The following is a 57,671-nucleotide window of genomic DNA, read 5'->3' as shown; positions in this document are numbered from 1 at the left end:
CCCCAAGAAGGAGCGAATAGAACAAGTGACATCACCATACCTAATGACTGAGTCCAGTCTGGAAGTGCAGTGTAATGTAGGTGGTGAGGACCTGCCCAAATGTACAGGGAAACCAATGCCCAGAAGTGAACGATAGACAGACGGTAGGAATAAACTGGACGTTCAGCTTGCTTAGGTACGAAGTAATACATCATACCTAGGAAACCAGCCGTCAGTAGGAAACCTACTGCGTTGTGACCGTACCACCACTGTACCATCGCATCCACTGCGCCCGAATAAATCGAGTACGATTTACCCATCGAGACAGGGATTGCCATGCTGTTTACGATATGAAGCACCGCAACAGTGATAATAAAGGCACCGAAGAACCAGTTTGCTACGTAGATGTGCGAGGTCTTACGGGTAATCAATGTTCCGAAGAACACGATCGCATAAGAAACCCAGACAACTGCGATGGCAATATCGATTGGCCATTCTAGCTCAGCGTATTCTTTACCAGAGGTAAAACCTAATGGCAGAGTAATTGCTGCTGCTAAAATAATGGCTTGCCAACCCCAGAAGGTGAAGGCGACAAGAGGGCCACCAAATAGACGAGTTTGACAGGTACGCTGAACAACGTAATAAGACGTTGCGAATAGGGCACTTGTACCAAACGCGAAAATAACCGCATTAGTATGCAGAGGACGTAAGCGACTGTACGTCAACCACGGCGTATCAAAGTTTAGCTGTGGCCAAACTAATTGAGCGGCAATCAAAACACCAACAGCCATGCCAACAATACCCCAGAGAATAGTCACTAAGGTAAACTGACGAACGACTGTATAGTTGTAGTTTTGTTCAAGCTGCTTTTCTTGGCTCATTTGCATGCTTCCAATTTCTAATTAACTACACTTTACTTCCAACACGACACATGTCGTAATGCCACCCAAACCGTTAAGAAAATAGAACCTATTCAGTCGGTTAAATATTCTTGCCGATTTTAAAAAAAAGTGGCATTTTCAGCCGCCAACTATACTGCATTTAACAATTCAATGACAGAGTAGTAACCTTACAGTCGGTCAGGTTTTGGCCTTTTATTTTAAAACTTTGAAGTTTGTTACACGGAGAACCCCTTAAATGGCAGCTGAAAAACTGACGCGCGGACGTTTTGTTCAAATAATCATCATGTTAACCCTACTATTTACAGCGTTTATTTGGCGGACGATCACATTCAGCGAAGGGGAAATAATCGATTGCAGATTGAAAACAAACTGTACTTTTACTGTTAACGGTAACGAATTTGCCGCCAAGCGCACAAAAGATCGCCTATTGATTAACAAGCCAACAACGGATTTGAAAATTATTTCGCCTGATAATTCAGTTAAGGTGCTTGAAGATGTAAACACTTGGGTAATCGAAGCTGAAAAATTAGAAGATTTAGAATTAAACATCGTTGGTAATACACACAAACCGATAGCCACAATACGATTCTAACCACCGTTTATAGTGTACTTGGAAACCATTCTTAATTTGAAGGCGTTGTCTCAGACCGAAGCGGCGTAATCAAGCTAAAAACAACCAACTGGAATTTGGTCATTAGCGAAGAAGCTAATAATCAGTAAATTAATCTTTGATTATCTTACTGATTATTAGGTATTTTATGGTAAATCAATTATGTTGAATAACTTAGGCGATAAACGCAGTAGAGTAAGTCAAACGGGGCAATGGCTTAGCTTCATCATGTATGTCATTTAACATAACGTACATAATACGCACTGAGGTTGTAGGCGCAAAGTTGTAATGTCACTATTTACCAAAGTTAATGACTTATAAACTCGATTTCAAAAAGAGCGCACTCAAAGAATGGAAGAAGCTCGGCGCGACCGTACAGCAACAGTTCAAGAAAAGCTGGTCGAACGCCTGGATGATTGATGACGCTGAATAATGTTTCTATGGGGATTGGTGAGCCAGTATAAAAAACGCCGCTTATGCGACGTTTATGGATTCGGGGAGATTTGGTAGGATTTCACCTTACCTTCTTTCTTAGCTTGGCTATAGGCGGCTTTGATTTTCTTCATCGCTTCGACTTTAGCGGCTTTCGCTTTTGTAGCTTGGGGTTGTGATTTCATAACCGATAAGTTCTACCTTTCTTTTTCTTCTCACCAGATAACTCAGGCGCAGAGTAAGCCTGATCATTGTACGCGATTAGACGCCCTTCTTGAACGCTGTCTAATACCACCTTACACTAACTCGAAAGCTTTTGTTTAGGATCTTTTAATGTCTAGGTATGACGTCGATACAGTTGAAACTCAATATCAACCAGGTTCTAACGAACAGGTGCTCCTTAACAAGTTGGCCATCACCAGTGTCTCAGAAATGGACGACGTTGAGGCCTTTCTTCTCGTGAAATTGTATGAAAAAGTATTCTCAGATGATGAGCCAGCGTTTCCTTTCAGTTTTCAGACAGTGATGGACTGGCATCGCCAATGGTTCGGTAACGTTTACCCTTGGGCTGGCAAGATACGCAATGTCAGAATGTGGAAAAGCGATTTTGAGTTTGCTGCACCGCTTCAGATTGAGCGAGCCATCCGAGTATTCGAAAACGACTACTGCTCGAAAGTCTCGGTCATATCGACGCTTAGTCAGAAGGAGTTTGTTTCTTTCCTAGCTCAAAGTCACGTTGAGTTTATTCTGATTCACCCATTTAGAGAGGGAAATGGCAGAATCAGTCGTCTATTGATGGACTACCTGAGTCGAGAGGCAGGATATGAGCTTTTAGACTATTCCTTATGGGATCAACATAAGGAATTCTATATTCGGGCAATTCAGGCGGGGGTTTGTGGTGATTATCAGCACATGGAACGGCTTGTTCGTGATGTTTTAGACAGCCAGTGAAAGTGAGTCGAATTTATGCTTATTCGCTCTCAACTTGCGTTCGATCTTCTTCACTGATTCACCAGTCTCAATCGCTGTGGAGCTAGCAACAGAGCGAAAGATCATCGCTTGAGTCACTCTTTTCTTCTTTTCATCTTTCATAAGAAATTACCGATTCGTATCACTAAGTGCATGTTTAGATCCTATAACAACAACCTCGGATTATCAACGTAAAGAGCTACGGCAGGCATATTATGAAATACTGAAGTGAGCACGGATACATATTAACGTGGCGATTGAACCACGTGAGAAGTGGACAACGTTACTTTGAAACTAAACCACACTACCGTAAATACAAAACCCAACAATGGAATGAAACATGCCAGGCGTTGGGTATGACTCTTAAATGCAGTATGTGTTTGCTAGATGAGTTGGCTGGACAATCTCATTGCACCATATTTCAGAAAAATATTTCCGTTAATATTATAGAGATCTGACAACAACGAATGACATAGTTACTCTTAAATTGTTTGTCATGTGTCTGAACTATATGACTTTTACAAAATATACTGGAGACGTATTTTCAGGAAAAGTCGATACAATTGGTGCAGCTTCAACATCCCATATAAAAAACGTTTGCTTGTTGCAAGCAGTACAAGTTGCAGCATATTCACCGTTAACTTGAAATACTCCATTAAGAGTTGCCTGATATTTCGTGCCACATTCTTTGCACACTACATTAGTTATTGAGTACGACATTATCACCTACCTGTTTGATTTATAGTAAGATCGTGAACCAATTTTTCTGAATTCCACTTTGTTCTGATCTTGCAAGTGGCGAGCTAACGTTGCGAAAAGCCACCCAGTTTTATTGTCAGTTTTGTTACCTTGCGGGTAGGCATTCTTGGTAAGATTAAGCTGTTGCTTGATAAAAGCTGCTGGCACCCAACCTTCGTTAATCGCTGATTCAGACTTAGCTATAAAGCTTAATACTTGCTCCGCCATCTCATTAAACAATTGATCTATTTGATTCTTTTCTTCCACCAATGCCTCCTGACACATAACGCTTATTAGCGTACAACATGCCGCCTAACTTGCGCCACAGTCTAAACAGAACGCCAAACAAAATAAACTTTAACTGACTGAATTGTTGCCATTTTATGATTTATATAATGAATTCGAGTGCATAATGCGACGCGTAGCACGTCAAGCACTAAAAACCGCCCTGTTGAGCGGTTTTGGTTAGCGTCGGCGGCGGGTTTTGCGTCGCTTTCGAGTGGTGGCTTTTACGACTCTTCCACCTCTTAGCGTGTAGCCCTTATTGAGCTGGCCGTTTTGCTTGCGGCCTTTGCACTTACAGCATCGTTTAGCCATGTTTGTCCTCCAGTTGTCGGATTCGTTGTTCCTGGTCTTGTTGGACTTTCTTGATCCAGTTGATGTCGGTTTTGAGCGCGGCGATGGTGCCCGCGCTCGAGACCAGGCCAGTGATTAAGGAAGTGAGCAGTGCTTCAAATAGTCCCATCATTTACCCCTGAACTTGTTTGAGAAGAATTCAAGCAGGTAGCGAACCATGGCACGCATGCCGAGGGTATCGATGACAACCGCGCCGACGACATACCAGTACGGTTCGGGAATGTTCTGCAGTGCGTTGAAGCCCTGTTCAACGTAAGGGGCATAATCGGGGATAAAGGAAAGGATCAAGGGTATGAAGACGACGAGAAGAATGAATTCGTCTTTGTAGCCCCGCTCTCGGATGCTGACTTCATCGAGACTACTGGCCTGTTCTTCCCCTTGTTGAAGTCTGCGTACCCTCGCCTGATGTTTCTCCTGATCTAGTTCGTCTTTGCGCAATAAAGCCTCGGCTTTATTGCGGTTATACTGCCTATAAGTTTCGAGTCCACCATTAAACAGACTGACAAGAGCGCCTAGCTGGCTGGTTTTAATAATGGTAACGGCATGAAATAATCGTTATGGCCTGCTCATCGACTCATCGACGTCACAAACCAGTCGATTGGTATCTTCAATTTTGCATGACCAGAATCTAGCTGAGTTTTTTTTAACGGCTCTGGTTTACCAATGCCTTCAAACAGAGAACGCTTTACGTCGATAATGAGCTTGTTGATGCGCAGGTGATCAGACCAACTCATGGCACCGGCTGGTAAAGTAAGGAGCATGAATAATGCAGTGACATATTGTTTTCTATAACGCATTGTAAACACAGGTCCAAAACTCCTTTTCTTTTCCCATCGATAGCGAAGCCGTATTGTAAGCGATCTGTTCTAATCGAGCTCTGCGAATTGGATCAACAGACTTTAGTGCTTGAGCAAAAAGCTCCCAATCATAGAACACAGCTCACTGGTATTACAGCGTATCGATTTCACATGATGTTTCGCTGTCATCTACCGTTAACAGGCGCATTTCAACACATCGGTTCAATGATCTGCTTTCTGGCGTCATGTTCGATGTTATAGGCTTTGATGCACCCTCGCCCTTAGTCTCTATTTGCTCAGGAAGTATTTCCTTTCCTTCAAGCCACATTGCGACGTTAGTCGATGACGCAGATGGTAAACGTGGTACGGAACTTCCCAGAGTAAATGCGGCGCTCAACAATAAGGTATGGCTGTTGTAATTACCAATTTCATCAATGTACTGGTATCCACCAGAAACCTTAAATTTATCGGTAACCCAATAAGTTAAGCCTGTTTCAACCATCGGGGATACGTCTTTCAGCGTACTTTGGCTTTGTTTCGAATCCCAATATGCGACGCCGAGCCGAGCATAGATACTGTAGTTATTTGACAGAAAGTAGTCGTACTTAAGCGCACTCTCGACAATTGAGGCGGTGCTCGTGTTTTCGGAATCTAAAGCTCCGCGCTGTTGAAATACAATGTCCCAACTATACATTCGATTTAACTCAAGTCCGTCATAGATACCTTGCATCGTTCCCTTTGAAGCTTGACCATTTGACGTATCGTCAGGAAATTGGTGTGCGTCATTTTGACCAATGAATGGTGAAAGTGGGTAGCTGTTCTCCTCAGCTTGTGATGATTCGAATACCAATAGAGAAGCCAAAATTAATAGGTAGTGTTGTTTATTGAGCATAATAATTTAATTGCGTGAATACGTTCACTACAGATTAATTATTTATCGATGATGCTGTGTTTCAGATTTGAATCATCTTTCAATCCATCCCTTGATAAAATTACAACGTAACAACAACTTCAACCCTGGAAAACTCCGGTTTAATAAGCTAAAGATAGGGATTTCTTAACTAAACGTTTAGTTATAGTGCTTTATGTGAGTGGTTTTTAATCAAGACACTGCTACGATCTAGAGTATCAAACATTGTATAAGCTTAACTGCTGCGTTTTTTGCCTTTGCTCGTAAAGCCTTGAAATGGGAATACATTGCGAATACGCTGCTGTATTTTTTTCGGAATCTGCTTAGACATCACTAGCTTAGTGCCTGTACGTTGCTGATAAACTTTAAGCTCCCCACTGAATGGCGTACGTTCCGCAATTTCAACAACATTGTGTTTAAATCCCGGCGGAAAATGCCCTTTTTCTTTGGTAATTTTACCCTCGGTAAAGGTCACTCTAAGTACTGGCCTATCGACGGCAACTAACCAAAATATAATAGCGGATGCGACAAGAATAACGTATAGCATAGTTCTATCCTTATTAATCGAGAAGCTTACTTAAATCCTCTTTGAGGCTACTCACTGCCTTACTCGCTTTTTCACTTCGAGAAGCTTCAGAAAGCAGATACTCTATAGCATCGGATAAAGTGCAACCCAACTCGTTTGCTCGGTGTGACAACTTCTCCCATACACGGTAATCAAGATCTATAGATTTTTTCTTTGTGTGTATCTGTTCTGCATTGAAATGACGTTTACGTTTTGCACGAATGGCCTGTTTGAGCTTGTTATCGAGTTCAGGAGCCATATGAGTTTCTATCCACTCAACCACCTTTATGGGTTGGTGTTCTAACTGACGTAACTCGTTAACTGCGCTATCTGCTTCACTAGTATCAATGTGGCAAGTGATCGCTTCTCCCGCTTTCCACTTATTGATTAGATAATTCCATTTCCAACCACACTCTAGGTTTTCAAGCTGTTGATATTTCATTGCAAAGTCATTCCGTTTCAGTTGTAGGTGACAGCGTAACCCTAACCATGCAAAGTTACAATCCCTATTGTAATCGAAAAGAGATCAAGATCATGAGATAAAATTATCTATATATACCAGAAGCATTTTTCTATATAATTTCGCTCCATTTTACGTATATGAACTGAATTGATGAATCAAGAAAGCTGGCACGCTGTTACCCCGCAATATTCGCAATATGACGCTCAAATCAATCGATTTAATCAGCTAGAGAAAGTTGATTTTTTTGACATCCAGCCACGTCTCAAACAAGCAATTAATACCCTATGTAGCGTGAATGGCTTTAACCGTATATTGATGGTCAATGCGGTCGACAATGCCTTTTACCGCAATATCGTTAAAGATGGTCTAGTTAGAACGGATAGTTCCAAACCGGTATTAACGACGGAATCTTTAGACATTGCCACTTTAGTCGGTTCATATACCTGCGACGACAAAGGTGACATTGTCACTAAAGTTGAAGGGCTTTTAGATAAAGCAGACGGCGGATATCTGATCACACCGGTCACATTATTACTCGCCAATCCCGCTAGTTGGCAGATGATTAAGTCTGCTGTTCTTGGTGAACAGATTAGCCCTGTCAATGCCAATCCTCGCAAAATTGCGGTAGAGAAACCTTGTCGTCAATACGAAATCAAGCTTGTTCTTGTTGGTGACCGTCACCAAATTGCAGATTTCGAATATATTGAACCAGAGCTTTATTGCGGCCTTGCGATGTTTACAGAGATTGAGCAAGAACTTCCTCTTAATAAACAGAGCATAGATACTTACTTAGGGTATATTGCTTGGCTAGTTGATGAATACCAGCTCCCTACACTCTCCTTTGGTGCTATTCACCGTTTAATGATTGCAGGTGCAAGGTACACAGAAGATCAGCACTACATGCCGATAGAGACACTTTGGTACCTTTCATTACTCAATGAAGCTGTGCTCACCTCAAATGGTAAAGTCATTTCAGAGCAAGACCTCGACCAAGCGATTGCAAATAAATATCAGCGTGAATCTTATCTCCCAGAGCGCGCTTTGGCTGACATTACGGACGGTCAAGTAATCATCGAGACTGAGGGTGAATGTATTGGTCAGGTCAATGGACTCACTGTTATTGATGTTCCTGGGCATCCCATGTCTTACGGCGAACCAGCACGAATCTCTTGTGTAATCCATTTTGGTGATGGTGATATCTCAGATGTGGAACGCAAAGCGGAACTTGGTGGTAATCTACACGCCAAAGGCATGATGATCATGCAAGCTTTCGTCAGCAGTGCACTCAATTTAGATGAACCTTTGCCCTATTCTGCTTCGGTTGTTTTCGAACAGTCATACAGTGAAGTAGATGGAGACAGTGCGTCGTTGGCAGAGCTCTGCTCTTTTGTCAGCGCACTTTCGGAATATCCGATTGATCAGCAGATCGCGGTGACTGGCGCGGTAGACCAATTTGGTCGTGTGCAAGCTGTTGGCGGTCTCAACGAGAAAATCGAAGGCTTCTATCACGTGTGTAAGCATAACGGCTTTACAGGTGATCAAGGTGTAATTCTGCCTAAGTCGAATTTAAAACATTTATCGCTTAATAAAGATGTGGTAGAAAGCATCAAAAATAACGAATTTCATATCTGGTCGGTATCTAACGTCGATGAGGCAATTCCAATCATTATGGGTAAACCATTCCGTGGTGATGACGAAGAGAGTGTGATCAGTAGAATCGCGCAACGTATTGAAAACTTTGAAAGACATGAACACCCACAAGGAATTGTGGAACGCATCAAAAACTGGTTGTTTTAACCGAGTTTTAATTCATATTTTTACTGATCGGAGTTGTTTAGCGTACACGTGTTCACTAACATGCTGCTATCAAAATTTGGAGTAATTGATAATGCAAAACAAACGTGATTCTTATAACCGTGAAGATCTTCTAGCATCTAGCCAAGGTGAACTATTTGGTGAAGGCTATCCTCAGCTTCCAGCACCTAATATGCTAATGATGGATCGCATCACTAAAATGTCAGAAACTGAAGGTGATTTCGGTAAGGGTCTAATTCTAGCAGAACTAGATATTACTCCGGATCTATGGTTCTTTGATTGCCACTTCCCTGGCGACCCAGTAATGCCTGGTTGTCTTGGTCTAGACGCTATGTGGCAGCTAGTTGGTTTCTTCCTTGGCTGGGTTGGCGGTAAAGGTAAAGGTCGTGCTTTAGGTGTCGGCGAAGTTAAGTTTACTGGCCAAATCCTACCGACTGCCAAAAAAGTTACTTACGAAATTAACATGAAACGTGTAGTAAACCGTAAGCTAGTAATGGGTCTTGCTGATGGCCGTGTATTAGTTGATGGCAAAGAGATTTACGTTGCAAAAGACCTTAAAGTAGGCCTTTTCCAAGACACATCTGCTTTTTAAGCGCAAATGTTTCAACAAACGACTCTTCGGAGTCGTTTTTTTGAACCAAATGCATTTAGTTATAGTGCATTAATAGCATCATTAAAAGCCCCTTTCGGGGCTAAATCCTATTTCGTATGTGGAGAGTGAGTGTTATTTGTAGAGACCAGAGTGTTTATCTTCTCTGGCATCGCGCCAACCACCAAGCCAATAAGATCGAGCATCCATCTGCTGGTATGGACATGCCTCCATCGAGCGGCCATTTAGGCCCGCTTTATATCCTTGAGATTGAGCTCTTTCTAAGCGGTCACGCTTTTGTCTCTTCATAGTGTCGTCCTCATACATAAAATGTGTCTTAACGTACTACTTTATCTATCGCAGACTGACTATCGTTAGCACAGCACTAGTCGATAGAAGTGAAGTTTTTATGACTTCACCATTAAGATTCGATCAAAATGACGCTTAATTCAAGGTATAAAAAAGGCACAGATCCAAAACTGTGAACCTGTGCCCTAGTTGAAAATTTAACCTATTTTCTACGGAACCCTAGAAACCCTAATAGAGTCAGAGCGATAAAGCCAATTGTGCCACCTTGACGCTCAACCGTCTCCTGAGTAACAGGACGAGTGCTTATATCTGTCGCTGTCTGACCATTGATAGGAACAAGTTTCACCCCAACAAGTGATGCGCCTGCATTACATGTGGCGTCAATAGCTTCACTGTCAAAGCCACCAGCACAGTAGTACGCTGTCGCTGCAATGATACCCGCGTCGTTGATGTCAGCGGCTTCAATTATGCGATATTGATTGTTATCAGTGGAAGCACCAGCACCATAGGTTAGATCATCCAAGTAACGTGCAATACCACCGATAGGCGCGGAACCAGTGACAGTACCTAAGTTAGTGATAAACGCACGTTTAGCACGCGGTTTACCATTGGTCTCTTTGTGACTTTCAAAGTCGATAGTACCAACTACATCGTTGGAGTTGTTAATACCGCCTGCTTTACCACTTGCGCCGTTAAAAAAGATGCTACCACTAAATGCTTTGTAGACTGGTGATGTTAAGTTGTCGACATAAAACAATGTATTCGCATATGCACCATTAAGGGCTTGGTTCAGTTTTGCTGTACCAATTGCGATACCGTTGTTATTCACTGCTTGTAGCGTTTGGTTAGCGTATTCAGACGTTGCATAAGGGAAACCATCAACAGCTTTTGAAGTCCAGCTCGTTCCACCATTGTTATCCGATTTAAACACGGTTGCTCTAAAATACACATCGCTGTCGGAGTTATAACCAACAGCATATAGAACATTCCCATCTTTTATAATGTCTCGAGCACTAGCGTGAGCTCTACGATCGCCATTATTTGTGGTAGTACTACTGATCCAATCAATCGGAGCTTGTAATGCTCCATCGACCCAAACCGCGGCATACGAATTGTTATCACTGGTAGCGTGGTTTGATGTTTTAGTAACGCTTCCTACTGTGTAGTACGTGCTACCATCCTGCAACGTTTTCCAAGCATGTGATTCTGCGTAAGTCGTACTATTGTGAGTTAGAGATAAATCAGCAACTGATGTGCCATTGATACTAGTAAACGCAACGTTACGAGAAGAACCTACAATAGCTCTATTCCCTGTTGCAAAGCCATTATCAATACTATTGGCGACGGTATTCTCTGCGTACAAAGCGGAACTATTTAAGTAAGCAATAGACCCTGTATAGTTGCCACCTCGCTCGTTAGCATAACCTTGCGTATACTGCTTATCAGCCCAGTCATCGCACAAAGAATCTGAGTAACCTAAGAAGTTACGACAGTAATTTCTAAAACCATCGTAATTATCATCAAGGTAAGTCCAACCGTATGGTAAAAAGAACGGTGACTCATCACGATACTGGAACCCTTCACGGTAGCGCTTAACTTCTGTCGCCATTTCAGAAGTAGAATCTGAACACGCACTGCTCCAGCAATTAGTTGCATTTGGAGCAACAGCTACACCGTAAGTTTGTAGGCTAGAGCTGGTTCCCTCTGGGTCTTGCAAATAAACATTATAAAGCGCTGCATGAGCACCGAAAGAAGCAGCGACCGTTGCTGCCACTAGTGAAACTTTAAAAATATTACTACTCATTAATCTTAACTTTCCTGTTGCATCGCTTCGAGCTCTTCCCAGCGTTCGAAAGCAATCTCAAGCTCCTGCTCTGTCGCAGCTAGCTTATCTAATACGGGTTGCGTCTGCTCTACGGGTTTGGAAAAGAAATCAGCACTGTTAACCTGCTGTTGCAAGTTTTCAATATCCACTTCTAATTGTTCGAGTTTGGCTGGCAATGCTTCTAACTCGCGCTGTAGTTTATAAGATAACTTCTTAGGTTTGCTCTTTGTTACAGCGGTTTTGGGAGTTTCCTCAACCTGTTTAACGCTCGACTCAACTTTTTCGCTATTACGCGCTTTTTTAACCTGAAGACGTTGTTGCTGTGCGTCGTGGTAGCCACCGACAAATTCCTCAATAACACCATCGCCTTCGAATATCCAACTGTTGGTCACGGTGTTATCGACAAACTGACGATCGTGACTGACAAGCAACAATGTACCCTGATAATTGGCAAGTAAATCCTCTAAAAGTTCCAATGTTTCGATATCTAAATCGTTAGTTGGTTCATCAAGTACCAACAAGTTATTGGATTTAAGAAAAATACGCGCCAAAAGAAGACGGTTTTTCTCACCACCAGACAAGGCTTTGACCGGTGTTCGCGCGCGATGAGGAGCAAATAGAAAATCCTGCAAGTAACTCAGCGCATGACGCTGTCGACCACCAACCATCACCTCTTGCTTACCATCAGCAAGGTTATCGATAACAGATTTCTCTGGATCAAGCACTTCACGATATTGGTCAAAATACGCGACTTCTAGCCTGGTACCACAATGAAGCTTGCCTTGCGAAGGCTTGAGCTCATCCAACAGCAATTTAAGCAAGGTACTCTTACCACAACCATTAGGACCGATTAGAGCGATACGGTCACCACGCATGATGTTGAAAGAGAAATCTTTAACAATGGCCTTACCTTCAATGCTGTAACCAAGATTTTGCGCTTCAAATACGATTTTGCCTGAGCGTGATGCATCATCAATCTGAATGTTCGCCTTACCCTGCACATCGCGGCGATTGTAGCGTTCCTCTCGAAGCTTCTTAAGTGCGCGGACGCGACCCTCGTTACGGGTACGACGCGCTTTGATGCCTTGACGAATCCAGACCTCTTCTTGAGCAAGCTTTTTATCAAACTCGGCGTTTTGCATCTCTTCGACGCGCAGCATCTCTTCTTTTTCAACGAGGTAATTATCATAATCACCAGGAAAAGACGCTAACTTACCGCGATCAAGATCGACGATGCGTGTAGCCATAGACTTGATGAATGCACGGTCGTGAGAAATAAAGATAATCGAACCTCGGAAATCCTTTAAAAAGTTCTCCAACCATTCGATTGTCGTCACGTCGAGGTGGTTAGTAGGCTCGTCAAGCAACAAAACATCAGGATCACGCACCAAGGCACGCGCTAGCGCTGCTTTACGCTGCCAGCCACCAGACAAATCCGTCAGCTTGGTGTGACCATCAAGATTTAGCGCGTCCATAACATTTTTAATGCGATCTTCGAAACGCCATGCGCCCGAGTGTTCAAGCTGCTCTTGAATTCTAGCCAATTTGTTGATGTTTTTTTCAGAGGCATCATGAGCAATCAGATCTAACTGATCTTGGTAGATCTTTAGTTGTTGACCGATTTCTGCTAACCCACCAGCAACGTAATCGAAGACTGTCCCTTCTTCATTGCGCGGCGGATCTTGTTCTAAGCGAGAGACGACAACATCTTGAGTAACTGTCAGCTTGCCATCATCTAATAGCACCTCACCCGCCAGAACTTTCATTAAGGTAGATTTGCCCGCACCATTTCGGCCAACCAAACAGACTCTTTCATTGGTTTGTAGAGCGAAGTCAGCATGGTCTAGTAAAGGATGATCACCGTATGCCAGCAATCCGTTATTAATTGTAAGTAATGCCATTATTGCGTAACCAAACTTTTAATTGTTCCAAATCAAACGGCCAATTCAACTCATTACCTTGGCAACTGAGCACCGGAATAGTGACGCCGTAACGAGAAAACAGCTCATCATCGAAAGCTATATCGATAATCTCGACTTGATCTGAAATGTGGAGTTGTTGAGTTAGGGAAAATGCCATCTCACAAAGATGGCACCCTTCTGTACTGTATAACGTAATCACGTCAACGTTATTCCTTGTGTGTTATCACCCAGCAGTTGTGGATATGCTTGTTGCGCGAAAAATCCATAGGTAACGTTTGGTGAGAAATGTTATTCGCTTGGAGTCCTAGGTCTGCAAGCGACTCTAAATCCATTTTAAAGTGACGTTTGTTATTCGAGAACACTATCGTACCGCCAGAGCGAAGCAGACGTTTTAAGTTTTTCATTAGCTGAATGTGATCGCGCTGGACATCAAAACTCTGTTCCATACGTTTAGAGTTAGAAAACGTCGGTGGATCGATAAAGATAAGATCAAACTGAGCAGTCGATTTCTCTAACCACTGTAAGCAGTCTGCTTGCTCAAATCGGTGTTGACGACCAACCTGCCCGTTGAGCTTCATGTTCTCTTTCGCCCACTCAAGATAGGTATTCGACATATCAACCGTCGTTGTGGATTTTGCGCCACCACACGCCGCATGAACGGTGCCAGAGCCTGTGTAAGCAAAAAGATTAAGGAAATCCTTACCCTGAGCCATTTCACCCAGTTTACGTCGGGTAATCTTATGATCGAGGAATAAACCCGTATCCAAGTAATCGTGGAGATTAACGGAAAGCTTTACACCATACTCATTGACCACAAGTGTCTCTGACTGTTGAGACAGCTTCTGGTATTGAGCACGACCTTTCTGTTTTTCTCGTACTTTAAGTACCACCTTATTCGCCGGTGTACCCGTCACTTGAATCGTGGCACGGATAATGTCCGTCAAACGGCGCTTGGCCTTCTCTTCGGGAATGTCCTTAGGTGCGGCGTACTCTTGAATAACCAACTGGTCTAGGTAAACGTCAATTGCAACGTTATAGTCAGGCAAATCCGCGTCGTAAACACGGTAGCAATCTAGTTTCTCTTTACGCGCCCACTTACCAATCTTAGCGATGTTCTTTTTCAGTCTGTTTGAAAAATCCGGTGCAACCAATGATTCTGTGACATTGTCACTTGAGTCTTGAGCAGCTCGCTCACTAATAGAATAGTTCTTCTGGTGACACGGTAACGCACCATTATTCAATTTGAACTGCTTGTCTGCTCTCATACGCAAACAGCTCAGCAATTCATCTGAACTAGAGAAAATTGATGCCTGACATCCACCAAATTGCGATTTTAGCTGTGCGCCAAATGCGGTGTATAGAGCGATTAAACCAGGATGAGTGCCTAAACGTTCACCGTATGGTGGGTTACAAACAATAACCCCTGCTTCGAATCCTTCTGGTCGCATAATCTCTGCGGCGTCACCCTGTTTGAACTCAATCAATGAATCAACGCCAGCTCGACGTGCGTTATCTTGAGCTGTTTTTAGTACACGAGCATCGTTATCAAAGCCGAAAAACTTAGTGTCAATTTTTTTGACACCACGACGAGCCTGCACTGAAGCTTCAGATTTAATCTCTGCCCAAAGCTCTGGTTCAAAATCTTCTAAAGACTCAAAGCCCCACTTAGCACGGTTCACACCTGGAGCCATGTTAGCAGCCATCATCGCTGCCTCGATAAGTAATGTACCTGAACCACACATTGGGTCTAGTAATGGTTTATCCGCACTCCAACCACTTCTGAGGATGATTGCAGCGGCTAACGTTTCGCGTAGAGGCGCGCGACCCGATTCTGTACGATAGCCACGTTGGTGCAAACCACCACCTACCATATCTAGGCCAAGGATGGCTTTGTCCTTGTGCAGGCGCACATGGACACGAAGATCGGGTTGATCTTTACTGATCGAAGGACGAGGTAAATTCTTCTTCTCATAACAATCCACTATGGCATCTTTGACCTTCATTGCACCGTACTGGCTATTGCGGATTTCGCGGTTAGTACCATTGAAATCAACGACGAACGTCTTAGAACTGTGGAATTGATTAACCCAGTTCACTGAAGAAGAGGCAAGATAGAGATCCATATCATCGTTACAGGTGAACTCTGAGAGTACACGCACAAAACGGGATGCCAAACGACTCCATAGGCAGCAACGGTAAATCTGCTCGTTGCTCGCCTTGAAGCGAACACCAGCTTGTACTGGCTTAGCGTCGTTGATCCCCAGCTTAGTTAGCTCATCAACCAATAGGTTTTCTAAACCATTGGACGTAACCGCAAGATATTGATGCATAGTGATGTTTTTATTCTGTAGAAAATGACCCCGCATTATACCTGACATCATCACTTTATCGTTAGTTCATTCCAGAATTTCCCATCAATTATCTCTTTAAACGTTCATTTACTCGCCTCTTCATCGTTTGTAGCCAAATTTCACTAGGCAAACTTTTCGAAAACTCACCCAACGAAAAATCAAGCCCTCCGACCGAAGTGAATACTTATTCCCATTGAAATTGGTCTATACCAAGTCTGCTTTTTAATGAAATTAAGTTACAGTTTTCAGCTAAATGAGGAATTTACGTGCACTTGTATGCGCTAGAGGTGTTCTAGTGAGTAAAAATCAATCGCTTCGTTCGGTTAAAATTTGTACAAGAATCACATTTAATTGACTGCTAGGTCGTATCAACCCAGCCAAATTTTAGGCAAAAAAATGCCAGCGTTGAGCTGGCGGGAAATGAAACAAAGGAACGATAACTAATTTATGTCAGCTAACCAAAGCGATTGGCTGAGCATGGAAATGATGGTTGCAGACCACGAGACGGTCATGCATAACTTTAATCGCTTGTCCAAATTGAAGGCTTTTAGCGCCATTTAAAGCGAACTCTTCCAAACATACGTACGCACATAAACTGGCGCACTCTCCTACTTCAAGAACGATAAAATATCCGTCGCTGTAGGCGTTGCTTAGACGAATTAAGTCACCCTCTTCTGGGGTCATCTGTCCGTCGGACAGATTATCGAAAAACCAGCTCTTAGGTTGTACAGGTTTATGGAAGCGCTTTGCTGCGACACAGTACAAAGCCAACTCTGCTTGTCTAGGTTCACTTAAACCTAATAGCGTGATTTGTTCTTTGTAAGTTTGAAATGCAGATGCATCATCAACTGAGAATTCATTGACGCCAATTGCGCAATCGACAATCAGCTTACGTGGAAGGTTGGTCTTGAATACCATATCATCACCCAGATCCAACATCAGATGCTGTTCTGCGTCATCATAGTACCAAGTCCATTTGTCATTGGGTTTAAGCATCGTTCCATCTCTGTATTGTTGTGTGAAATTAGGTAAAACGCTTAATTACCTTTCCAAGTAATATCTGGATTTTATTAGTTCAGAGATGAAAAAAAAGAGGAAATGAAAACTCATTCCCTCTCAATTAATGCTGTTTGTTCGGCGTATTGATTTAGTGACAATGTCACTAAGCCTTTAAACTTTAGAGATTTTTTACAATATCGCGTACTAGGCTTGGGCCGTGATAAATGAAACCAGAGTAAACCTGAACCAGCTGAGCGCCAGCCATCATTTTTTCTTTCGCTGCAACATACGAATCAATACCACCAACACCAATTACTGGGATCTGATCTTGTAATTCTTCATGTAAGCGGCGAACCACTTCAGTACTGCGCAGTTGCACAGGACGACCACTTAGCCCCCCTGCTTCATTAGCATGCTTCATACCCTCTACAATAGAGCGATCTAATGTAGTGTTGGTAGCAATGACTGCGTCAATCTTGTTATTGAGCAGTGATTGACAGATCTGTTTGATCTCGTCATCGCTAAGATCCGGTGCGATCTTCAGTGCCAGCGGGACATATTTGCCGTGTTTTTCGGCTAACTCTGCCTGTTTAACTTTTAGCTCTGATAATAATTCATCCAGAGCTTCACCATATTGCAACGAGCGTAATCCCGGCGTGTTTGGTGATGAAATGTTTACCGCGATATAGCCGGCATACTCATAGACTTTTTCCATACAAATTAGGTAGTCTTCAGCACCTTTTTCAATCGGAGTATCTTTGTTTTTGCCGATATTGATGCCAAGCACACAGTCGAACTTAGCTTTCTTCACGTTCTCAACTAAGTTGTCAACGCCTAGGTTGTTGAACCCCATACGGTTGATAATGCCTTCCGCTTCAACCAGACGGAACAAACGTGGCTTGTCATTTCCAGACTGAGGTCGCGGTGTGACGGTCCCTACTTCAACAAAGCCAAATCCCATCGCATCAAATGCTTCAATGCATTCGCCGTTTTTATCTAAACCTGCTGCCAAGCCGACTGGATTACGAAATGTTAAACCCATGCATTCGACGGGACGGTGTGGTAACTGCTGGCGATAAAGAAGATCGAATGGTGTGCCAGTAAAACGTTTGAAGTTTTGAATTGCAAGATCATGTGCCTTTTCGGCATCAAGTTGGAAAAAGCCAGTTCTGGCTAGACGGTAAAGCATTGTGCCTCCGAAAGAAAAAAGCCCCGTGTAAACGGGGCTGTATTATTAAATGTTTTACCGATTAATTCAACGAATTATAGCAATCGTTTACTCATTTGCTGAACAATTCAAGTTAAGCAACATCAGTTCACGTAGCGCTACCGAGAATTTTGCAAATTCATGCACTGAACCTACTTTAAATTCATTGAGGATATTTTCCCAACGATGTAGCGATACTTCATTTGTCACGATCCACTCATCAAGCGCTTTCATCACATCGAAATCTTCCGGTGCACAAGCACAGCTGAGAACTTGACCTGTTAGCTGACGTTGTTGCCAATCTAGATCTTCACGGAAAGCGGCACGTGCCAGTGCTTGCCAGTGGTTGTCTACTGCTTGGCCATTAATCTGTTTCAAGAACCAGTGCAGTGACAAACGATCGCCTAGGTTGTAGTAAAGTTTTGCACTTTGTTCGACAGTTTTGCCTTTTTCACGCGCTACTGTAGAAATATCCAGTACTGAGTACAAACTAGAGAGACGAGCAACATAATTCGCAAGTTCTGCTTCAATGCCCTGCTCGATCCAGTCTTGAGCCATTTGGTTGTGCTCTTTCACTTCGGAAGGAACAAGCATATCATCCAAGTGTTGCTTGATGGTTTCTACATCAGCTTGGTAAAGCTCTATCAAAGATTTAACGCTCTGACGTCCACTGCGGTTACGCAAGATCCAGCGAGATAGACGACGTAGAGTACGGCGTACGTAGAACATCATGTCATACTGAGCAACCGTTAATGCGTCGTTGTCTAGCTTACGGATATGTTCGAGAACTTGGCCAAGACCGAAGATTTCACGTGATGCAACATAAGCGTTAGCAATATCAACGACATGTGCGCCGGTTTCTTCTTGAAGACGAGTGACAAAGTTGCACCCCATCTCATTCACCATCTGATTTGCTAACGCAGTAGCAATAATTTCAGAGCGTAGCGGATGGTTAACCATTTGCGCTGAATAGTTACGGCGTAACTCAGTTGGGAAGTAATGAGTTAACTGCTGCGCATGGAATTCATCATTGGCGATGTCTTCGTGTACCAGTTCTTCTTTAAGCACCATTTTACCGTACGCAACTAACACAGCTAGCTCTGGACGAGTTAGAGCCATGCCTTGTTTTTCGCGTTCGATTAGCGTCTCATCATCAGGGATGTACTCAAGTGCACGGTCAAGGTACCCTGCTTTTTCCATTGTATGAATAAAGCGAATTTGCTCTTTGACTAAAGAAGTGCCTTGCTGTTCAGTCACCGAAATCGATTCTGACTGACAGTAAGCATCTTCCAGAACAATCTGACCCACTTCATCTTCCATCGACTCAAGGATCTCGTTGCGCTGTTTAACAGTAAGATCACCATTGGCAACCAAACCATTTAGGAAGATCTTGATGTTAACTTCGTTATCCGAACAGTCTACACCGCCAACATTGTCGACGAAGTCCGTATTGACACGACCACCAGTTAGAGCGTATTCAATACGTCCCAACTGAGTCATACCCAAGTTACCACCTTCACCCACAATCTTAGCTTTCAGATCGCGACCATCGATACGCAATACATCGTTAGCACGGTCGCCAACATCCGTATGCGTTTCGGTCGATGCTTTAACGTAAGTACCGATACCACCATTCCATAGAAGATCAACTTCCATAGATAGAATCATTTTGATCAATTCACTTGGTGCGACTGACGTTTTCTTAGTACGCAGCATTTTCTGGATTTCAGGCGTCAGTGCAATTGATTTTGCGCTACGCAAGAAAATACCACCACCCTTAGAAATAAGATCCGCGTTGTAATCTTCCCAGCTAGAGCGAGGTAGATTAAACAGACGATTACGCTCTTCCCAGCTTGTTGCTGAGTCTGGATTAGGATCAATAAAGATGTGCATGTGGTTAAATGCCGCTTGGAGACGGATATGTTTAGATAGCAACATACCGTTACCAAACACATCCCCTGCCATATCACCAACACCAATAGCGGTAAAGTCAGTGGTCTGACAGTTTATGCCCATTTCACGGAAATGACGTTTGACCGATTCCCAACCGCCTTTAGCAGTAATACCCATGGCTTTGTGGTCGTAGCCATTTGAACCACCGGAAGCAAATGCATCACCAAGCCAGAAGTTGTACTCTTCTGACACAGAGTTAGCCAAATCTGAGAACGTCGCTGTACCTTTATCAGCGGCAACAACCAAGTATGGATCGTCCTCATCATGACGAACAACATTCTTAGGATGAACAACTTCACCTTCAATGATGTTGTCGGAAACGTCTAGTAATGCACGGATGAAACGTTTGTAACAACGTTGACCTTCAGCAAAAATCTCATCACGTCCGTTAAGCGTGTGCTGACGTTTACAAACGAAACCACCTTTAGCGCCGACAGGAACAATGACCGTGTTCTTAACTTGCTGAGCTTTAACCAATCCCAAGATTTCAGTACGGAAATCTTCTTGACGATCAGACCAACGTAACCCACCACGTGCCACTTTACCGCCACGCAAGTGAACACCCTCGATATCAGGTGCATAAACAAAGATTTCAAACGCAGGTACCGGTTGAGGAATCTCTGGAATCTCGGTTGGTTTCATCTTCAACGATAGCCAAGGCTTAAACTGCTTGTTATCGTCGACTTGATAGTAGTTAGTGCGTAGTGTTGCCGTGATCATTTCCATGTATCGACGGATGATCCGATCGTCGTCCAAGCTCTCGACATGATCAAGTTGCTCTGTAATATGAGCAATCAGTTCACTTTGCCCTTTCTGGCTACCTTTGAATTTTGGTTCAAAACGTTTAGTAAATAGATCAACTAGACCTTTCGCCAAATCAGGATAATGGCTAAGAGTATCCTCGATGTATTGTTGACTAAATGGGAAGCCCACTTGACGCATGTAGCGAGCATAAGCACGCAAGATCGAAATTTCGCGACCTGTCAATGAAGCGCCAAGAACTAAGCGGTTAAAGCCATCACTCTCTAGTTCGCCTGCCCAGATAGCAGCAAAAGCTTGTTGGAAGCGATCTCGAGCTTCACGAAGATCGACACTCTTTTCGCTCTTATGAAGCATTGAGAAGTCGAGGATCCAGAATACTTGACCGTTCGTTTTGCGAACTTCATAAGGCGACTCACCAATCACTCGTAAACCAAGGTTTTCTAGCATTGGCATCACATCAGAAAGGTGGATTGGCTCATCACGGTGGTATAGCTTTAGACGGACAGACTTCGAATCCGCCGCCAACTCTTGTGGACGATAAAAAAGCATTCCAAGTTTGTTATCATCACTGAGTTTTTCTAGACGTTCAATATCCGCAACTGCCGAGCCAGGCATAACATCTTCTTTGTACGAACGAGGGAAAGCACGAAGGTATTCTTTCGCTAAAGGCAGGCCTTTACTCTCACCAAAGTTCGCTACGATCGCTTCTGATAAACGATCATCCCAAGTTGAAGATGCTTCCATTAAATTTTGCTCAATCGTTTTGACGTCTACGCCCATGTTGTTGTTATCAACACGAACAATGTAATGTGTACGAGCGAGAGGGCTCTCTGAGAAGTAGGTAGTAAATTCGACTTCTTGTTCACAGCCAAAATACTGTTTCAATATGCGCTGTGTTTGACGGCGAAGTTCTGTGTTGTAACGATCTTTTGTCACATACACCATACAACTGAAGAAACGACCAAACGGGTCTTTGCGAACGAACAGACGCAGCAGATCGCGATCTTGCATCTGAACAACACCCATACCGACTTCTAGCAACTCTTCTTCTTTTGCTTGAAGTAACTCATCTCTTGGGTAATTTTCTAGAATATTGTGAAGTGCTTTGTAAGAGTATGATCCTTCGCGATAGCCACTCGCTTCAAGAATACGGCCTACCTTTTCACGGATCAGAGGGATACTCGCAACACTTTGGTTGTACACCGCTGATGTGTATAAACCTGTGAAGCGATGCTCACCAATCACCTTGCCGTTTTCATCAAACTTCTTGATGCCAATGTAGTCAGTATAGGCAGGGCGATGGATGCGTGAAGGTTGGTTACCTTTAGTGACGATCAATAGGAAAGGTTTCTTCGCTTCTAGTCGTGCAGAATCAGGGAAGTCCGAAAGTTTGACAGTACGAACACGGTCACGGCTTGCAAACAAACCAAGTCCTTTATCCGCAGTAGGTCTAAGCTCTGTATCACCATCGACAGTAACAAGATCGTATTCTTTGTAACCCATGAAGGTAAAGTTATGACTGCCTAACCAGCGTAGGAACTGGATAGATTCATCATAACGATCACGCTGAATCTCAATCTTACCCTGCTGCGCCTCAACTTTTGTGGTCACTTCTTCTAATTTTTCGACCATCAGTAACCAGTCTTGAACAACCAAGCCGGTGTCGTTAAGAATGCTCAACAGCTCTTCTTTAAGTGCCGCCATCGCTTCTTTGTCACTCAGACGGTCAACTTCAATATGGAAGAGAGATTGAAGTACGCCCTCACCTTGGTTAATACCGGTAATCGCCCCTGTCTTAGAACGAGCGATTTGAGTCGGACCATGAAGCATTAAGTGTGATGAAAGATCCAAGCGGCTTAGTGCCATTTTTACTGAGTCGACCAAAAATGGACTATCAGGTACCACAATCTCAACGATTGTATGCGTTGATTGCCAGCCTTGGCGACTTACGGTTGGATTAAAAACTCGAACAGAAATCTCGTCAGCTTTTTTCTCATTGATATGGTGCCAAAGTGAAACTACTGCGCCATACAAGTCAGATTCGTTACGTTCGACCAAATCGTCCTGAGAAATGTTGCTAAATAAATGTTGAGCAAGTTGGGTGACTAGGGGTTGATGAGCAAGCTCGAGTTTGTCTTGAATAAGTTTGTAAACTTTTTCAAGCAGAACCGGCATCAATGTTTCACGCGCGGTCATAATCACACTCCACAATTAGAATTGTATGTATTTTGGGGATGTTGTAAGCATAGTGCTTAACACGGGTAATGCCGCTTTATTGTAAAAGCTTTATTGATAAATAGTTAATTCTTTTGGGAGTGGTAGGAGGTGAAATGTTTGATAATGTGACTGATGTTCTATTTAAACTTCTATAAAATCAGTTGCTCACAGAAGTTCTAACTCTAAAAACTTATTATTTTGGTCAGTTGTTAATCTAAAACGTCCTTTTAGGCCAATTTGACTAAGAAAAGGCCTGAAACGCGATGCAGGCAATTGTAGGCGTAAGCCATTGTCAGTCACCACTAAAACATTGCTTGCTGCCCCACTGTAGTGTGCGAGAAAAGTTTGATAACTGATGTTGAGAGTAAAATAGTAATGCTTCATGAAATCGGTAAAAAAAGTCACGTTTTATCTGACAGTGATAGATAACTGTATATATAAACAGTAGCACTAAAAAGTGCTACTGTTTTCGCCATATTGATTAAGATTCCAACGCTTTGGTCACTTTTTCAAACAGGTCTTTAGCCAGATTATCCATTGATTTTAATGCCTCTAGTTCCATTTTGATAAGCTCTTGGCGAGCAGTATCGTACTTGCGGAACTTCAACAGCGGATCGATCAGACGCGAAGCTACCTGCGGGTTACTACTATTTAGCTCGCGTAAGATCTCCCCCGCAAACTGATAACCTTCACCAGATTTTGCATGGAAGCGTACTGGGTTCATGCTGAGGAAAGAACCAATTAGGCTACGAATACGGTTAGGGTTTTTAAGACTAAACGCTTCGTGTTCCATCGTCTTCTTGATCACCTCAAGTGCATCTTGCGCTGGATTGGTACCTTGTAAAGTAAACCACTTATCCATCACGAGACCATCATGTTTCCACTTATCGCTGTAGTCTTGCATTAATGCTTCACGACATTCTAACTGTGCACTATTCGCGGCACTCATTGCTGCAATGGTGTCAGTCATGTTATTAGCCTCAGCGTATTGCGTCTTGGCAAGTTCGTTACCCTGCTCGGTGTAAGCCAAAAAGCCTAAAGCAGTGTTTCGAAGAGAGCGTTGGCCGATTGCCGTATGTTCGATAGAGTACTCGGCTTGCTTAGAGCTATGATAAATCGCACTCAGCTCATCATTCAATTCAGTGGCGAGAATTACTTTCAATGTTTTCAGCACCTTAGCAATCGCATCGACATCCACCTGCTTGTACCAACCTAACACTTCATTGAAACTTGGTAGTGATAGCATCTCTGCAATGAATGCAGGTTCAAGGTCACTAGACAGAAGTACACCGCGGAAAGCGTCAATGACCGCCTCAGCAAGCTTAACCTCGCCACCAGCTTGAACATTTTCGACATTCGTACGAATGTACTTGGCAAGAAGCATTTGTCCTGCATCCCAACGAGCAAACTCGTTGCGCGCATGAACCATCAAGAAAATCAGCTCTTCATCACTGTAATCATATTCCAGTTTTACTGGCGCAGAGAATTCGCGTAGCAATGAAGGAACGGGGTTTTCAGCAACGTCTTCAAACACAAATGTCTGCTTCGCTTCAGTCACATCAAGAACATTACCAACAACAGTACCGTTACGGCGTAACTCAATCACCTCTCCATTTACCGCATAGAGCTCGACATCAAAAGGAATATGCAGGGCCTGCTTTTCTGCTTGATCCTGAGTTGGCTCCGTCGATTGCTCAACCGTCAATGTGTAGGTTTTTGCTTGTGCATCGTACTCGCTCGCTACGCGTAATGTTGGTGTTCCAGACTGGCTATACCATAAACGGAATTGCTTAAGGTCAACACCGCTTGCATCTTCCATCGCTGAGACAAAATCTTCACAAGTCGCGGCCGTACCGTCGTGGCGTTCAAAGTACAGCTTCATGCCCTTTTGGAAACCCTCTTCACCAAGCAAGGTATGCATCATACGAATCACTTCACTGCCTTTTTCGTAAACCGTCAAAGTGTAGAAGTTGTTCATTTCAATCACTTGATCTGGGCGGATCGGATGAGACATCGGGCTGGCATCCTCAGCAAACTGAGGACCACGAATGATTCTTACATTGTTGATACGATTCACAGCACGAGAGCCAAGATCTGAAGAAAATTCTTGATCACGGAATACAGTCAAACCTTCTTTAAGGCTCAGTTGGAACCAGTCGCGACAAGTTACACGGTTCCCAGTCCAGTTATGGAAATATTCATGACCAATGACCGCTTCAATGCCTAAATAATCAGTGTCAGTCGCTGTTTTCTCATTCGCTAATACGAACTTAGAGTTGAAGATATTTAAACCCTTGTTCTCCATCGCTCCCATGTTAAAGAAATCGACCGCTACAATCATGTAGATATCCAAGTCATATTCAAGGCCGAAACGCTCTTCGTCCCACTTCATCGAGTTGATCAATGACGTCATCGCATGCGGTGCACGATCTAGGTTGCCCTTATCAACAAAAATTTCGAGTTCAACATTACGACCAGATTGAGTTACGTATTTGTCACGTAGTACATCGAAATCACCAGCGACCAAAGCGAACAAGTAAGCTGGTTTTGGATGAGGATCTTGCCACTGCACCCAATGGCGTCCGCCTTCTAACTCACCTTGCGCAATACGGTTACCATTGCTGAGTAAGAATGGGTTGTGCGCTTTATCTGCAATCACTTTCGTGGTGTATTTCGCTAGAACATCTGGACGATCCATGTAGTAAGTGATTCGACGGAAACCTTCCGCCTCACACTGAGTACAGAAAGCCCCACCCGATTTATACAGACCTTCTAGAGCGGTATTAGCTTCAGGATCAATTAAGGTCACAATCGTCAGAGTGAACTCAGATGGAAGCTGATGAATTTCTAATCCACCTTCAATTTCGCTGTAGTCTGACCAAGCTTCGCCATTGACGGCGATACTTTGTAACTTGAGTTCTTCTCCGTCTAGGCGAAGTGTTGTTGCATCTTTAAGTTGCTTAACTTGAGAAACCGCGGTTACTGTCGTCTCGTTATCGTAGAGATCAAAGGTCAAATCAATATCAGTGATGGTGTGTGATGGTGATTGATAATCTTTGCGGTACTTGGCTTGAGGAGTCTGAGCCATGTCGAAATCCTTCTGACTGAATGCATCTGAACATTGCGCTGTAAAAGTCTAGCGCAGTAATAATAAAGTTCGGGAATTTTCCCGTTACAATTTGCGTATTAGCTTACAACTCTGGATATAAAAAAACGAGGTTCGATGTCGAAATACCTCGTTTTTTCTCTATTGTTGACATAAAACTCAAACTGTTTGTCTATTTAGTCAGCAAGGGGCACATTTCTCTACCACGCTTTATCAACGGATTCGATTTAATACGGCATACAGCGCGCCTTCTTCCATTTCCAAAGTCAGCGTATCTCGGTTCAGCGTGTATCGTGTTTCATGTTCACCATTTTCATAGAGAAGTACCAAGTGCTCGCCCTCTGTATAGTAAACACCTTTGTGTATCGCCTCATCGCCATCATCATTACTCACCCGGAACATAAAGACAAAATCTGGCTGTAAAATCAGATCCAACTTTTGTACGTCGCTGGCAAGAATATCATCGCCACCCAAATGTGCACTCGACCACATACCAGCCAATGCGTTGGACAACGCTTTAGTGAAAGTAACGCCATTTAAACTGAGTAAATTGTGATTGGCTGAATACTCATACATTTGAGGCTCTGAAGTATTCAATCCAAGAACCAAAGTATCTTCATTGGCTGTGTACAACCCTTCCCAGTGGTCGACTGAATAGTCCCTTTTCTGAATATCAATCTTAAAACTATAGTTTGAATCCAGCGAAAGCTTGATCGCTAAAAAGTTTTCCTGTGACTGTTCAGGATTAGGATTAACGAGGTACCAGTCTCCTAGCAGAAACGGTTGGTCGAACTGAGTTAAATCGCTGTTGTCTTTCACTCCATCAGCGAGCACCGAAAGGCTAAAAATTAATGATATTAGAGCTAACAATCTCATCACGTGCTCCTCACTCTTTTCTTTAAGCTTAGGCACGTCAGGTATATTTAGCTAAAAAAATTGATCTTTATCACAATATTTTATTGTATAAAAAAAGCGAGCCCAAATGACTCGCTTTTTAATCGATTGATTTCAATTAAGATTTAATCATATCAACCATTATCGCTACCGATTCGCTAAGGTAGGCATCCGGCGATTCATAATCTTTAGGGATATCATCCAGTGTCTTATACGGCTCTTGACCTGCTGCTTTTTGTCTCTCATTAATTCGAGTTAAACGGCGCGCGTCTGCTGCATCGGTTTCCGCTTTACGTGTTTTCTCGTTGAGCGACAAAGAGTTATCGTCTTTCTCTGCCTTGTATTTTTCAATATCTTCGGCCACAAAACGAAACTCTAGGTCCTTAGCAATACGAGTTTGGTGGTTAGCGGCAAGCTTACCAATCAATGCCTCATTACGCTGTAACATTTCGTATTTAGCTTTGTCAATACGATCCCAAGGCAGTGCATTGTCTTCTACCGACTCACCCGTTTCGCTTGGATCTATCGCTGTAGGGAACGCAATATCTGGGGCGACACCCTTGTTTTGTGTACTACCACCATCAATACGATAGAACTTTTGGATGGTATACTGAACGTAACCCAACTCTTTGTCGAAAAGATCGTAGATATGGTTTAGCGAACGATGTTGCTGAACCGTTCCCTTACCGAAAGAGTTTTCACCCAAAATAATGGCACGCCCATAGTCTTGCATTGCCGCAGCAAAAATCTCTGAAGCGGAAGCACTATAGCGATTAATCAATACCGTTAATGGACCGTCATAACTGATCTTACCGTCGGTATCACTATTGACGTTGACTCGACCATAACTGTCTCTCACTTGGACAACAGGGCCGCTAGTGATAAACAAACCGGAAAGTGCTGTTGCTTCAGTGAGTGCACCGCCACCGTTGTTACGAAGATCAACAATGATGCCATCAACACCCTTGCCCTTGAGCTCTTCGATAAGTTTATCGGTGTCTTTTGCAAGTCCGACATAAAAACTAGGTACTTCTAGGACACCAATTTTTTTGCCATCCTTCTCAATCACTTCAGATTTTACCGCTCGGTCTTCTAGACGGATTTTGTCTCGAACGATGGTAACAACATCCGCTTTCGCTTCCTTGCCTTCAGGCAAGATTTGCAGATTAACCTTGGTGCCTTTCGGTCCTTTGATTAGCTGAACAACATCATCAAGACGCCAACCGATAACATCAACGATATCTTCACCATCTTGACCAACACCAATGATTCGATCACCTTCCGCTAGAAGCTTACTATTCGACGCTGGGCCACCAGCCACCAACGAACGGATAACAGTGTAATCGTCTTCCATTTGCAGTACCGCACCAATACCTTCAAGCGACAAATTCATATCAGTTTGAAATTGGTCTGCACTGCGAGGTGAAAGATAGCTAGTATGAGGATCAATCTGACGAGCAAATGCGTTCATGTAGAGCTGGAACGCATCTTCGTTATGAGTTTGACCTAAACGCTTGAGCGCGTTGTTATAACGCTTGCCTAACGTGTCTTTAATCTCATCCCAATCTTTGCCCGTTAACTTTAAGTTCAACGCATCATACTTGACTCGCTTACGCCAAAGTTCATCAAGCTCTGCGGTATCGGCTGGCCATGCGGCTTCACTGCGATCAAGCTCAATGGTTTCATCATTATCGAAACTCATCTCCTGATCGAGGATAGACAAAGCATACTTAAAACGTTCATAACGACGCTTGATTGACAGATTGTAGACATCAAATGCAATCTGGTTATCTCCCGCTTTCAATTGGTCATCGATTCCTGATGTCCATTTTTTGAAAGAGTCGATATCCGCTTGCGTAAAGATATTACGATTGTAATCAAGCATTTCGATATAACGTTCGAAAATAGCTTGAGAAAATTGATCGTTTAGCGAGAAGTGTTTGTAATGAGAACGTGTAAAGCGAGATGTGACACGTTTGCTGGCTGTCTCATGCTGAGCTTCTGGAGTCAGGACTGGTAGGTCCTCTAAACTGATATTTGCTTCTAAAGCATTAGCAGTAGAAGCTGCTAGCAATAAGCTAGCAGCAATCAGCGACAATTTTGAACGGCATTTCATGCGTAGGAGTATCTCCTTTATGCGCGCAAGTGCTCCGCTTTTACAACCATTTGTAGGCCGTTAGTCAGTTGAACACGCACATCTTCCTTATTGATTTCAACGATAGTCGCAGCCATGTTTCCTTTACCCATATTGACGTTTACTTGATTGCCAACTTTCACTTCGTCAGCATTCAGAGCACGCGTTTCTACAGGCTTAGCGGCTTTTTGTACTTTATTTTGTTGCGGGCGACGGCCTTGAGGCTTCTTCGCCGCAGGCTTAGCTTTCTCTTTACTTTCTTCGCGAGTTTTAGTCGCTTGCTCTTTACGACGAGCTTGCACTTTAGCTTTGCTTTCAGCTAGTGCTGTTTTTGCGTGTTCTACGTGCTCTTCGTCAAGCTCGCCTGCTGGGTTGCCATCTAAATCTACACGTACTGCACCAGGCTTAACACCGTGAAGGTAACGCCATGATGAAGTGTATTGTCTTAACGCTGCACGAAGTTGAGTTTTGCTTACTTTAGGATCATCACTTAGACGATCCGCAAGATCTTGAAAGATACCAATTTTAAGTGGTTTAGCTTCACCTTCTAAAGTAAAGCACTTAGGGAAACATTCAGCAATATATGCGATAACTTCTTTGCTGTTTTTTAACTTTTCAGTGTTTTCCATGTGGGTTCCTGGTTATTGCGGTTCATCCGCGAGCATTAAGATTAAATATTTGAGGTATTATAGTGACCTGCAAGCGAAAAACCACACTCAATAGATAATTTATGCCTTGATAGCGTGTGAATTAAGCAGCTTTTCTACTTCCTGCATCAAAAAAGTTAGCCCCTGCTCATCGATTTCATTGAATCGCCCCACTTTCGGACTATCAATATCCAACACACCAAACATTTCACCATCAATCGAAAATGGAATCACGATCTCTGAGTTGCTCGCTGCATCACAGGCGATATGTCCTTCAAACTCATGCACATCATGAACACGCTGAACCGTATTGGTCGCGACCGCGGTTCCACAGACTCCACGTCCTACCGGAATGCGCACACATGCAGGCTTGCCTTGAAACGGACCAAGCACCAGTTGGTCATCTTTCATTAAATAAAAACCAACCCAGTTTAACTCTTCAAGTTCCATGTTGAGTAAAGCACTGATGTTTGACAAATTGGCGATCAAATCGGTCTCAGATTCGATAAGTGCGATGACTTGTTTGGTTAAGCGTTGATAATGTTCTATTTTCATTTATACATCCATTTGAAAACTAGAGACTTCCACTATGAATCTGCGTACAATTTCGCAAACTACAAATAGTAAGCATTCTCATTACAATGACTAACAATTCCAACACTATTAGCCGTTCTTGGTTGATAACACAAGTAAAACAACACCGCAATAAGCTGATATTTGCCAATGTCATTGCTTTCATCGCCACCTTAATCAGTGTGCCCATTCCATTGTTGATGCCACTTATGGTCGACGAAGTGTTGCTCAACCAACCCGGTACGGGCCTTAAAGTGATGAACCAACTGTTACCTGATTCGATGCAGACAGCAACTGGCTATATCTTTTTGACCCTGCTGCTAGTTGTACTTATGCGTACGGCTAGCCAAGCACTTTCCATCGTACAGAGCCGTCAGTTTACTTTGGTATCTAAAACCATTACGTATCAAATGCGTAGCAAAATGATCGATAAACTGGGCCGTATCAGCATTCGGCAGTATGAGACTCGCGGCTCTGGAGGTATCAATGCTCACTTGATTACTGACATAGAAACCATCGATCAGTTTATTGGTTCGACTCTCAGTAAATTTCTTATCAGCCTGTTGACTGTTATAGGGACCGCAGGGGTTCTTCTCTGGCTAGACTGGCGTTTAGGTCTGTTTATTCTTTTGGTTAATCCGGTTGTAATCTATTTTTCGCGTAAGCTAGGCAGTAAAGTAAAGCATCTTAAAAAGCGCGAAAATCAATCGTTTGAACGTTTTCAGAATCGATTAGTCGAGACCTTAGATGGCATCTATCAACTAAGAGCGGCAAATCGAGAACGGGAATTTCTTAACGAACTAAAAACCCATGCAGACCACATTCGCCAAGATGCAGATAAGTATGCATGGCAATCGGAAGCCGCTGGTCGAGTCTCTTTCCTTCTATTTTTATTAGGATTTGAGTTATTCCGTGCAGTTGCAATGTTAATGGTCTTGTTTAGTGACCTGACCATAGGTCAAATCTTCGCAGTATTTGGCTACCTTTGGTTCATGCTCTCTCCTGTTCAAGAACTGCTTGGCATTCAGTTTTCTTGGTATAGTGCCAAAGCCGCACTGAAACGGATCAATGCCCTATTAGATTTAGAAGAAGAACATCGCCCTCAAAGTAAGGTGAATCCATTTACTGATGATCGAGAAGTCGATGTTGAAATCGACAAGGTGAGTTTTTCTTACAATGATGAAGTACAAGTCCTCTCTAAATTGAGCCTCACCATACCAGCGGGTAAAAAAGTGGCGCTGGTCGGTTCCAGCGGCGGGGGCAAGTCAACATTGATCCAGTTGCTTATCGGTGTGTATCAGCCTAACTCCGGCTATATCCGCTACAATGGTCAAACGACAAATGATATCAGTTTTGAAATAATTAGAGAGCAAATTGCCGTTGTATTACAACAGCCTATACTCTTTAATGACACTTTAAGGCATAATCTGACACTAGGCTCAGAATATGATGACTTATCTTTATGGCGTGCGCTTGAAGTCGCGCAGATGCAAGATGTCATCAGTCAACTCAGTGATGGACTTGATACGCAAATAGGCCGCAATGGTATTCGGCTGTCAGGTGGACAACGTCAGCGCCTAGCGATTGCAAGAATGATATTGAGTAATCCTAAGTTTGTCATTTTGGATGAAGCGACGTCGGCACTCGATACTGCAACAGAAGCCGCATTGCATAAAGCGCTTACCGAGTTTCTACGTGGTCGTACAACGTTAATTGTCGCGCATAGATTGTCCGCGGTTAAACAGGCAGATTTGATCTACGTACTTGAAGACGGTCAAGTATCTCAAGCAGGTACTCATGGAGAATTGGTTGAACAGCAAGGCTTATATCAAACCTTATACGGCAACGTGCAAAGTCACGCTTAGGCCCTTTTCTCGTGCCAAAAATATAGAGGGGCTGCGATGAACGCCCCTCAGCTCTTGCATGCTCATGACTCCAAACCAACCAATATTAGGCTTTGCCACGGCTGTGAACTACCCGTTGACCTTGTCTCTGTGGAGAGAGGCAAAAGCGCCTACTGCCCGAGATGCAATAGTCATCTATACCGAGGGGGGAATCCTTCTCTGTCAGGCAATTTAGCGATTGCAATAACTTGCCTTTTACTGTTTGTTCCTTCGCACTTTTTTGAGTTTATAAGCATTCGTCTTTTCGGCGTGATGATTCCTGCGACTTTACCCTCAGGCGTATTTGCACTTTTTCAAGAAGGTTTTGTACTCCTGTCACTGCTTATTTTCTTTTGCAGTTCGATAGCGCCCCTTTTGTTGTGTAGTTCGGTTGTCGCGGCGCATATCGCGCTGAGCAAAGGCTCGTTTCGTTTGCTCAAGAGTTCCCTGTCAATTATTGACTATGTCAAAGCGTGGGTAATGATTGATGTCTTTCTTGTTAGCATCGCCATTTCGTGTTTCAAACTCCAAGATTACTCGGATATCTACGTTGGACCGGGCTTGATTGGTCTAGTGTTGCTGCAAGTCTCTACCGTACTGCTGGTGACACGAGTAAGCGTGCGCCGATACTGGGAAGTGTTTCATGCGGAAGAGCAATACGCGTTGTCAGAAAAAACGCTTCACTGCCATCACTGTCACCTTTCTCAACCTGAAGGGACGGAATGCTTGCGTTGTAAAAGCCCTATCCATCATCGCAAACCGTACTCGATTCAAAAAACATGGGCTTATCTGATCGCGGCCAGTATTGCGATATTTCCCGCTAACATCATCCCAATTTCAATTTTATTAACTAACGGCAAACGCTTAGAAGATACCATTTTTTCTGGCGTTGCTTCGCTAGTGAATAGTGGAATGACTGGCATCGCCATCATCATTTTTGTTGCTAGTATCGTGGTTCCCGTTGCCAAGATCCTAGGGCTGTCTTACCTGTTACTGGCGATACAATTCAAACGCAAGATTTACCACAAACACAGAATGCGCATCTATTTTGTCATTAAATGGATTGGTCGCTGGTCGATGATGGATCTGTTTGTCATCTCGATCATGATGACATTAGTTGATAGAGGCCAAATTCTCGACTTTACACCAGGCTATGGCGCGGTCGCATTTGGTATTGTAGTTGTGCTCACCATGTTAGCCGCAGAAAGCATGGATCCGAGACTAATTTGGGACAATTACCCAGAAGAATTTGATAGAAAAGAGTCGTTAAATGAGTAACCCTTCTCCCACACAAAACTCATATTCCCCGCATATCAAGCGCAATAAAGGGATATCACCACTTTGGCTGCTACCAATCTTAACTATGGTACTGGCAGGATGGCTGGTGTTCAAAGCCGTGCAAGATGCCGGGCAACGAGTCCAGATCTACTTCTCTGATGCACAAGGCTTGATCGCAGGAAGAACCACCATTCGCTATCAAGGCTTAGAAGTGGGCATGGTGAAAGATATCAATTTGTCCCCAGACTTACAGAGTATCTACGTCGATGCGGACATCTACCCACAAGCCACGAAATTGCTGACCAAAGAAGCGCGTTTCTGGTTGGTCAAACCCACAGCGAGTCTGTCTGGGATTTCTGGCCTTGATGCACTTGTTTCGGGTAACTATATCGCGATTTCTCCAGGTAATAACCCTTCCGAACCTGAGACCAAGTTTACCGCTCTAGAGCGTGCTCCCTCCGATTTACTGGCAAACCAAGGGCTTAATATTTCACTAAAATCGAGAGACTTAGGCGGTATCTCGGTCGGTTCACAAATCGTTTATCGAAAGATACCGATTGGTGAAGTGTATAGCTATCAGCTTGACCGTGATTCGAAAAACGTCATCATCCAAGCCTCGATACGCGATGAGTATCGCCACATCATCACCGACGATAGCCGCTTCTGGAACGTCAGTGGTATTGGTGCCAACATAGGATTCGAAGGGGTTGATGTAAAACTGGAAAGTTTCAGTGCTCTGCTTGGAGGCTCTATTGCTGTCGACTCACCTGATGGTGGTGAGCCTGTTGCAGATAACTCCCAGTTTAAACTCTACCCAGATTTAAAAACCGCTGGTCGAGGTATCGCAATAAAGATTGATTTACCAGATGACAACAAGATCAATGCTTCTGGCGCACCGATCATGTACCGTGGTATCGAAATCGGACAGATTACAGATTTAGAGTTGAGTCAAGGTAGAGAGAACATCGTTGCTTCTGCGGCAATCCAGCCTGCTTTTAGTGACATGCTGACAACGGGTAGCCGCTTCATTCTTGAAGAAGCGAAAGTCTCTCTATCGGGAGTAGAAAACATCGCTAACATCGTTAAAGGTAACTTCCTGACCGTGGTTCCTGGTGACGGCGAGCGTTCACGACATTTTAGCGCAGTAAGAAAAGACGACTTCAAACGCCAACAAGCCCGCTCTGTATCACTTCAATTAGTGTCCGACAATTCGTTTGGACTCGATCAGGGTGCCAACATCCTCTACCGTGGTATCAGCGTAGGTTCGGTAACGCAAGTGAGCCTAGTTAACGACAAAGTGCAGCTAGATGCGCTAATAGATAGCGACTATGCGCACCTTATTAAGTCTCAAAACCGCTTCTTCGTGACAGGTAGCGCCAGTGCCGAATTGACTGAATCAGGCTTGAATATTACCGTGCCACCAGCAAAACAGCTTCTAACGGGTTCTATTAGTTTCGTTAGTGAAGGAAAAGCTCAGCCACAAGCGCAATACACGCTCTATCAAAACAAGTCACTTGCTGAACTCGCTAAGTACAATATCTCAGGTTCTACCAAGTTGACCCTTTTTGCTAACGAATTACCTTCGATTAGTAAAGGCAGTCCTCTGTTGTATCGAAATCTGCAAGTGGGTAATGTTGCTGACTTCTATTTGGTCGACGGTGGTGTCATCATCAGCGCGAGTATAGAAAATCAATATAAGCACCTTGTCACTGATCAAACCGTATTCTGGAACCGCTCAGGCGTTGAGATAGATGCAAGCCTTGCAGGCATCAACGTTAAGGCGGCCCCACTCACCTCTTTGATTCAGGGAGGCATTGCATTCGATTCTCTGCCTGGAGTCGAAAATAAGCAAAACGACAAATGGTTGCTCTACTCAGACTTCAAGACTGCAAGGAAATATGGCCAAGTGATCTCATTGACACTCAATGGAGAAAACACAGTCACAAAAGGCACTTCAATCAACTATAACGGAGTAAAAGTTGGTGAGGTCACCTTGGTTATTCCAGACTTCAAACTCAACAGAGTAGAAGTCAAGGCGCGTATATTACCTGAATACACCAATACAATAGCGGTTGCCGGGTCGTACTTCTGGTTGCCTAAAGCGCAAGTGGGTCTTAGTGGTGTGAAGAACATTCAAAATCTTCTGGCACAATCGATCAACGTGTTACCGGGTAACGGCAAAGCGACATATGCCTTTGAACTTAACCACCAACAACCAGCGATAAACGGCATTACCTTCACCCTACAAAGTGAATCTCGCGGCTCTATCACTGTTGGTACACCAGTACTCTATCGTGAGATAGAAGTCGGTCAAGTAACCAATGTTCAGTTAGGTGAATTTGCTGATCGCATCATATCGACCATTGCTATTGAACCTCAATACGCCTATTTAGTTCGTCAAAACAGTGTTTTCTGGAACACATCTGGCGTCGACGTATCGATCGGTATTACCGGTGCCAATGTTAGAGCCGGCACAATTGATAGTATTGTTCGTGGTGGAATAACTTTTGCGACGCCAGAACAAAAACAATTGGAGCCAATCGCTCGTCAAGGTCAGTCCTTCTACCTATATACCAAAGCAGAAGACAGCTGGCGCACATGGCGTACAGCGATACCAAAACCTTAATCCATGGGAAACGCAGCGAATTCGCTGCGTTTTTTATTGAAATTAGCTATAATCACCGACCTTTTACGCTTGTAGAGACAGAACCTTGCACCAGAACGTATACCTACCAGACGACTTTCTCGCTGAAATGCAATCAATCCTACCCCAAGGACTGAACATGGCGGATTTTATCGCCGCATGTCAGCGCCCATTGCGTAAGAGTATTCGGGTCAACACACTCAAAATCTCAATCGATGAGTTTGTTCAACGAGCACAACACAAAGGATGGCAACTTCAACCTGTACCCTGGTGTGAGGAAGGATTCTGGATTGACGCAGACGAATCGGAAGTCCCGCTAGGTAACTCGGCAGAACACATGTCTGGGCTTTTTTATATCCAAGAAGCCAGCTCTATGATGCCCGTATCCGCTTTATTCTTGGATGACCAAGATGACTTCACCAGTGTGCTCGATATGGCGGCTGCACCAGGCTCGAAAACCACTCAGATTGCGTCAAAGATGAACAACCAAGGTGTGCTCGTTGCCAACGAGTTTTCCGCGAGCCGTGTTAAAGTACTCCACGCTAACATAGAGCGCTGTGGAGTACGTAACGCCGCTCTTAGCAACTTTGATGGTCGTGTGTTTGGTGGCTGGTTGCCCGAGCACTTTGATGCAGTATTGATTGATGCACCTTGTTCAGGTGAAGGTACGGTACGTAAAGACGCAGACGCCATGAAGAACTGGAGTAAAGAGTCGGTCCTTTCGATTTCTGACACACAAAAAGATCTGATTGAAAGCGCTTTTCATGCGTTAAAACCTGGCGGCGTTATGGTCTACTCAACCTGCACGCTCAGTATTGAAGAGAATCAACAAGTATGTCATCACCTTAAAGCGACCTTTGGTGATGCTGTAGAGTTCGATAGCCTAGCTTCCCTTTTCCCTGATGCCGATAAAGCTCTTACCGAAGACGGTTTTCTACACATATTCCCTCAGGTATATGATTGTGAAGGCTTCTTTGTTGCACGTATGCGCAAACTTGCGTCAGTCACCGCCCCTCAAGTGAAAAAGCGTTTGGGCAAATTTCCGTTTGAGAAAGCGAGCGCTAAAGTACAAACGGACATTGCTAAACAACTCCACACTCAACTGGAGATTAATTTACCTCAAGCATCTTCTATCTGGTTGAGAGACAACGACGTATGGTTGTTCCCTGATGCTCTTGAACCTATGCTTGGTGAGCTTAGATTCTCCCGAATGGGGATCAAAATTGCTGAAGCCCACAAAAAGGGCTACCGCTGGCAGCATCAAGTTGCAACGGCATTAGCTACTGGTAAAGAGAGAACAGCCCTAGCACTTTCTATTGATGAGGCTCGTGAGTGGTTTATGGGACGTGATGTTCGCCCTGCTGACCTATCCGGTCAAGGTGAAGTGATCGTAACACTCGCTAACGATGTGATTGGATTAGGAAAGTGGGTGGGTAACCGTATCAAGAATGGACTACCAAGAGAGTTGGTCAGAGACAAAAACTTGTTTTAAGCGGTCATTAAATAGTATGAAATTCTACAAAAGCCTAGCGCATTGCCGATCATAAACTACAATTAGGTTATCGATATATACAATATATCAGACAGTTAGCGCAGGCTCTGTAGGAGCCGTTCCCCTAGGCCCAAAGCAGGATCAGCTCTGGGCCTTTTTTTCGGCTTAACAGTCAAACCAATTGTGTTAACTGAGGCGAATGCCCTCTTTCTCAATCACAATTTTACCCTGTTTGTACAGACCGCCGATCGTCTTCTTGAACGTGCCTTTACTAGTGCGGAAAGCGGCAAAGATAGCTTCTGGCGATGACTTGTCATTGAGAGGTAAGAATCCCCCCTTCTTCTCCAATAAGTCCATCACCTTCTGGCTCAGTTCATCCATCTTACCAACCCCGATTTTCTGCAGGGACAGGTCGATTTTGCCATCTTCGCGAATATTCTTGATGTAACCTTTAAGTCGCTTACCAATAAATAACTTACCAAACACATCTGATTTAAAAATCATTCCCCAGTGCTGGCCTTCCACAATGGCTTTGTAACCAAGTTCGCTGCGCTCTGCGATGATTAAATCAACCTGTTGATTGCGAGTGTAATTTGCCGGTGTTTTATCCAGCAGTTTATTAAACTTCGTTGTTCCAACAATTCGTCCAGAAGCTTTATCGCTGTAGACATAAACAAGTACGGTTTGCCCCGCCGCAAAACGTGCACGTTGCTCACTAAAAGGGATCAGTAGGTCTTTACCTTTGATACCCCAATCAGCGAAAGCACCGGTAGAGTTGACACCTTCGATCTTCATCAACCCCCATTCGCCGACTTGAGCAACAGGAGTCTCAGTTGTTGCGACTAACTGACTGTCAGAATCAAAGTATAAAAATGCATCTATAAAGCTACCAATTTCCACACCTTCAGGTACAAAACGTTTTGGAAGCAAGGTCGTACCGTAATCTCCGGCATCGAGAAATACGCCAAAATCGGCTATTTTTACTACTTCTAAGTGGTTCGTCTGACCAACTTTAATCATTTCAACTGTCTCTTGTTAAATTTGCGGTGATTATAGCGAATCTCTGTTATGCTTGCGCCAGATATTTATACCTTTTTTAGGAGCGTTAATTGATCACCGTTGATAAGCAGGACGGCATCACTCTCAAGATTTCTCATGCGATGGCAGCGACAAAGAAATCGGATTTAGATCTCTATTTTTTCGTACCTGGTGAGCTTGGGCTTTCGCCGGACATCCTTAAAGAGAGTGAATTCTACTATGAGTCGATATCTCAAAAACGCGCTTACTACAGTGACAAAACCCTCCTTCCTCTCGTGCACAGCCGCTTAGCTAAACGAGGTAGGCTCTCTTCAACTCAATACCGTGTCAGTTTGAGTTTGTTCGCCTATCAGTATGTTATCGCGCTAGACAAAGCGGTCAACGAACTCAATAAACACAATACCGAGTCTGTCACTACTGACGATGTCGACGAAGTCATCAACCTCTCTCTCGATATTCTCAAGAAACTGCGCCGCAGTATTCCTTACGAAGAGAGCTTAAAGCGTTACTACGCCAATATAGACAACTATCTTTCTTGGTACACAGGACAACGTTTGATGTCGCTTGTCGCACATATGCCTCGTGATAGCGAGTATAAGAGCCTTAAAGAGAGTTTGCTCGCCATTGTAGAAAAAGAAGCAGCGCACCGAAAGCTCAATAATTATAACTCCAAAAGTGTTCGTGATGACGTCATACGACTCAGTAATAAAATGCGCCTATTGCGCCGCCTGATAGAACATCCGGTGGTATTGAAGGAGCGCACGCAGTCGCTGGGTAACAATATGAAGCGAGTGGTTAAAGGCAGTGCAACTGGCTTTGTCATGGTGTTTGTTACCATCACAGCCATTCTTGCTCGTGACTACTGGGGAGAGATCACCGCCTCTTTCATTGTCTTAATGTCATTTGTTTACGCATTAAGGGAGATTTTTAAAGATGACCTGCGTGATGTGATGTGGCGATGGCTTCGTAAAGGCCGCCCAAAATGGCGTAAACTTTACTTAGACCCAACAACCATGAAAGCGGTGGGACAAAAACTCGAATGGCTAGACTATAAGGTTCTCGATAAGTTGCCTGACCGAATTCAGTCAATCCGCAAGAAACGCGTTGTCCAGCGTGAAGAACAAGTGCTTCACTACAGCTCTAAAACGGAAATGTCGACATCGAAGTTTATGAGTGGTTATGAAGAAACGCGTGAGTCTTTGATGGTTAGCATGCGTGAATTAACTCGCTTGATGGACAAAGGCTCAAATAAGGTTTACATGAACAATAACGGGCAGGTAAGTCGCGAGTCGGTTGAAAAACGTCATCTTATCAATCTGATTGCCAAAGAAGATAATCACGACGGCCAGCCACGCTACTATCGTTGGAAGATCATTCTCAACCGAAGCAAGATCGTCGCAATTGAACAAATTGAAGTGGATGACGTTAGCCATCCATTCTCTTCAATGACAGAGTAAGTAAAAATTCCGCCATAGGTTCATCGCCGTGCAGACTTGGGCAAATGGCGGTAATTTTCACTGCTTGATTGACGCGCTCACCAGTAGCGAAAGTCTTCTCTAGCATGTCATCGATCAACTTGCCATCTTCACAAACGAAATGAACATCTGCTTCGGGACGTTTGAGAAACTGCCCTTCTACTGCTTTAAAGGCTAATGATACCCTTTTGCCGCACTGCTCAGCTTTACTCATCGCCATAAAACCTCCTGCGACATCAGCCCCGACAGCCAATACACCAAAATACATACTGTTGAGGTGATTTTTGGTTCTTCTTTTTAGGGGAATTTTGACTTCAACACGCTCGGCATTCAGTTCCAATATCTTTGGCCGAGCCAGCCAAATAAACGGCACTTTAAAAAATCCGAACAGATTGAGATAGAGATTTGCTTTTGAGAGAGCTGACAACATTGAACTAGTCCGACCAGTGAAATTCATCTTAGTTCATAACGAATAACGCCCGATGTCAACATTTCATTAACATTGGGCGTTATAAACAGTGACTTAACAACCAGTTTGAGTTACAACGTCACCAAAACGTCTATCTGTGGATGCTCAATGATGTACTCTTGTAAACGAGCATAATGAACTAACCCATTGCTGACTAAAACAATCGGCTTATTGCTGTTCGTCGCCGCGTCGACGGCCTGCTCAATCAGCATCATGACAGCTTCACTTTCCGGATCAAACAGATACTCCAACTCCTCACTAAGGCGATCAACCCCTAAGGTGAATTGAGCTAAGTTTTCCACATTGATCACCAAGCCATCAAAGTAATGAAGTAATCGCTCTGATAACAACGCGCCCGATGGTACATCAACGGTATAGAGAACTTTCAAACCATTGAGTCCCCTTGGTAAACCTTGTTCTGCGAGTAAGTCGATTACTTTGGCGGCATCAGACAATCCTCTGACAAAAGGTACGACAATTTCAACATCACAACCTTGCTGCTGCAATGCCTTAATCACCTGACACTCTAGCGTAAACAACTGGACAAATTTCTCATGGGCAAAACGAGAGACACCGCGCAAACCAAGCGCTGGGTTAACTTCAGTTGGCTCAAGCTGTCCCCCCAGCAGTGTTCGGAAACTGTAGCTGTCGGCACCACCTAGATCGATGCGTACCGACTGATGTTGTGGCTTCACTGCCGCTAAAATCTGTTCAGTGAGTGTCGATACGAAGTGCAACTCTAGCGTCTGCTCGCCCAAGATGGCATTAATTGATGCCACTTCACTCTCATCAAGAGATGGCAAAATCGCGGCATGATCGGGATGGTAGAAGACATGTTCTAAAATCATTTCTGACAATGATACAAAAAGGTGCGAACCACTGGTTGCTTGATCAAGCTGAGGAAGTGAATCGCCGAGGTTTAGCGCAGGATGCATACTGCTAGAACGGGTTAAACTCATTACTGCTCCAGGCAAAGGTTTTCGTTGTATTTCTATTCCTCAACATACCTATCGTGTGTCGATAATACAAGGGGTTGCGAGCATTTTTAGTAAATAAAAGTGCATAAATTTGCACTTTACAGTTTGATAATAATAAGAATCGCGATAAGTGGTTTATTCCTATCTTGGTTTCCGTTATCTTTACCGCTTCGTAATAAAAAGAACAGGCTGTCGTATGCCATTAAAAACCGATGAATTAAGAACCCAACCATTGGGTCCAATGCCAACTCCGGCAGAATTAGGAAGCGCCCATCCAATTACCGATGAGGTCGCTGAGCGTATCGCACAGTCACGTCGCCAAATTGAAAATATCCTTACAGGGGAAGACCAGCGCCTATTGGTAATTGTCGGCCCATGTTCCGTGCACGATACCGATGCCGCCCTTGACTACGCAGAGCGTTTAGCTGCTGTGCAAGATCAGTATAAAGATGAACTGTTCATCGTTATGCGCACCTATTTTGAAAAGCCTCGCACTGTCGTAGGTTGGAAGGGGTTAATTACTGACCCAAATCTTGATGGCTCTTATGCGCTAGAAACAGGTTTGAACAAAGCCCGTAAGCTATTGCTCGATATCAATAAGCTTGGTTTAGCAACTGCTACCGAGTTTTTAGATATGATCACTGGCCAGTACATTGCAGATCTCATTACATGGGGTGCGATTGGTGCACGTACGACCGAATCACAAATCCATCGTGAAATGGCGTCCGCGCTCTCTTGCCCAGTTGGTTTTAAAAATGGTACCAACGGGAACATCAAGATCGCTATCGATGCAATTCGTGCATCTCAAGCGTCTCACTATTTTTATTCACCAGACAAAAACGGCCGTATGACCGTATATCGCACTAGCGGTAACCCATTTGGTCACGTTATCCTTCGTGGCGGTGAAAAAGGCCCTAACTTTGATGCAGCATCCGTCGATGCAGCATGTAAACAACTGGGCGAGTTTGGCCTACCTGAACGCCTTGTGGTTGATTTTAGCCACGCTAACTGCCAAAAGCAGCACAGAAAGCAACTTGAAGTCGCTGAAGACATCTGTGAACAAATCAAGTCAGGTAAAAATCAAGTAGCAGGCATCATGGCTGAAAGCTTCATTAACGAAGGTAATCAATCCATGGAAGACCTAAGTAATCTTACTTACGGTCAGTCGATCACAGACCCTTGCTTGGGCTGGGATGATACAGCCACTATGCTTGACATGCTGGCAAATGCCGTAAAAGCTCGCTCGTAATAATAAGGACTCCAACATGCCATCATTTGATATTGTTTCTGAAATCGATACTGTTGAACTACGTAACGCAGTAGACAATGCGTCACGCGAGCTAACGACTCGTTTTGATTTTCGTGGCGTTGAAGCGTCATTCGAGATGCAAAAAGACGAATCGGTGAAGCTAAGCGCAGAAGGTGAATTTCAGCTTAAGCAACTACGCGACATGTTACGCGGTAACTTAACCAAGCGCGGCGTTGATGTTAATGCAATGGAAGCCAAACCAGAAGAAGCATCAGGAAGAAACTGGCATCAAATCGTTGTATTTAAGCAAGGTATCGAAACGCCAATGGCGAAAAAAATCGTTAAACTGATTAAAGACAACAAGATGAAAGTTCAAGCATCGATTCAAGGCGACAAGGTTCGTGTAACCGGTAAGAAGCGTGATGATCTGCAAGCTGCTATTGCACTGATCCGTGAATCAGATCTAGGTCAACCATTCCAGTATGAGAACTTCCGCGACTAATATCTTTTATTCGCCTGTTTGATAAGTAAAAGGGCCACATCTTAGTGGCCCTTTTCTATTTCACCGTTCCCAGCTCTATTAGCAGATCCTTGCCCTGTAAGAAGGTAACTCTTTTCGATTTAGGTGGCATTAACACCACCACTCTTTGATCGTGACTTCGAGCTTTCTGCAGTTCATTGCTAAAATCCGCCTCACTCTTGCATTCAACTCTTTCCGCATCACGGCGAACGAGGTCAATAAACGCAAAAGGACAGTTCGGGTCATGCAACACTATCTCGGCCTGCTGCATCAATCTCAATGCTTTCAAGGTAAGAAGCTCGACATCTTCACCATACTCGATCCAAGTTACCGAACCACTCTGGTCGACCCCCTCTTGCAGCAGCGCTTGATAGGCTCTCTCTAGATCGCCATTGTTGGTCGCTCTTTCAACATCTGAGCGCGAAAAATAAGCTTCCCAAAACTTACGTCGTTGCTCAACGCTAGCAAAACGACTTTTAATGTCATTACGCTTAGAGGCCGCGAAGTCAGCTTGTATAGCCAGGTTTTGCGGTAACACAGCCTCTAGCTTTTCTCTCACATTCCTAATCAAAACCGGTGAAGAGCCACCACTCGATATCGCGAGTTGTATCCGGCCACGGTTAATCATCGAAGGGGTAATAAAGTCGCAGTATGGTAGGTCATCCACGACATTCACCAATATCCCTTTCCGCTTAGCATCATGATGGACTTGGTGATTCAAATCTGGATTGTCGGTTGTCGCCCAAACTTGAACATAGCAACTTTCGAGTAACTCGGCAGAATAGAACCCTTGGATCCATTGGCAGTCCCCTTTTTCGATCAAGTTGGCGAGGTAAGACTCCACATTGGGTGAGACGATCGTAACATTCGCTCCCGCCCTAACTAGGCTATCTACTTTGCGGCTTGCGACCTCACCCCCACCAACGACCAGAACGGGTTTATGAGTTAAGTCTATAAACAGTGGAAAATACTGCATTTCATTCCTTGAGTTACTAAAAACATCTTCAGCCTTGATACTACCAAAAATAGAGCAATAGATTCATTCCCAATTCAGATCACACCTAATAAATGACCAAATTTCGAACTATTTTCAGCTTTATTAACTAATTGATAACAGTGATACCAATTTGAACCCTATATGTATTGATAAATTTATTACACCATCCTGTCGCACCAAATTTGTGACCTCTTGCACTATTTACATTTAAGCAACATTTCGTCATTCTAAAGTCTGTCAGGATTTGTGATTTCATTCAAAAATCTTTTTAAATTATACATTTGAGAAATTGCGAATCCTTTCCTACGCTTATAACTGGTTGATTTGTTTAAGGCTCAAATATGGGCATACGCAACCTAATAATTAAGAAACACAACACCATTTAATCGTTGTATCAGGTTGAACCTGATTTAACATGGATCATACAGGAAGGATACAAATGGCACATAAACTAACACTTCTTGCTTCAGTTGTAGCGGCATCTACTGCACTGATGTCTACAAGCGCTGCTGCTGCGGATAGCACGCTAGATAAAGTAACTAAACAAGGTTTCCTAACTTGTGGTGTAAGTACTGGCTTGCCAGGTTTCTCTAACCCTAACTCTAAAGGTGAATGGGAAGGCATTGACGTTGAATACTGTCAGGCGCTTGCTGCGGCAGTACTTGGCGATAAGTCAAAAGTTAAATACGTTCCTCTAACAGCGAAAGAGCGTTTCACTGCACTTCAATCTGGTGAGATCGATGTTCTTTCTCGTAACACAACTTGGACGCTTCACCGTGATACAGCTCTAGGTCTAAACTTCGTTGGTGTTAACTACTACGATGGTCAAGGCTTCATGGTTAAGAAAGACCTTGGTCTAACAAGCGCTAAAGAGCTAGACGGTGCTTCTGTATGTGTTCAGTCTGGTACGACAACTGAACTTAACCTAGCGGACTACTTCCGTAACAGTGGTATGTCTTACAAGCCAGTTGTATTTGATACAGCCGCTCAAACTTCGAAAGGTTTCGACGCTGGCCGTTGTGACGTACTAACCACTGACCAATCAGGTCTTTACGCACTTCGCTTGAATCTTCAAGATCCTGCATCAGCTCAAGTTCTTCCAGAAATCATTTCTAAAGAGCCTCTAGGCCCAGTGGTTCGTCAAGGTGACGATCAATGGTTCAACATCGCTAAGTGGACTCTAGCTGCAATGGTGAACGCTGAAGAATACGGCATCACTTCTAAAAATGCAGACGAAATGCTTAAGTCTCAAGATCCAAACATCAAGCGTATTCTTGGTGTAGACGGTCCTAAAGGTAAAGGCCTAGGCATCCGTGACGATTGGGGTTACCAAGTTGTGAAACAAGTGGGTAACTACGGCGAGAGCTTCGAGCGCACAGTCGGTGAAGGTTCACCACTACAAATTTCACGTGGCGTAAACGCACTGTGGAATGCGGGTGGCTTCATGTACGCTCCTCCAATCCGTTAATTTTTACATAGTTACAATAGAAAATGGGCGGTTTTGGCCGCCCTTTTTATAAAAATGGATTTGAGGTTATAGCTGTATGAAACCTACTAATTTTGCGACGAAATCGGATAACGGACCGAATTCAAACGCTAACCTTTTATACAATCCCACCTTTAGAGCTGTTGTTTTCCAGATCATAGCGATTTCAGCACTCGTTTTTTTCTTTTACACAATTGTCAATAATGCACTAACCAACTTAGAAGCACGTGGTATTGCCACGGGTTTTGACTTTCTAACTCAAGAAGCCGGCTTTGGGATTGGCTTAACGCTGATTGAGTACGATGAAACCTTCTCTTACGGCCGCACCTTTATGGTCGGGCTACTCAACACGGCGCTAGTCTCGTTTTTTGGTATCATCCTCGCGACGGTGATTGGCTTTCTAATGGGTATCGCACGCCTTTCGTCTAACTGGTTAGTTAGCCGTTTTGCTGCTGTTTATATTGAGACATTCCGTAACATTCCTTTACTTCTTCAGATTTTCTTCTGGTACTTCGCGGTTCTGCAAGCACTTCCGTCAGCTCGCCAAAGTTTAAGTCTGGGTGAAGCCATTTTCCTCAACGTTCGTGGCCTCTACTTCCCTGCCCCAGTCTTTGGCGAAGGTTCTTCCTTTGTTGTAGCAAGTGTGATTATTGGCATTATCGCGACGCTTTTGATCGGTGTATGGGCGAAAAACAAGCAAAAACTGACCGGTCAACAAACGCCTATGGGACGTATCGTGCTGGGGCTCTGTGTTGCTCTACCTGTCATCGTTTACTTCTTAGCAGGTTCACCTATCTCTGCCGAATACCCTGTGCTAAAAGGCTTTAACTTTAAAGGTGGTATTACCATCATCCCAGAACTGGCGGCTTTGCTCATCGCGCTTAGTGTTTACACGGCGTCGTTCATTGCTGAGATTGTACGTTCAGGTATCAATGCCGTTAGCCATGGTCAGACAGAAGCCGCTATGTCACTAGGGCTACCTCGTTCTCGTACGCTAAAGCTGGTGGTTATCCCTCAGGCACTGCGTATCATTATTCCACCGCTGACTAGCCAATACTTGAACTTAACCAAAAACTCATCGCTTGCGATGGCGATTGGTTACCCCGACTTGGTTTCAGTATTTGCTGGTACAACGCTGAACCAAACTGGTCAGGCGATTGAAATCATTGCGATGACGATGGGTGTTTACTTAACACTCAGCCTAGTCACATCGGCTCTGATGAACTTGTACAATAAGAAAGTGGCTTTGGTGGAGAGATAGAATGAAAGTACATCAATTTCAGCCTAGCCTTCCGCCGCCTGCAAATACGGTTGGTCTGGTAGGTTGGCTAAGAAAAAACCTATTTAATGGTCCAATAAACTCAGTCGTAACAATTATCCTCGCCGTTTTATCCGCGATGGTACTATGGGACGTGTTTAACTGGGCTATTCTCAGTGCAGACTGGGTTGGCACAACCCGTGACGCATGTAGTCGTGAGGGTGCGTGCTGGGTATTTATCAGCGTTCGCTGGGACCAGTTTATGTATGGTTTCTACCCTTCCGACGAGCTTTGGCGACCTCAGTTTTTCTACGTAACACTGGCTATCTTTACGATATTGCTGGCTTACGAGAAAACACCTAAGCGTCTATGGATTTGGTTATTCTTCGTAAACGTCTACCCATTTATCATTGCTGCTTTACTTTATGGCGGTGTATTTGGTCTGGAAGTTGTCGAGACGCACAAATGGGGTGGCTTGCTGGTTACACTGATTATCGCACTTGTCGGTATTGTCGTTTCGCTACCTATTGGCGTTGCTCTGGCACTAGGGCGCCGTTCAGAAATGCCAATCATTCGCAGTATGTGTACTGTCTACATTGAAGTATGGCGTGGTGTACCTCTTATCACGGTTCTGTTTATGGCTTCAGTTATGCTGCCCCTGTTCCTTTCTGAAGGTTCAGAAACAGACAAACTTATCCGCGCATTGATTGGTGTGGTGATGTTTAGTGCTGCCTACATGGCGGAAGTGGTTCGTGGTGGTCTTCAAGCTATTCCAAAAGGACAATACGAAGCCGCAGACGCGTTAGGTCTAAGTTATTGGAAAAAAATGGGGCTGATTATTCTTCCCCAAGCACTGAAGATTACTATCCCATCTATCGTGAACACCTTTATCGGATTGTTCAAAGACACCAGTCTGGTACTTATCATCGGTATGTTTGACGTACTGGGTATCGGACAAGCTGCAAACACTGACCCTGAGTGGTTAGGCTTTGCAACGGAAAGTTATGTATTTGTCGCGTTAGTGTTCTGGGTATTTTGTTTCGGCATGTCGAGATATTCGATCTGGCTAGAAAACAAACTTCATACCGGTCACAAACGATAATTAGAGCTCAAGGACGTATTATGACGCAACAACAAGATTACATGATCCAAATAAAGGATATGAACAAGTGGTACGGCGAATTCCACGTACTGAAAAACATCAACCTAAACGTTAAGAAAGGCGAAAAAATCGTTATTTGTGGCCCTTCTGGTTCTGGCAAATCCACCATGATTCGCTGTATTAACCGTTTGGAAGAACACCAAAAGGGACAGATTATCGTTTCTGGCAATGAGCTGACTGAAGATCTGAAAAACATTGAGGCCGTTCGTCGTGAAGTTGGTATGTGTTTCCAACACTTCAACCTGTTCCCTCACCTAACTGTTTTAGAAAACTGTACGCTGGCTCCAATTTGGGTGAAGAAAATGCCTAAGGAGGAAGCTGAAGCGATTGCGATGAAATATCTAGAACGCGTTAAGATTCCAGATCAAGCCGACAAATATCCAGGCCAGCTATCTGGTGGTCAGCAGCAGCGTGTTGCCATTGCTCGCTCACTTTGTATGAGCCCGCAAGTGATGCTGTTTGATGAACCAACGTCGGCACTTGACCCAGAGATGGTTCGTGAAGTACTTGACGTTATGGTTGAGTTAGCCGGAGAAGGCATGACCATGTTGTGTGTAACACACGAAATGGGCTTTGCTAAAGAAGTGGCTGACCGTGTTATCTTTATGGATGCGGGTGAGATTATTGAAGAGAACAACCCAATTGAGTTCTTCGAAAACCCACAGTCAGATCGAACGCAAAATTTCCTTGCTCAGATCCTACACCACTAATTTCTAAAGATGGTATAACACAGGGGCGACTTCGGTCGCCCTTTGCAGTTGTTATATTGTGTTACATCTTTCAAAATACATAAGTTTTTATTTCTATTATTATTTTATCTACTACTAACTGACTTGGGGCTTGATCTTTTGGTCATTAAACCTCATAAATGTAGATATAAACATAAAACCTTACGAGGAAGATTATGAACAGTCCTATGTTTACCCGCACTTCAACGCAAGAAAGTGCTCTGCAAACAAACAAAGTATTGCGTAATACTTACGCTCTACTCTCTATGACTCTGCTTTGGTCTGCAGTGGTTGCTGGTGTTTCTATGGCGATGAATCTTCCTCGTCCGGGCATCATCATCACACTTGTTGGCTTCTACGGCCTGCTATTCCTAACCGAAAAGAACCGTAATAATAGCATGGGTTTGGTATTTACCTTCCTGTTTACTGGTTTCCTAGGCTACACGCTTGGTCCAATCCTTAACGCATACGTTGGCGCAGGAATGGGCGATGTGATCCTAACGGCACTTGGCGGTACTGCTCTGTCCTTCATGGCTGCATCTGCTTATGCTCTAACGACACGCCGTGACCTGTCTATGATGGGCGGTTTGATGATGTCATTGTTCGTCGTTCTGGTTGTAGGTATGATTGCGAGCTTCTTTATCCAGTCAACGATTCTACATCTGGCACTAAGCAGCCTGTTCATCGTGTTCTCTACCATGGCGATTCTGATGACGACTCAAGGCATCATCCGTGGCGGTGAGACAAACTACATTTCAGCGACGATTACGCTTTACGTTTCAATCTACAACATCTTCATCAGCCTGCTAAGCATCCTTGGCATTATGAATGACGATTAAGATTAACGTTTAATCAAACACCAAAAAGCCCGAAAGTTTATCTTTCGGGCTTTTTCTTTCTTGCCATATTGTCCAATCGCGGTATGCTGCGCTACCCTATTGAATATCAAACTATTTAGGATCGTTAAGATGTTTGAGTACAACGGCAAACAAATCGAAACTGACGCTCAAGGCTACCTACTAGACCATACTCAGTGGGAAGAAGGCATGATAGAGATATTGGCTCAACAAGAAGGCATTGAGCTAACTGAAGCCCATCTTGAAGTGGTTCATTTCGTGCGTGATTTTTATGAAGAATTCAACACATCTCCAGCCGTTCGAATGCTGGTTAAGGCGATGGAAAAAGCCCACGGCCCGGAGAAAGGCAACAGCAAATATCTGTTTAAGCTATTTAAACAAGGGCCAGCTAAACAGGCTACCAAATTAGCGGGTCTACCTAAGCCTGCCAAGTGCTTATAAAAAGATGCGATTGAGATCCTGTTGCCACGCTACAGGATCTGAAATCCTTTGTATGGCTTGTAGGAAACGCTCTGTCTTTGAACATGGTCAACACTTGATGTTTTAGGCCCTTGAGTCAGCCAGTCAGCCATCTCATCAATTTTCTCTTGCGCCCCACAAACCACGACTTCTACGTCACCATTGTTGAGGTTCTTAGCGTAGCCAACGAGGCCTAACTTTTTCCCCTGATACGAAGTGTGGTAACGAAACCCTACACCTTGCACTATTCCTGAAACGATAAACTTCGCACTGCACTCCTGCATGATTTACGCCTCCCACCGTTAGACTTTAAGTAATTAATCAATTCATTCCGATACGAATCTGTGGTCGATATATGCGCAATCATACCGTGTTGGATATTTTCACACCAAGGTTTGATGACAAGTTAATCTCTGCTGTTGAAAGCGCGCATATTTATCACAGTTATCTATGCTGCCGTACGTTATCTGTGTATATTTCAATATAAAATGTATTAGTGTTTGCATATTCTCAATAATAGGATGTTCGCAATGAAAGAAATACCGTTTCGCTGGATTGACAAATATCTCATTCATCTCAAAATTCAGGAAAAATTCTACTTACTGTTTGCTCTACCCCTACTGGCTGTGATCATTCTAACGCTGGTACTTAACAGTGCAGCAAACACCATGCTTGCTCATCTTTATCAGGATGAGCTCCACTTGATGCGTAACTTGATCGAAGCAGGCAACCTGACGCAAGCACAGGTAGCAAGTATTGTGGCGAGTTCAGACACCATCTCTATCGGCAGTGGTTTAGGCTCAGTTTCAGTGAATAACGGTGCATTCAGCCTCGTCGCTTCCCATGAGCAGAATTTATGGTCAGCAATGTCGACAACTCAAATGGTGATTGTTTTAGTCACCCTGTCACTTATTGCTTTAGGTGTTTACTACATCATGACTTTTATTGGTGGCGCGATGTTTACCATGAATAAAGCATTAGCCACATTAGCAAACGGCGATCTGACCAGCCGTATGAACTTCTTTAAAGTACGCGACGAGTTCAGTGAAATTGCGATTACCATTGATAAAGTGGCTGAGCGTGAACAAAATATGGTGATTTCTATTCAGGAGTCCATCGCTCTGATGCAACAGATCAGTTCTGACCTTAATCTGTCTAACCAGCAAAGCGCAGAAGTCTCTGGTACTCAGCAAGAGCACCTGAACTCACTGGCCAGTGCGACAGAGCAGATGGCATCAACAATTCGCGAAGTGGCCACTCTAGCACATGACTCAAGCACACAAACTGAAGATGCTCGTAGCGTTGCAACTCAAGGACAGGCCAAAGTCGTACACACCCTTGCTTCGATTTCACAGCTGTCGAAGGAGATTCAGTCTGCCTCTGAAGCCGTTGCTGAACTTGACGCCAATGCTGCGCAAATCGATGAAGTGGTGACAACCATTAACGCTATTTCAGAGCAAACTAACCTTCTCGCGCTTAACGCTGCGATTGAAGCAGCCCGTGCCGGTGAACAAGGTCGAGGATTTGCCGTCGTTGCAGATGAAGTGCGAGCATTAGCAGGACGAACTCAGCAAGCAACCGTTGAGATCCAAAGCATGATTGAAGCGCTACAGCGCAATAGCCAATCTTTAACTCGTTTAATGGAGACTACCGTCGTTAATGCTTCAGAAGGTCAGCAGTTGATGTCTGAAGTCGATGTTGAGATTGGCGCATTGGCTGAGAAGAACCAATCCATCTCAGACAGTAGCGTTCAAATAGCAACGGCGGCTGAAGAGCAAGGCGTGGTGGCGGACAATATTGCCGCTAGCGTTGAAGAGATTCGTGTTCAGGCTGACAACGTCCACAACATGATTAACACCACTAACAGCAACATCGCCCAGTTAAGAAGTCAGAGTGACCAGATGGAGTCACTGCTGACAGGCCTTAAAGCCTAACCTCAAGAGCCGCTTTTAAGCGGCTCTTTTATTTGCTTTTCCCTAGTAGTTCCTTGAAAATACCCCACCTTGAAAAACAAACAATTGAGTAAACCAATGACTCCAGCTATCTATCTAGTCAAAGGCCGTGATAAATCACTCCGCCGTAAACACCCATGGGTATTCTCGCGTGGTATCCACCGTGTTGAGGGTGAACCGACATTAGGTGAAACGGTTGATGTCTTCACTCACGATGGAAAGTGGCTGGCGAAAGCGGCCTACTCACCAAACTCTCAGATTCGTGCACGAGTCTGGAGTTTTGACAAGCAAGACATCAACACCGATTTCTTTGTTAAACGCATTCAAGACGCGCAACTGCTGCGTGAAGACATCATCGAGCGTGACGGTTTAACCGGATACCGTTTGATTGCGGCTGAATCTGATGGCCTACCAGGTATCACAATCGATAAGTTTCAGAACTACTTGGTATGCCAACTGCTGAGCGCTGGTGCAGAGTACCACAAGCAAACCCTTGTTGATGCGCTATTAAAAGTGTTCCCTGATTGCAACATCTACGAGCGCTCAGACGTGGCAGTACGTAAGAAAGAAGGTCTTGAGGAGACAACGGGTGTATTGCACGGTGAACAGCCACCACGCTCAGTAGTCATTGAAGAAAACGGTGTAAAGATCAGCGTGGATATTATCGAAGGCCACAAAACCGGCTTCTACCTTGATCAACGCGACAGTCGCCAGCAAGCGATGAAATACGTTAAAGACAAAGAAGTGCTTAACTGTTTCTCGTACACTGGTGGCTTTGGCTTGTACGCTCTTAAAGGCGGTGCCAAACGTGTGATCAACGCGGATGTCTCTCAGCCTGCGCTAGATACTGCTAAGTACAACGCTGAACTCAACGAGTTTGATATCTCTAAAAAACGCGCGGTATTCCTCAATGCCGACGTATTTAAGTTGCTGCGCGAATATCGCGATCAAGGCACCAAATTTGATGTTGTAATCATGGACCCGCCTAAGTTTGTGTCCAGCAAAAACAATCTAACTTCAGGTGCTAACGGCTATAAAGATATCAATATGCTGGCAATGCAGATCCTTAAACCTGGTGGCACACTACTGACCTACTCTTGCTCAGGCTTAATGAGCGGTGAGCTATTCCAGAAAGTGATTGCCGACGCTGCTGTCGATTCGGGTCGCCAAGTCAAGTTTGTCGAACGCTTTGAACAAGCGGCTGACCACCCTACTGACAGCGCGTACCCTGAAGGTTTCTACCTCAAGGGGTTTGCTTGTAAGGTGTTGTAGTTGCGAGTTGCGTGTTGCGTGTTGCGTGTTGCGTGTTGCGTGTTGCGTGTTGCGTGTTGCGTGTTGCGTGTTGCGTGTTGCGTGAAAATTCTGAAGGGTTGGCACTTGGTGTCAACCCTTTCTTTTTACTGGTGCTGAAGGACACACAGCCTAAATTACGAGCATTAAAAAAGGGCCTTGCGGCCCTTTTTGGTTTAGCTCTCTGGAAGTTTAGTAAACAGAGAGTTTATCAAGTCATTGAGAGACTCTCCTGTGACCTGCCCATCAGATAAGCTACTGAAGGAATTATCAACACTATTAACTGTTATCGTAATATCTTTATCCGAGTCAGTAATATGAATCTCCAGCTTATTATCATCTAGCTTGTCCACTGAAAGATGCTCTAAGAACTTCTCCATAGTGTCATCTTCTGTTAGTAGTTGCGAAACATCTATATGATCTAGACCAACTTGGAAGTCGGTAATCGTGTCTGTTTCGTTACGGCTATCATTTGGTGTTTGGTCAACCCACTTAAAGATATCCGCATCTTCACCGCCAGTTAAGATATCGTTACCTAAACCACCGATAAGCGTATCCGTACCGCCTTGACCGTAAAGAATATCATCACCCTCACCACCATCTAAGGTGTCGTTACCACCGCGAGTATCACCGTCAACATTAAGACTTTCGTGATTAGCTTTGATGTAATCATACACCTCAGAATCGGACGGAGCGGCGCCGTTCTTCAACTCAAGGAACTGCTTCAGAGCGTCTATCCCTGCACCTTCACCCAAGTCACTTGGCTTAACCGGATTACCATTAACACCCCAGGGAAGGTTGTCAGTGTTAATACTGTCACCAAACAAAATATCAGAATCACGTCCGCCCAATAGAGTGTCTCCACCCATAGGGTCGAGTTGCTGGACAGTTTCACCACCTTGAAGCACCGCTTGCAGTTCACTAGGCGTGTCTACTAATTGTACTTGTCCAGCTGGCAGCATTTCTGTAACGTAAATATCTTCAACTTTTGCCGTAGTGTCTTTGTTGTTTTTAGAAGCATCGTGTTCAAACACTAGGTAGTAGCGGCCTGAGTCAATATTATCAATTGAAACATGTTCAGTACCTTTAGTTTTATTCAACGTTGAACTTTGAACTAGACTACCATCTACATTGTAAAGTAACCAAGAGAAGTTACTGTTATCTAACGTAACTTTAAATTGCAGACTACTACCGTCTTTAGCAATGGAGAAGTCCTGACTCTTCACTGCCTCGACATAAGAGTTCCCACTTCCGTCATAATCATACAAAACTAACTTGTCATTGGATATCCAAGTACTAGAGTACCAATCGTCATCACTAATATCAGTGAAAGCGTTATTCGAAACGTCAATTAGTTTATATGGTTCACCTTGCTCCAGACTCGTAACCGACGTATTGTCAAAGAACTTAAGTATTGAATCATCAATATCGTTTCCAATACCTATGGCCATTACCTTAGATTTGCCACTTAGTTCTGCAAACTCATTGAGAGCGTTCTGAACTGTACTGTCAGCGGGTTTACCATCTGTCAAAAAGAACGTTAAATTTTCGGTATTACTACCAGCCGACTGATTATCAAACCACTCATTCGCTGATTCTAGTGCTTTATCGTAGCCCGTACCGCCATCATCAGGATCAAGTTGGTCTTCTATAACCGAAATTAAGTCTCTATACCCTTGACTATTTGGCTGTAAATCATTTACGGAGAAATCGACAACTACATTATATTCAAATCCGATCAACTTCAGATTTACTGTACCGTCATGATCTGCAAGATCCGCGGCTAATAGTTTAAGAGCGTCCTGAAGCATCTTAATACGAGTAGTCTGATTGCCATCACCATCAGTTGTTTTCCATCCCATACTGCCAGAGACATCCACAACTAAAGCAACATTATAGTTAACCCCTGGAGTGACGATAGTTTTATAACCACCTTGGTCTCCAATAAGAATATCGTTACCGCCATGACCTTCGTGAGTGTTGTCAACATTGTTACCAACAACCAGTTCAGAACCTGATAGTGTAACAGGCTCTGAAACTGTTGTGGTTTCAGTATCTGCGCCGACTTTCTCTTGGCTGGTTGCTGAAACTGACAAGTCAAAATCTAGGCTACCGTCATAGTCGTAAGGAGCAACAAGTTCCGCACTAACACTACCACTTAGTCCATTTCCAGAGACATTAAGCGTTACCGTATAAGTGCCATCGTTATTTGGGGTTTGTACAACACCATCGACTACTAATTGAACGCCGTCAGGAACACCAGATAAGATAACCGATTCGTCTTGAATAAACTCACTGCCATCTAGATCGGTTAGAGACACGGTAATGTCAACCGGTACGGTTACGTCCTGAATAACTGTATGTGTACCATCACTATTCAAAATGACAATAGCATCAGCAAAAACAAGTCGCTCGATCTCATACAAGTGTTCTCCTTCTGAGACAGGTGTATTTGCGTTATCCGTGTCTCGCTCTAACTTGTCAACCACATGCCAATATGGTTTATCGACACGCCCGTGATCATCATAGCGCTTAAACTCGTACTCACTGTAGTTACCCGAATAGACCACAGTGTCTTTGCCTTTATCTATAGAGGCACCGTCACCGCCATATATAGAGTCGTTACCGTCACCACCGAAAAACAAATCATTACCAGATGTTTGCATTTGGCCATCATTGTTATAGTAAGCCTCTCCGTAGATCCCCAAATCACCATGAAGCGCGTTGTTTAGACTATTGTCAACTAGAATATCATCGTGTGAGGTGTCTCTTACACCATCTAATTTATTCAGATAACTCTGAATGGCATTTAAATCTGAAATATCAATGCCATGGCCATATTTAGTTTCCTTAACTTCAAGCAGAATATTAGGAGCATCAGCCACAGGAGTTACATCAACATTCAATTGATAGTTGCCTTGGCTATAGTCAGTGCCATCACTGACCTCAAAACCAATAGACGCATAATCTACACCTGATTCATTGGTATCAGGAACAAAACGAACCTTACCACCTTCCAGATCTGCTACTGAAAGCTCCTGACCAGTCGTTACACTTACCCACTCGCCAGAACTATTCTTATACTCAAGCTGACCTTCTACTGGCAGCGAAGTAATTTTAATAGAAACTAGAGAGTCCGATTCGGCATCAAAGTAATTACCAAAATCTGAAACAGTCAGTACGTGAGGGGTATCTTCATCAGTTACTACATTCACGAGATCACTAACTGTCGGCGCATCGTTTACAGGGTTGATAACAATACTAACAGTAGCATCGTTACTCGTAAGGTCGCCGTCAGTGATATTGTATTCGAAGCTTACTTTTCCATAATAGTTTTCAGGTAGCGTAACTACTACATTCTCACCTACTACCTCGAAGCTTGCGCCTGCAATCGGATTACCATCCCCATCCACTAGGTTAAATGTGTCATTAATCGCTAACTTCGAGTGCGCTGTATCAACATCGCTATCGTTGCTTAGAAGTTCCGAAACAGGAATCGAAATGACATCATCTTCATTGAAAGCAAATATACCTTCTGAACTAACCTCTAGGCCTTCTAGGAAGTAATCTGATGAATCACCTTTACCTTGATCACCGCCTGTAAACTCAGTTGCCTCAAATACAATCTCGTCAAATGCGAAGCCATTGGTATCAATATCAAACTCACCAACATGACCGTCAGTGTTCGCAAATAAACCGCTGGCAATTGCTACACCGTTTAGATATGCCGTCCACTTGCCTTGTTCACTTGAGCCACCTTCAACAGCATATAAATGGCTTACTTTGAACTTACCTTCTGTAGCAGGTTCGTCGAACTTAATGCTTAACTTCTCAGATTCACCGGAATCGCGGTCATATTGGATCTGTTTCGCTGGACCATTATTGACATCACTATCAACTCCAATACCAACACTGTTTGAGTCGCTATTCTGAGAAATACCTTGGCTGACGCCATTAAAGGAAGCATCAACGCTAGCAACACCTTGGTTATCCCACGCACCATTTTCAGTATCAAAAGAACCTAGAGACAACACAAAACCTTGTGGGTCATCTAGTGCCACTGGTGCGTCGTTTGAGCCGTTCACGGTGATGACCAAGTTCGCTTTCGATTGGTCGCCGTCTGCGTCAGTCAAGGTGTACTCGAACGTCTCCG

Annotated in this window: 48 protein-coding genes and 2 pseudogenes (1 of these 50 running past the window's edge); 20 read left to right on the top strand and 30 right to left on the bottom strand. The window is 43.9% G+C overall.

The genetic code is table 11. The features are described from left to right. On the bottom strand, positions 1–860 hold the 5' portion of the coding sequence (ccoN, locus tag ACQEXT_RS08090; protein ID WP_008079443.1) for a cytochrome-c oxidase, cbb3-type subunit I. The gene continues 568 nt to the left of window position 1, outside the view; 860 of the gene's 1,428 nt are visible here — the first part of the coding sequence; it begins with the start codon at positions 858–860; its stop codon lies off the left edge, out of view. Positions 861–1,116: 256 nt separating this feature from the next. On the opposite strand from ccoN, the gene ACQEXT_RS08085 reads away from it, so the two are divergent. Further along, positions 1,117–1,473, top strand: a complete 357-nt coding sequence (locus ACQEXT_RS08085) for a hypothetical protein (protein ID WP_426951429.1) — start codon at positions 1,117–1,119, stop codon at positions 1,471–1,473. A gap of 328 nt (positions 1,474–1,801) precedes the next feature. Then, positions 1,802–1,908: pseudogene (locus ACQEXT_RS08080) on the top strand (type II toxin-antitoxin system RelE family toxin); the annotation flags it as partial. Positions 1,909–1,976: 68 nt separating this feature from the next. Here the strand turns inward: ACQEXT_RS08080 and ACQEXT_RS08075 are convergent. After that, positions 1,977–2,108, bottom strand: coding sequence for a hypothetical protein (locus ACQEXT_RS08075; protein ID WP_275660970.1), 132 nt, complete (start codon positions 2,106–2,108; stop codon positions 1,977–1,979). Between the two features lie 148 nt (positions 2,109–2,256). Here ACQEXT_RS08075 and ACQEXT_RS08070 point away from each other — a divergent pair, with 148 nt between their 5' ends. Next, positions 2,257–2,874 carry a Fic/DOC family protein gene (locus ACQEXT_RS08070; protein WP_426951427.1) on the top strand — a complete coding sequence of 206 codons (618 nt, stop codon included), beginning with the start codon at positions 2,257–2,259 and terminating at the stop codon, positions 2,872–2,874. Here the strand turns inward: ACQEXT_RS08070 and ACQEXT_RS08065 are convergent. The 8 genes and pseudogenes from ACQEXT_RS08065 to matP form a co-directional block, all read right to left on the bottom strand. Next, positions 2,860–3,015 (bottom strand): hypothetical protein, encoded by a 156-nt coding sequence (locus tag ACQEXT_RS08065; RefSeq protein ID WP_426951426.1) that lies wholly within the window; start codon positions 3,013–3,015, stop codon positions 2,860–2,862. The two genes, ACQEXT_RS08070 and ACQEXT_RS08065, sit on opposite strands and share 15 nt — an antisense overlap. 603 nt (positions 3,016–3,618) lie before the next feature. Further along, the gene (locus ACQEXT_RS08060) at positions 3,619–3,897 is read right to left on the bottom strand and encodes a hypothetical protein (RefSeq protein ID WP_426951425.1); all 279 of its coding nucleotides are present in this window, start codon (positions 3,895–3,897) and stop codon (positions 3,619–3,621) included. A 322-nt stretch (positions 3,898–4,219) separates the two neighbouring features. After that, positions 4,220–4,378, bottom strand: a complete 159-nt coding sequence (locus tag ACQEXT_RS08055; RefSeq protein WP_426951497.1) for a hypothetical protein — start codon at positions 4,376–4,378, stop codon at positions 4,220–4,222. Further along, entirely contained in the window at positions 4,375–4,797 is a 423-nt protein-coding gene (locus ACQEXT_RS08050; protein WP_426951490.1) for a hypothetical protein, read from the bottom strand. The genes ACQEXT_RS08055 and ACQEXT_RS08050 overlap by 4 nt, the downstream gene beginning before the upstream one ends. Further along, positions 4,793–5,027, bottom strand: a pseudogene (locus tag ACQEXT_RS08045) (Txe/YoeB family addiction module toxin). The gene ACQEXT_RS08050 and the pseudogene ACQEXT_RS08045 overlap by 5 nt, the downstream one beginning before the upstream one ends. Positions 5,028–5,214: 187 nt before the next feature. After that, positions 5,215–5,955 carry an outer membrane beta-barrel protein gene (locus ACQEXT_RS08040; RefSeq protein ID WP_426951423.1) on the bottom strand — a complete coding sequence of 247 codons (741 nt, stop codon included), beginning with the start codon at positions 5,953–5,955 and terminating at the stop codon, positions 5,215–5,217. Positions 5,956–6,208: 253 nt separating this feature from the next. Beyond that, on the bottom strand, positions 6,209–6,520 hold the full coding sequence (locus ACQEXT_RS08035) for a DUF3634 family protein (RefSeq protein ID WP_138972374.1): 312 nt from the start codon (positions 6,518–6,520) through the stop codon (positions 6,209–6,211). 13 nt (positions 6,521–6,533) lie between these two features. Beyond that, positions 6,534–6,980, bottom strand: coding sequence for a macrodomain Ter protein MatP (gene matP / locus ACQEXT_RS08030; protein WP_331416269.1), 447 nt, complete (start codon positions 6,978–6,980; stop codon positions 6,534–6,536). 171 nt (positions 6,981–7,151) lie between these two features. Between matP and ACQEXT_RS08025 the strand changes: the two genes are divergently transcribed. Then, positions 7,152–8,798 carry a S16 family serine protease gene (locus ACQEXT_RS08025; protein WP_138972372.1) on the top strand — a complete coding sequence of 549 codons (1,647 nt, stop codon included), beginning with the start codon at positions 7,152–7,154 and terminating at the stop codon, positions 8,796–8,798. A 91-nt stretch (positions 8,799–8,889) separates the two neighbouring features. Beyond that, the gene (fabA, locus tag ACQEXT_RS08020; RefSeq protein ID WP_138972371.1) at positions 8,890–9,408 is read left to right on the top strand and encodes a bifunctional 3-hydroxydecanoyl-ACP dehydratase/trans-2-decenoyl-ACP isomerase; all 519 of its coding nucleotides are present in this window, start codon (positions 8,890–8,892) and stop codon (positions 9,406–9,408) included. A gap of 132 nt (positions 9,409–9,540) precedes the next feature. Here fabA and rmf read toward each other — a convergent pair whose 3' ends face one another. The 14 genes from rmf to ACQEXT_RS07950 all read right to left on the bottom strand — a co-directional run bounded on the left by rmf (position 9,541) and on the right by ACQEXT_RS07950 (position 30,286). Next, a complete protein-coding gene (gene rmf, locus ACQEXT_RS08015) occupies positions 9,541–9,714 on the bottom strand; it encodes a ribosome modulation factor (RefSeq protein ID WP_004414030.1) in 174 nt (57 codons plus the stop codon). Between the two features lie 202 nt (positions 9,715–9,916). Then, positions 9,917–11,518: a DUF3466 family protein gene (locus tag ACQEXT_RS08010; protein ID WP_426951422.1), complete on the bottom strand. Its 1,602-nt coding sequence runs from the start codon at positions 11,516–11,518 to the stop codon at positions 9,917–9,919. Between the two features lie 5 nt (positions 11,519–11,523). Beyond that, positions 11,524–13,440, bottom strand: coding sequence for an ABC transporter ATP-binding protein (locus ACQEXT_RS08005; RefSeq protein ID WP_426951420.1), 1,917 nt, complete (start codon positions 13,438–13,440; stop codon positions 11,524–11,526). Next, complete coding sequence (locus tag ACQEXT_RS08000) at positions 13,421–13,660, bottom strand: glutaredoxin family protein (protein WP_331416265.1); 240 nt, start codon at positions 13,658–13,660, stop codon at positions 13,421–13,423. The genes ACQEXT_RS08005 and ACQEXT_RS08000 overlap by 20 nt, the downstream gene beginning before the upstream one ends. Before the next feature lie 7 nt (positions 13,661–13,667). Then, complete coding sequence (gene rlmKL / locus ACQEXT_RS07995) at positions 13,668–15,791, bottom strand: bifunctional 23S rRNA (guanine(2069)-N(7))-methyltransferase RlmK/23S rRNA (guanine(2445)-N(2))-methyltransferase RlmL (RefSeq protein WP_426951489.1); 2,124 nt, start codon at positions 15,789–15,791, stop codon at positions 13,668–13,670. Positions 15,792–16,262: 471 nt separating this feature from the next. Further along, on the bottom strand, positions 16,263–16,808 hold the full coding sequence (locus ACQEXT_RS07990) for a cell division protein ZapC (RefSeq protein ID WP_138972367.1): 546 nt from the start codon (positions 16,806–16,808) through the stop codon (positions 16,263–16,265). Between the two features lie 181 nt (positions 16,809–16,989). Continuing rightward, positions 16,990–18,000 carry a quinone-dependent dihydroorotate dehydrogenase gene (pyrD, locus tag ACQEXT_RS07985; protein ID WP_331416263.1) on the bottom strand — a complete coding sequence of 337 codons (1,011 nt, stop codon included), beginning with the start codon at positions 17,998–18,000 and terminating at the stop codon, positions 16,990–16,992. An 87-nt stretch (positions 18,001–18,087) separates the two neighbouring features. Beyond that, entirely contained in the window at positions 18,088–22,929 is a 4,842-nt protein-coding gene (locus ACQEXT_RS07980) for an NAD-glutamate dehydrogenase (protein ID WP_426951418.1), read from the bottom strand. Between the two features lie 186 nt (positions 22,930–23,115). After that, positions 23,116–23,334, bottom strand: a complete 219-nt coding sequence (locus ACQEXT_RS07975) for a DUF2835 domain-containing protein (RefSeq protein ID WP_269376760.1) — start codon at positions 23,332–23,334, stop codon at positions 23,116–23,118. Between the two features lie 97 nt (positions 23,335–23,431). Next, a complete protein-coding gene (pepN, locus tag ACQEXT_RS07970) occupies positions 23,432–26,038 on the bottom strand; it encodes an aminopeptidase N (protein ID WP_426951417.1) in 2,607 nt (868 codons plus the stop codon). 231 nt (positions 26,039–26,269) lie between these two features. Next, on the bottom strand, positions 26,270–26,932 hold the full coding sequence (locus tag ACQEXT_RS07965) for a hypothetical protein (RefSeq protein WP_426951416.1): 663 nt from the start codon (positions 26,930–26,932) through the stop codon (positions 26,270–26,272). A gap of 136 nt (positions 26,933–27,068) precedes the next feature. Next, entirely contained in the window at positions 27,069–29,066 is a 1,998-nt protein-coding gene (gene prc / locus ACQEXT_RS07960) for a carboxy terminal-processing peptidase (RefSeq protein ID WP_426951414.1), read from the bottom strand. A gap of 17 nt (positions 29,067–29,083) precedes the next feature. Further along, on the bottom strand, positions 29,084–29,713 hold the full coding sequence (gene proQ, locus ACQEXT_RS07955; protein ID WP_138972360.1) for an RNA chaperone ProQ: 630 nt from the start codon (positions 29,711–29,713) through the stop codon (positions 29,084–29,086). Between the two features lie 99 nt (positions 29,714–29,812). Continuing rightward, on the bottom strand, positions 29,813–30,286 hold the full coding sequence (locus ACQEXT_RS07950) for a GAF domain-containing protein (RefSeq protein WP_138972359.1): 474 nt from the start codon (positions 30,284–30,286) through the stop codon (positions 29,813–29,815). A gap of 86 nt (positions 30,287–30,372) precedes the next feature. On the opposite strand from ACQEXT_RS07950, the gene ACQEXT_RS07945 reads away from it, so the two are divergent. The 4 genes from ACQEXT_RS07945 to rsmF all read left to right on the top strand — a co-directional run bounded on the left by ACQEXT_RS07945 (position 30,373) and on the right by rsmF (position 37,601). Then, positions 30,373–32,169 (top strand): ABC transporter ATP-binding protein, encoded by a 1,797-nt coding sequence (locus ACQEXT_RS07945; RefSeq protein WP_331416258.1) that lies wholly within the window; start codon positions 30,373–30,375, stop codon positions 32,167–32,169. Between the two features lie 36 nt (positions 32,170–32,205). Next, on the top strand, positions 32,206–33,465 hold the full coding sequence (locus ACQEXT_RS07940) for a PqiA/YebS family transporter subunit (RefSeq protein ID WP_426951412.1): 1,260 nt from the start codon (positions 32,206–32,208) through the stop codon (positions 33,463–33,465). Beyond that, on the top strand, positions 33,458–36,091 hold the full coding sequence (locus ACQEXT_RS07935; protein ID WP_426951411.1) for an MlaD family protein: 2,634 nt from the start codon (positions 33,458–33,460) through the stop codon (positions 36,089–36,091). The genes ACQEXT_RS07940 and ACQEXT_RS07935 overlap by 8 nt, the downstream gene beginning before the upstream one ends. A gap of 85 nt (positions 36,092–36,176) precedes the next feature. After that, on the top strand, positions 36,177–37,601 hold the full coding sequence (rsmF, locus tag ACQEXT_RS07930; protein ID WP_426951410.1) for a 16S rRNA (cytosine(1407)-C(5))-methyltransferase RsmF: 1,425 nt from the start codon (positions 36,177–36,179) through the stop codon (positions 37,599–37,601). 186 nt (positions 37,602–37,787) lie between these two features. Here the strand turns inward: rsmF and ACQEXT_RS07925 are convergent, their stop codons facing one another. Then, positions 37,788–38,621 (bottom strand): CvfB family protein, encoded by an 834-nt coding sequence (locus tag ACQEXT_RS07925; RefSeq protein WP_426951409.1) that lies wholly within the window; start codon positions 38,619–38,621, stop codon positions 37,788–37,790. An 89-nt stretch (positions 38,622–38,710) separates the two neighbouring features. Between ACQEXT_RS07925 and ACQEXT_RS07920 the strand changes: the two genes are divergently transcribed. Continuing rightward, entirely contained in the window at positions 38,711–40,096 is a 1,386-nt protein-coding gene (locus ACQEXT_RS07920) for a hypothetical protein (RefSeq protein ID WP_426951407.1), read from the top strand. On the opposite strand, the gene ACQEXT_RS07915 is transcribed toward ACQEXT_RS07920, so the two are convergent. Further along, positions 40,065–40,544 (bottom strand): DUF4442 domain-containing protein, encoded by a 480-nt coding sequence (locus ACQEXT_RS07915; protein ID WP_426951405.1) that lies wholly within the window; start codon positions 40,542–40,544, stop codon positions 40,065–40,067. The two genes, ACQEXT_RS07920 and ACQEXT_RS07915, sit on opposite strands and share 32 nt — an antisense overlap. 110 nt (positions 40,545–40,654) lie before the next feature. Next, positions 40,655–41,542: a putative PEP-binding protein gene (locus ACQEXT_RS07910; protein WP_426951403.1), complete on the bottom strand. Its 888-nt coding sequence runs from the start codon at positions 41,540–41,542 to the stop codon at positions 40,655–40,657. Between the two features lie 214 nt (positions 41,543–41,756). Between ACQEXT_RS07910 and ACQEXT_RS07905 the strand changes: the two genes are divergently transcribed. Both ACQEXT_RS07905 and ACQEXT_RS07900 read left to right on the top strand, forming a co-directional pair. Next, complete coding sequence (locus ACQEXT_RS07905) at positions 41,757–42,809, top strand: 3-deoxy-7-phosphoheptulonate synthase (protein WP_426951402.1); 1,053 nt, start codon at positions 41,757–41,759, stop codon at positions 42,807–42,809. A 16-nt stretch (positions 42,810–42,825) separates the two neighbouring features. Beyond that, positions 42,826–43,311 carry a YajQ family cyclic di-GMP-binding protein gene (locus ACQEXT_RS07900; RefSeq protein WP_138972349.1) on the top strand — a complete coding sequence of 162 codons (486 nt, stop codon included), beginning with the start codon at positions 42,826–42,828 and terminating at the stop codon, positions 43,309–43,311. A 55-nt stretch (positions 43,312–43,366) separates the two neighbouring features. Here the strand turns inward: ACQEXT_RS07900 and ACQEXT_RS07895 are convergent, their stop codons facing one another. After that, positions 43,367–44,305 carry an NAD(P)-dependent oxidoreductase gene (locus ACQEXT_RS07895; RefSeq protein ID WP_138972348.1) on the bottom strand — a complete coding sequence of 313 codons (939 nt, stop codon included), beginning with the start codon at positions 44,303–44,305 and terminating at the stop codon, positions 43,367–43,369. 460 nt (positions 44,306–44,765) lie between these two features. On the opposite strand from ACQEXT_RS07895, the gene ACQEXT_RS07890 reads away from it, so the two are divergent. From ACQEXT_RS07890 to ACQEXT_RS07865, 6 genes are all read left to right on the top strand, one after another. Continuing rightward, a complete protein-coding gene (locus ACQEXT_RS07890) occupies positions 44,766–45,794 on the top strand; it encodes an amino acid ABC transporter substrate-binding protein (RefSeq protein ID WP_138972347.1) in 1,029 nt (342 codons plus the stop codon). Positions 45,795–45,870: 76 nt separating this feature from the next. Next, a complete protein-coding gene (locus tag ACQEXT_RS07885) occupies positions 45,871–47,073 on the top strand; it encodes an amino acid ABC transporter permease (RefSeq protein ID WP_426951401.1) in 1,203 nt (400 codons plus the stop codon). Position 47,074: 1 nt separating this feature from the next. Then, positions 47,075–48,172, top strand: a complete 1,098-nt coding sequence (locus ACQEXT_RS07880) for an amino acid ABC transporter permease (protein WP_426951399.1) — start codon at positions 47,075–47,077, stop codon at positions 48,170–48,172. Positions 48,173–48,192: 20 nt separating this feature from the next. Beyond that, complete coding sequence (locus tag ACQEXT_RS07875; RefSeq protein ID WP_138972344.1) at positions 48,193–48,942, top strand: amino acid ABC transporter ATP-binding protein; 750 nt, start codon at positions 48,193–48,195, stop codon at positions 48,940–48,942. A gap of 194 nt (positions 48,943–49,136) precedes the next feature. Further along, a complete protein-coding gene (locus ACQEXT_RS07870) occupies positions 49,137–49,799 on the top strand; it encodes a Bax inhibitor-1/YccA family protein (protein WP_426951397.1) in 663 nt (220 codons plus the stop codon). Between the two features lie 129 nt (positions 49,800–49,928). Continuing rightward, the gene (locus ACQEXT_RS07865; protein ID WP_269376781.1) at positions 49,929–50,258 is read left to right on the top strand and encodes a TusE/DsrC/DsvC family sulfur relay protein; all 330 of its coding nucleotides are present in this window, start codon (positions 49,929–49,931) and stop codon (positions 50,256–50,258) included. A gap of 29 nt (positions 50,259–50,287) precedes the next feature. Here ACQEXT_RS07865 and yccX read toward each other — a convergent pair whose 3' ends face one another. Then, on the bottom strand, positions 50,288–50,560 hold the full coding sequence (yccX, locus tag ACQEXT_RS07860; protein ID WP_138972341.1) for an acylphosphatase: 273 nt from the start codon (positions 50,558–50,560) through the stop codon (positions 50,288–50,290). A 246-nt stretch (positions 50,561–50,806) separates the two neighbouring features. Between yccX and ACQEXT_RS07855 the strand changes: the two genes are divergently transcribed. Together ACQEXT_RS07855 and ACQEXT_RS07850 are read left to right on the top strand one after the other, a co-directional pair. Continuing rightward, the gene (locus tag ACQEXT_RS07855; RefSeq protein ID WP_426951395.1) at positions 50,807–52,210 is read left to right on the top strand and encodes a methyl-accepting chemotaxis protein; all 1,404 of its coding nucleotides are present in this window, start codon (positions 50,807–50,809) and stop codon (positions 52,208–52,210) included. A gap of 96 nt (positions 52,211–52,306) precedes the next feature. After that, entirely contained in the window at positions 52,307–53,500 is a 1,194-nt protein-coding gene (locus ACQEXT_RS07850) for a class I SAM-dependent methyltransferase (protein ID WP_138972340.1), read from the top strand. A 194-nt stretch (positions 53,501–53,694) separates the two neighbouring features. Here the strand turns inward: ACQEXT_RS07850 and ACQEXT_RS07845 are convergent. Next, positions 53,695–57,671: VWA domain-containing protein (locus ACQEXT_RS07845; protein WP_426951394.1), on the bottom strand; the 3,977-nt coding region annotated here is incomplete at its 5' end.

Source organism: Vibrio sp. TRT 29B02, from assembly GCF_050113655.1.
Classification (GTDB): domain Bacteria; phylum Pseudomonadota; class Gammaproteobacteria; order Enterobacterales; family Vibrionaceae; genus Vibrio.
The sequence above is the reverse complement of the archived record's forward strand: the minus strand, read 5'-3'. Positions and strand labels throughout refer to the sequence as shown.

Bases quoted from the DNA above. Each gene is read 5' to 3' on its own strand.
- ACQEXT_RS08070 (WP_426951427.1), top strand. From the start codon at position 2,257: ATGTCTAGGTATGACGTCGATACAGTTGAAACTCAATATCAACCAGGT.
- ACQEXT_RS07940 (WP_426951412.1), top strand. From the start codon at position 32,206: ATGAACGCCCCTCAGCTCTTGCATGCTCATGACTCCAAACCAACCAAT.
- ACQEXT_RS08040 (WP_426951423.1), bottom strand. From the start codon at position 5,955: ATGCTCAATAAACAACACTACCTATTAATTTTGGCTTCTCTATTGGTA.
- yccX (WP_138972341.1), bottom strand. From the start codon at position 50,560: ATGCAGGAGTGCAGTGCGAAGTTTATCGTTTCAGGAATAGTGCAAGGT.
- ACQEXT_RS08075 (WP_275660970.1), bottom strand. From the start codon at position 2,108: ATGAAATCACAACCCCAAGCTACAAAAGCGAAAGCCGCTAAAGTCGAA.
- ACQEXT_RS07990 (WP_138972367.1), bottom strand. From the start codon at position 16,808: ATGCTTAAACCCAATGACAAATGGACTTGGTACTATGATGACGCAGAA.
- ACQEXT_RS07965 (WP_426951416.1), bottom strand. From the start codon at position 26,932: ATGAGATTGTTAGCTCTAATATCATTAATTTTTAGCCTTTCGGTGCTC.
- ACQEXT_RS08055 (WP_426951497.1), bottom strand. From the start codon at position 4,378: ATGATGGGACTATTTGAAGCACTGCTCACTTCCTTAATCACTGGCCTG.
- pyrD (WP_331416263.1), bottom strand. From the start codon at position 18,000: ATGCTTTACCGTCTAGCCAGAACTGGCTTTTTCCAACTTGATGCCGAA.
- ACQEXT_RS08025 (WP_138972372.1), top strand. From the start codon at position 7,152: ATGAATCAAGAAAGCTGGCACGCTGTTACCCCGCAATATTCGCAATAT.
- ACQEXT_RS07885 (WP_426951401.1), top strand. From the start codon at position 45,871: ATGAAACCTACTAATTTTGCGACGAAATCGGATAACGGACCGAATTCA.
- ACQEXT_RS07890 (WP_138972347.1), top strand. From the start codon at position 44,766: ATGGCACATAAACTAACACTTCTTGCTTCAGTTGTAGCGGCATCTACT.
- ACQEXT_RS07935 (WP_426951411.1), top strand. From the start codon at position 33,458: ATGAGTAACCCTTCTCCCACACAAAACTCATATTCCCCGCATATCAAG.
- ACQEXT_RS08085 (WP_426951429.1), top strand. From the start codon at position 1,117: ATGGCAGCTGAAAAACTGACGCGCGGACGTTTTGTTCAAATAATCATC.
- ACQEXT_RS07910 (WP_426951403.1), bottom strand. From the start codon at position 41,542: ATGAGTTTAACCCGTTCTAGCAGTATGCATCCTGCGCTAAACCTCGGC.
- ACQEXT_RS07900 (WP_138972349.1), top strand. From the start codon at position 42,826: ATGCCATCATTTGATATTGTTTCTGAAATCGATACTGTTGAACTACGT.
- ACQEXT_RS07850 (WP_138972340.1), top strand. From the start codon at position 52,307: ATGACTCCAGCTATCTATCTAGTCAAAGGCCGTGATAAATCACTCCGC.
- proQ (WP_138972360.1), bottom strand. From the start codon at position 29,713: ATGGAAAACACTGAAAAGTTAAAAAACAGCAAAGAAGTTATCGCATAT.
- ACQEXT_RS07945 (WP_331416258.1), top strand. From the start codon at position 30,373: ATGACTAACAATTCCAACACTATTAGCCGTTCTTGGTTGATAACACAA.
- ACQEXT_RS08010 (WP_426951422.1), bottom strand. From the start codon at position 11,518: ATGAGTAGTAATATTTTTAAAGTTTCACTAGTGGCAGCAACGGTCGCT.
- fabA (WP_138972371.1), top strand. From the start codon at position 8,890: ATGCAAAACAAACGTGATTCTTATAACCGTGAAGATCTTCTAGCATCT.
- ACQEXT_RS07905 (WP_426951402.1), top strand. From the start codon at position 41,757: ATGCCATTAAAAACCGATGAATTAAGAACCCAACCATTGGGTCCAATG.
- prc (WP_426951414.1), bottom strand. From the start codon at position 29,066: ATGAAATGCCGTTCAAAATTGTCGCTGATTGCTGCTAGCTTATTGCTA.
- ACQEXT_RS07865 (WP_269376781.1), top strand. From the start codon at position 49,929: ATGTTTGAGTACAACGGCAAACAAATCGAAACTGACGCTCAAGGCTAC.
- ACQEXT_RS08035 (WP_138972374.1), bottom strand. From the start codon at position 6,520: ATGCTATACGTTATTCTTGTCGCATCCGCTATTATATTTTGGTTAGTT.
- rmf (WP_004414030.1), bottom strand. From the start codon at position 9,714: ATGAAGAGACAAAAGCGTGACCGCTTAGAAAGAGCTCAATCTCAAGGA.
- ACQEXT_RS07915 (WP_426951405.1), bottom strand. From the start codon at position 40,544: ATGTTGTCAGCTCTCTCAAAAGCAAATCTCTATCTCAATCTGTTCGGA.
- ACQEXT_RS07880 (WP_426951399.1), top strand. From the start codon at position 47,075: ATGAAAGTACATCAATTTCAGCCTAGCCTTCCGCCGCCTGCAAATACG.
- ACQEXT_RS08005 (WP_426951420.1), bottom strand. From the start codon at position 13,440: ATGGCATTACTTACAATTAATAACGGATTGCTGGCATACGGTGATCAT.
- ACQEXT_RS07895 (WP_138972348.1), bottom strand. From the start codon at position 44,305: ATGCAGTATTTTCCACTGTTTATAGACTTAACTCATAAACCCGTTCTG.
- ACQEXT_RS07975 (WP_269376760.1), bottom strand. From the start codon at position 23,334: ATGAAGCATTACTATTTTACTCTCAACATCAGTTATCAAACTTTTCTC.
- rlmKL (WP_426951489.1), bottom strand. From the start codon at position 15,791: ATGCATCAATATCTTGCGGTTACGTCCAATGGTTTAGAAAACCTATTG.
- ACQEXT_RS07980 (WP_426951418.1), bottom strand. From the start codon at position 22,929: ATGACCGCGCGTGAAACATTGATGCCGGTTCTGCTTGAAAAAGTTTAC.
- matP (WP_331416269.1), bottom strand. From the start codon at position 6,980: ATGAAATATCAACAGCTTGAAAACCTAGAGTGTGGTTGGAAATGGAAT.
- ACQEXT_RS08065 (WP_426951426.1), bottom strand. From the start codon at position 3,015: ATGAAAGATGAAAAGAAGAAAAGAGTGACTCAAGCGATGATCTTTCGC.
- pepN (WP_426951417.1), bottom strand. From the start codon at position 26,038: ATGGCTCAGACTCCTCAAGCCAAGTACCGCAAAGATTATCAATCACCA.
- ACQEXT_RS07870 (WP_426951397.1), top strand. From the start codon at position 49,137: ATGAACAGTCCTATGTTTACCCGCACTTCAACGCAAGAAAGTGCTCTG.
- ACQEXT_RS07875 (WP_138972344.1), top strand. From the start codon at position 48,193: ATGACGCAACAACAAGATTACATGATCCAAATAAAGGATATGAACAAG.
- ACQEXT_RS07855 (WP_426951395.1), top strand. From the start codon at position 50,807: ATGAAAGAAATACCGTTTCGCTGGATTGACAAATATCTCATTCATCTC.
- ACQEXT_RS07925 (WP_426951409.1), bottom strand. From the start codon at position 38,621: ATGATTAAAGTTGGTCAGACGAACCACTTAGAAGTAGTAAAAATAGCC.
- ACQEXT_RS07950 (WP_138972359.1), bottom strand. From the start codon at position 30,286: ATGAAAATAGAACATTATCAACGCTTAACCAAACAAGTCATCGCACTT.